We start from the raw sequence: 57,671 nt of genomic DNA on the forward strand, positions 1-57,671 counted from the left end.
GCCCCCAGAAGGATTCGAACCCTCGACCAATCGGGTAGAAGCCGACTGCTCTGTCCACTGAGCTATGGAGGCATCATCCCCAGTGTAGTGCCACTGTGGAAAAGTACCGAACTAGCCTGTTTCTCACGGTTTCCTCCGTTTGTTATGTGCCACTCTAGTGTCATTCATTCGGCGATTCGTTACAGAAGGATTGCTGTATACACAAGGAAAGGCACTAACAATGTCCAATTACATAACGTTGATGGGAAATCTGGCCAGTGATCCGCAGCTTCGGCATGCGGCAGAGCGTACTGTGGCGTCATTCCGTTTGGCGTCGAACCATCGCTATTTCGATTCTGCTAGCCAGAGTTGGAAGGGCAATGAGGCATTGTTTATAGAAACAGTGTGCTGGGGGAATTTGGGGGAGAATGTTGCGGCAACTCTTCATAAGGGTGATCCGGTTATTGTGACGGGGCGTCTGGTGTCTGATGAGTTTATTCCGCAGGGTGAAGAAAGAAGCGTCACCGTTATAAAACTGACTGCTACTACCGTTGGTAAGGATCTCCGCTATTGTGGTCGTTCAGCAGGCATGTCTGTTCCTGAGGGGGCGGGAGAGACGGTAGACTAGGCACGTCAGATACCCCAGTAGAAGAGGTTGAGTCGTGTCAGAGTTCGTCTACACCATGCGTAATGTGCGAAAGGCTTTTGGTGAGAAAGTCATTTTGGATGATGTCACCATGTCCTTCTATCACGGTGCGAAAATTGGTGTTGTCGGCCCGAACGGTGCCGGTAAATCTAGCATTTTGAAGATTATGGCCGGGATTGATCAACCCTCTAATGGTGAGGCATTTGCCGATCCGGAGGCCAGTGTGGGCATCCTCATGCAGGAGCCGCAGTTGGATGAGTCGAAGACCGTCCGTGAAAACGTTGAAGACGGTCTTGGCGACGTTATGCAAAACCTTAAGCGGTATAACGAAATTGCCGAGAAGATGGCCACTGATTACTCCGATGAGTTAATGGAGGAAATGGGCGTCCTGCAGGAGAAGCTTGATCATGCCGACGCGTGGGAGTTCGATTCCCGCATTGACCAGGCTATGGACGCTCTCCGCTGCCCCCCGGGAGATTCCCCCGTTACGAAGCTTTCCGGTGGTGAAAAACGCCGTGTAGCGTTGTGTCGTCTCCTTCTCCAGGCTCCGGATCTTCTATTGCTTGATGAGCCCACTAACCACCTTGATGCGGAATCAGTTGCCTGGCTGGAGAAATTCCTCCAGGACTATAAGGGCGCTGTGCTCTGCATTACCCACGACCGCTACTTCCTTGACCACATTGCTGAGTGGATCTGTGAAGTTGACCGCGGACACCTTTACCCCTACCAGGGCAATTACTCCACCTATCTGGAGAAGAAGGCCGAGCGTTTGGAAGTCGCCGGGCGTAAAGACGCGAAGTTGCAGAAGCGTTTGAAGGAAGAACTGGCGTGGGTTCGTTCCGGTGCGAAAGCTCGCCAGGCGAAGTCCAAGGCTCGTCTGCAGCGTTATGAGGAAATGGCGGCAGAGGCAGAGCAGTACAAGAAGCTCGATTTTGAAGAGATTCAAATTCCTACCCCGCCACGACTAGGCAATGTTGTGGTGGAGGTTGACCACCTGACAAAGGGATTCAACGGACGAACTCTTATTAAGGATCTGTCGTTTACCCTGCCGCGTAACGGAATTGTTGGTGTTATCGGCCCCAATGGTGTCGGTAAAACCACTCTCTTTAAAACTATTGTGGGACTAGAGAAACCAGATTCTGGAACAGTACGTGTGGGAGAGACAGTAAAACTTTCGTACGTTGACCAGAACCGCGAGAATATTGATCCGAACAAAACTGTGTGGGAAGTTGTCTCGGAAGGCCTCGACTACATTGTTGTAGGACAGAATGAGATGCCATCACGGGCATACATTTCCGCATTCGGATTCAAAGGCCCAGACCAGCAGAAGAAAGCGGGAGTCCTCTCCGGCGGTGAACGCAACCGCCTCAACCTTGCGCTCACCCTTAAAGTTGGCGGTAACCTCATCCTCCTGGACGAGCCCACTAACGACCTCGATGTAGAAACCCTCTCATCGCTCGAAAACGCTTTGACGAAATTCCCCGGCTGCGCCGTCGTCATTTCCCACGATCGCTGGTTCCTGGACCGCACCTGTACCCACATTCTCGCCTGGGAAGGCAATGTGGCAGAAGGGCAATGGTTCTGGTTCGAAGGAAACTTCGAGGGCTACGAAGCAAACAAGATTGAGCGTTTGGGGGAGGAAGCAGCCCGGCCGCATTCCGTCACCCACCGTAAACTCACCCGCGACTAAGACTGGCGTATCGAGAGATATCCACGGATCCTTCTCGGAAAGGAGTACATCATGTCGAATAGGGCAGGAAACTACTCGTGCGAGCTTGAACTTCGGTGGAGTGACTTCGACCAATCCGGTGAAGCCACGGATATCACCTACATTGAATTAGCCCGCGAGGCGCGTCTCCGATTCGTGAAGGATACGTGGATCCGGCGGGGCTTCACCGCCCCACCGATGGTGGTACGGCATCTTGAAGTGGACTATTTGAAGCCACTCCTTATTGGAATGGAAACAGTGACGGTAGATCTCACCGTGCAGGTCGTCACGTCGCATAGTTACACTTTGCGGCACGAGCTCAGGGACAATAGGGGGGATATTCTGGCGGTAGTCGATTGTGTCCTTGTCCCATTCGATTGTGAAGCGCGTCGACAGGTGGAATTAGAGCCGGCTATTCGGCTTATGCTCACTGAATACCAAGCAAGCGCTAAAGCAGACACTGCTGGTGATCAGTGACCTCCTCCACCGCCATAAATCCCATATTGACGTGGGATAATCGTACAGATCTTATTATCGCTGGGCATACTCATTACCACGCTGTCGCACCGGCAGAACTTATTAAAGGATGTCCCCTCACCCTAAGCGAGCTCCACGATGACTCCCATAGTGAGTCTCCTCGTGAGCATCGTGGTGAACAGAGGATAGTCTCTGAGCTTTTTAGTGAGAAGAATGCTGCACCAGATCTGGTGATCTGTGGTGATGCATACGACGCTATAGAACAGCTCGTTACGGTGGACGGACTACCTGCACCGCAACTGGTCTATATTGATCCGCCCTACAACACCGGCACCATTTTCACTGACTACAACGACGGCCTTGACCACCATCTGTGGTTGGGAATGATGCACACACGTCTCAATGCCTTGCATGAGATGCTTGCCCCCACGGGAAGTATATGGGTTCATCTAGATGATTCAGAGATGCCGTATGCGCGCGTACTTCTCGACGAGATTTTCGGGCGAGAGAATTTCGTGTCACAGATTGTTGTGGAAATTAACCCCAAAGGTCGCCAGCTAGACCGTTTTTTTGCAGCCTGCCACGACTATCTTCTGGTGTATGCCAAAGACATCACTAAGCTGACGCTAGAACCCGGGACTACTCATTCTGTCGATCCCACAGATTTCCCCCTTATGGACGATAAAGGAAGATACCGCCTACTGCCGCTGCGAAACACAAATAAAAAATTTAACCCAGCGACAGCACGAACGATGAGTTATCCACTCTATGCGAATCCGGATACGGGAACTGTTCGGGCAGAGCCCTTTATAGGATCTTGTCAAGTGATGCCCGTTTTTGGAGACTTACAGCCAGCAGTGTGGCGATGGTCGGCAGCTACTGTCGAAAGCCGGTCAGATGAGCTCTTCGCCCGCTATGTGCATGGTCGTAAAGGGACACGACTCGATATTTTCCAAATTGATCGTTTGCATCCGGGACGTCGGAAAAAACTAAAAACTATCTGGAACGCCACGGAAGTTGGCTCCTCAGATTCAGCAAAACTATCCTTGCGGAAGAAATTTGGGGAAGAAATTCAATTCGCCACCCCGAAGCCTGAACCACTCCTAGAACGCATCATTAACGCCGCTACCGAGCCCGGTGACTATGTGTGGGATATGTTTGCCGGCTCTGGAACAACGGGTGTTGTTGCGCACAGGTTAGGACGCAAATTCGTTCTAGCAGAACGAAACCCTAGTACTGTTGCGACGCATATTCGCATGCGACTAGATGATGCCGGGGCTTCGCCCTACTGGCTAGAAGTGCAACCCCGGTATTAGACGGTATTAGACGGTAGCAGGGGTACTCCCCGCTCCCCGCTACCCCTCATCGAGGGCAGTTGTCGTTTCCAGCGCACGTCCTTTTTGCGCACGAGCAAGATCGAACAGTCCTTCGCGAAGAAAGCGTTGTGCACCACTTGGAAGATCATTTTCAGCGGCAAGCATATCCGTAATGAGACGCTGCACTGTAGGCGCATCACCCCAGAGGGGAAAAGCCCGCTCCGTCACAGTGGACGCCACTTCACCTCCACGCTTCTGCCAGAGCCGAACAACATCTGTAGGATACTGATTCGCAAACGGTGCAACTAGCGCATCTTGCCCAGCCCAGGCAAAACCATCAAGTAGTGCTACTACGGACCAGTTACTAGCAACATCGCCATCTACTGCAAAAATTTTCTCCCACACAGCAGCCTTATTCTCCGGGGTGGGTAATGTGGCTCCGGCTGTTAATGCTCGTCGAACACCCATACTGGTGTTGTCGTTCGCTAGTGCGGTATCAATGTCATACTGTGTGACAAGCCCATGAGCCGCAAGCGCAGTAAGTACTGTCCATCGAAGATCAGTATCCAGTTGAAGATCGTTAATATTTGCCGGCTCAAGAGACTGAGCAGCCCATATATCCCACAGCAGTCGTGTTTGATCCTCATTAAGTTTGCACTGGCAGAACGTAGTGAAGGCAATAAGCTGTTGATCCACCCCAAAGCTGGGTTGTTGCGCAATAGTGAGCAGCGCATCGCTGAAAAGCCGCCACCCTTCCATCTCCGCCCACTTCGGGTCAGCGAAGAATCTCAACACCTGCAATGCACGGGACATAAGATGTTCCGCCACAGGAAGTTCTGATTCCGATCCTATAGCGCGAGCGATAACTTCAATAAGGGCAGAACCTGGCAGGGTGGCATGCATTGTCATCTCTTCCAACACACCCCAGCACAGAGCACGGGGAAGAGGATCCACAATATCTTCAATATGCTCAACGACAGTTTCTATACTCTGCGGATCGAGCTCTAGCTGGCAGTATGTGAGGTCTTCATCATTGGGGAGGAGTAATGCTCCCTGCAGAACATTGTGCAGTTCAGGAATATCAGTCCACTCATCAATAAGGTCAACTTCGGCATAATGCGTACGTACTAGAGTTCCAGCCGAATCTGTCCCAATAAGGTTCGCGGAAGTATCAGAATTATCAGTGCTGGAGCTATCGGTAGCCGTCATAGCGTACACGCCTACACCAACACGGTGCGGACGTAGCTCGCCAGCGCCGGGCTCCGCACCAGTTTGGTGGAGAGTGACGGAACTGTAGCGGGCAGAATTGTCACGGGGGTCGCTGGCAATGTCAAAGTCGAGGGATAGCGTATTACGGCCGGTTGTGGTGAGCCAGGCTTCTGCCCAGGTGCGGAAATCTTTATCGCAGTAGACGCTTACTGCGTCCAGAAGGTCTTGGAATGTGGCGTTGCCGTAGGAGTGTGCCAGTAGATAGTCGTGGAGGCCTTTGAGGAAGGGGTCTAGACCAGCGTAGGCGACGAATTGTTTCAGGACGGAGCAGCCTTTGGCGTAGGTAATGCCGTCGAAGTTGGCGTCTAGTTCTTCTAGGCTCTCCATGGTGGCGGCGATGGGGTGTGTGGAGGGGAGGTCGTCTTGCCGATAAGCCCAGTTTTTCTCGGTTGAAGTGAAGGTGGTCCAGGCTGTCTGGTAGGTGGTGGATCCGAGCTGTGCCATGACGCTTGCCCAGCTGGCAAAGGATTCATTGAGCCAGAGATCATTCCACCACTGCATGGTGACGAGGTTTCCGAACCACATGTGGGCCATTTCGTGGAGGACGGTGTCGGCGCGGCGTTCGTATTTCCAGGCGGTGGCGCGGGAGCGGAAAACATAGTCTTCGCGGTAGGTGACACATCCTACGTTTTCCATGGCGCCGGCGTTGAAGTCGGGGACGAATACTTGGTCGTAGGATCCGGTGAAGGGGTAGAGGATTCCGAAGGTGCGGTGGTAGTAGTCGAAGCCGCCCTTGGTTAGCGCAAAAATGTTGTCCGGGTCGAAGTAGGGGGCGAGGGTTTCGCGGCAGTACAGGTTGAGGGGGATGGTGATTTCACGTCCATCATCGCCGTGCCAGTGGTAGGTGTCGCTCCAACGGTGGTAGGGGCCGGCGCAGAGTGCAAAGACGTAGGGGCAGAGGGGATTAGTTACTTGGAAGTGGTGGGTGACGGCATCGACGTCTGCATAGATGGGGGATTCTGCGGGGGTGGAGGTGGCGATGCTGCTATTGCTGATAATTTCCCATCCTGCGGGGGCGGTGACGGTGAGGTCGATGGGGGCTTTGAGGTCAGGTTGGTCGAAGCAGGCGAAGACGCGTTTGGAGTCGGCGGGTTCGCATTGGCTGTAGAGGTAGACGGTTCCGTCGGCGGCGTCTACGGCGCGGTGTAGGCCTTCTCCAGTAGTGGAGTAGTGACACCATGCGTCAATGTCGATGGTGTTGTGTGCGGCAAGGGAGGGGAGGAGAAGTCCATTTTCGCCAGTTTCTCCGCTGGCAGAGAGGGTGGTGTTGTAGGCGTCAACGTCGAGAGATTCACCGTTGAGGGTGGCGCTGATGAGGTGAACATCACGCAGGTCGAGGAAGGTGGAGTAGCCGGGTGTGGTGCAGTCCACTTCTATGGTGGTGTGGGAGCGGAAATGTGTTGTGGGAGAAATATTATCAACGTCGTGCGCAGTACTGAAGTTAATAGCGGAGTTGTCTGCGGGATTGACGGTGGGTTGGGTGACGTCGAGGCGGATGCGGTAGGACGTGACAGTGAGGTGGCTGGCGCGTTCGGCAGCAGTATCGCGGGTGAGGTTAAAGGACGTCACAGTAAATCTCCTCTGTATAGGGTGGAGGGATGGGGTGGATGGAGCTTCAGTGTTACCTGGGGTGCTATCTGGAATAGTTGTGGAGTGGTTCTGGAATGGTTCTAGTGGACACTCTAGTGGCTTGTTTTTATAAATTCAGCAGTAAACGGATGTAAGCGGGTGTAAGTGAGGATAGCTGCGCTGTCATTGAGAAAGTCAGCACTGGTGAGGTTTTAACGCTTACTATAAATGTGAGAAACCTAATAATGTACGGAAGGAGCATTATGACTCACACTCACGCTCGCACTCGTGTAGATTTTTGGTTCGATCCGTCATGTCCATGGTGTTGGCTAACCTCCCGGTGGATTCTGGAAGCTCAAAAAGTGCGAGATTTTACGCTGACCTTCCACGTGATGAGCCTGGGTGTGCTCAATGAGGGACGAGCTCTGGACCCTGGCTATGCTGCCTACCTGGAGAGATCGTGGGGACCAGTTCGTGTTCTTACTGCGGCTGCGCAAGAACATGGGGAGGAAGCACTGGCGAATCTTTATACCGCTATGGGGACACGCTTCCACAATGATGGTCGTCTGCAAGATAAGGATGCGGTCAGGGAATCTCTTACTGAGGTCGGGTTACCCGTCACGCTTATGGAGCACTGGGATAAAACTCCGTACGAGAAAGAACTTCGCGACTCCCACCATGCCGGCATGGATGCACTGGGTGAGGATGTGGGCACTCCCTGCATACATGTTGATGATGTTGCCTTCTTCGGCCCTGTGATGAGTAGAGTTCCGTGTGGAGAGGAAGCCGGAAAACTTTTCGATGGTGCGGTGGCACTGGCGCAGTACCCCTACTTTTACGAGTTGAAGCGGTCTCGTACAGAGGGTCCAGTACTCGACTTCTAGTATGCGGTGCAGAGCAGATACGAAGTAGGCATAGAGTAAGTGCGGGGGTAGTCGGTGTATTGCGGGGAGTAAAGAATAGCGTGTACTGCCTTTACACCGTTAAGCTGTAACTATGCGAATTTATCTAGGCTCTGATCATGCCGGTTTCGATTTGAAGAATGCTATTGCAGCCCACCTCAAGAAAGCTGGGCATGAGGTCATAGATTGTGGCGCTCACGAGTACGACGCCCTTGACGACTACCCCGCGTTTTGTGTCTCATGCGCTGAACACGTGCGCGATGATGAAGGCTCCCTCGGTATCGTGCTCGGTGGCTCTGGAAATGGCGAGCAAATGGCCGCTAATAAGGTCAAAGGTATTCGCTGTGCCCTCGTCTGGAATGTAGAACTGGCGAAGCTGGCACGCGAGCACAACAACGCCCAGCTCATGAGTCTGGGTGGCCGTTTTACGAAAGAAGCAGACGCTCTAGAAATGGTGGACGCATTCATTGCGCAGCCGTGGTCAGCGGAAGAACGCCACCAGCGGCGTATCGATATCCTGGAAAAGTATGAGGAAACGGGCGTCAATGAGGGTGCGCCGGAACCTCGTGAGGTGTAAAAACTGTAGCTGCTCATAGCTAGTCATAGATATAAAAAGGGTGGGTCTCCGTAAATTCATGGAGACCCACCCTTTTAGGAAGAAGTGTCAGGACTGTAGTACACCGTCCTGTACTGCTCTGCGGGCATGGGTTAGGCGTTGCGTGACCATACTCGTTTCATCCAGGCTTCTACCTCGTCGGCAGTGCGGGGGATATCCGCGGAGAGGCGACGGACTGTGTGATCGTCGTTAACAACAATGTCGTCCTCGATGCGGATACCAATACCGCGCAATTCTTCCGGTATCAGCTCATCATCTGTACGGAAGTACAAACCAGGTTCGATGGTGAACACCATGCCTGGTTCCAGTGGTGCATCCATATAGAAGTCGCGGGGGGTGACGGAGCAATCATGGGTATCCAGGCCTAGATGGTGGCCTGTTCCGTGCGGCATCCAGCGGCGTACCTGCTGCCCGTTGGGGCTAATGGCTTCCTCAACGGAGCAGGGGAGAAGCCCCCATTCAGACAGTGTTTCGGCTAAGAAGCGAATAGCTGCATCGTGGATTTGGCGGTAGTGGCATCCGGGTTGCTGCGCTTGTTTAAAGGCTGCCTCGTTGGCTCCCAATACTGCCTCATACACTTTCCGCTGTGTGGGAGAGAAGGTTCCGGAGACGGGGAAGGTGCGTGTGATGTCGCCGGAGTAGAGGGAGTCAATTTCTGCGCCGGCGTCGATAAGAAGAAGGTCGTCGGGGGCGATGGGGCCGGCATTCTCCATGTAGTGCATGGTGGTGGCGTGTGAACCGGCGGCAGCGATGGTATCGAAACCGGTACCGTGGCCGCCAAGGCGTGCCGCTGCGGAAAAAGCTACTTCTGCAACGCGTTCTCCGCGCGGGTGGTGTACTGCTTCGGGAAGCGATGCAATAACTTTCTCAAAACAGGTGGCAGTAAGGTTTACTGCCTGCTGTATTTGGTCAATTTCCCAGGAGTCTTTCCACATCCGGACGGTTCCTAGGAGAACTTCAAATGTTTTGTCCTCTTCAGCCGTGTCATTCCAGGTTTTATCGCCGACAAGTTCCTGGACAAGAGCGTCAATAGTGGAATCTACATTGCGGAGAAGTCTTGTGGGAGTGTGTGCTACAGCTTTGCGGAGGTCACTTTCCAGTGAGGTGAGAGGACGTACTGTCAGCCCGGTGTAGGCCTCCATCTGGGTGATGGTGGGGCGGGCGCCTACCCAGAATTCGCCGTAGCGGGAATCGGCATAGAACTGGTCTGTGGAGCGGGATGCCGGCGGTTGGAAGTATAGGACGGCTTTATGACTGTTGCCGTCCGGGTAAAACACCACTGCGGAGTCGGGTTCGTATTCGAGTCCTAGCCCTGTTAGCCACACAAAGGCGGAATGTGGGCGGAAGAGGTAGTCTTCGTCGGCGGAGCGAGTTTTATACGATCCGGCTGGTACTAGGAGAACTGTTCCTGGATAGTGACGGGTGACGGCGGTGTGTCGAGCCGGAAGGAATTGTTTTACGGCAGAAACAGCAGTGTTGTCGGTAGCTTGTGATGTTTCTGCCCAGTTGCTTCCCATAAAGGTTGCGAATGTTGATGATTGGGGGGAGCGGGAGCGGTTAGCGGCGCGTTCGTCTAGGGGCTGCGGGGAGCGCAGTGTATCTAGTGTGAGATTCTGTTGGGTCATTGTTAAACCTCCTCAACAAGTCCCAAAGGGGGTGGAAAGTATGGGGGTAGTTACTTTCTTTCCATTCCGTTCTACCATGAGGGGTCGTATGCGGAACATTATATAGATTAGCGTAACCTAAGTTTTTGTACGCTATACTAAGACCACGAAAAACGCATAAGCAGGGCATATGTTATTCCTGCAGTACCCCACTAGGGAGGATATTTTATGCAGCGTCGCCGTACCACCACATCTATCCATACTGCCGCCGCCACCGTAGCTACTACCGTGGCAGCCGCAAGTACTCTTTTCGTGGGCGCTGGGCTAGCCAGTGCAGCACCCGCACCGGCACCTAACACGTCAGCTGTTGTTACATCTACAACTGTCTTTGTTGATGGTGAAGATAACGGTTGTGCTATTAAAAAAGCACTTCCAAAGGTAGGAGAACACACTCTTCTTGTTGTTGATTCAATGTGTGGTTCGCCAGTTCGCCCATTGATGGGTGGAATGAAATATGTCAAGAATAAGGGGAAGAGCTACGAACAGGTAACCGCAGAAAAGAATGGTCAACCAGTTCCGGAGTACACCAAAGAACAGACCCTTATCTCTTACGGCATTAAACAGCCGGTGTACCTCAAAGACAATCGTGATGCAGGCATCGTCGGCTACCTCGTTCTACAGATTCCTAAAGTGGGATCCATTCTTGAACTGCACGCACAGTACCAGAAATAGCGGTGGCAAAACTGTCGTTGAACTGTGGATAGTACGCGGCAGATAATGCCAAAACGTAATAAAAGCGCTGCTCCTGTGGAAAGACGCAGCGCTTTTTATATGCAGTAAACAAGGAGAGGGGATGACGGGAATCGAACCCGCGTCTCCAGCTTGGAAGGCTGGGGTAATAGCCACTATACGACATCCCCACGGATAACTTTCTGTGCCTGCTAAGACTACCCGAGAAAACCCTAGTTACAAAAATCGAGTGGTTACACGTAAGATAGTGCAAGAGCTCATGATGCTGAGATGTTGTTGAGATGTTCTCACCATGTATTGTTGAGTTGCTACGGGATGTAGCGCAGCTTGGTAGCGCGCTTGCTTTGGGAGCAAGATGTCGCAGGTTCAAATCCTGTCATCCCGACCAAAAACTTCAATCTATCAACGTGACCCCCAAACAAGGAGAACAATTCCGTGAAAAGCACTGTTGAGAAGCTCAGCCCCACTCGTGTGAAGCTGGTTATTGAGGTTCCTTTTGATGAACTCAAGGAAGAATTCGACAAGGCTTATAAGACTATCGCGGAGCAGGTAAACATTCCTGGTTTCCGTAAGGGTCACGCTCCGGCAAAGTTGATTGAGAATCATGTGGGTCGTGGCGCAGTCCTCGAACAGGTCATTAACGACATGATGCCGAGCCGCTACGAGAAGGCCTGCACTGAGAATGACGTGCAACCTCTTTCCACCCCCGACGTTGATGTGACGAAGATCGACGATCCGAATCTCATCGAGTTCACTGCCGAAATGGATTGCCGCCCAGAGATTAAGATCCCCGATTTCAAGGGTAAGGAAATCTCCGTTGAGCCACGTCGCGCAACAGACGAAATCGCGGAGCAGGGTCTGAAGGACCTGCAGGAGCGTTTCGCAACCCTCAAGGGTGTGGACCGTCCTGCTAAGGAAGGGGATTTCGTTTCTCTCGATCTCTCTGCAAAGGTTAACGGCGAAGAGCTCAAGGAAGCCGAGACCAAGGGCCTCTCCCACCGTATTGGCCAGGGCGATCTCATTGAAGGTCTGGAAGATGCCCTCGTCGGTATGAAAGCCGGAGAGAGCAAGACGTTCACCTCTAAGCTGGTTGCTGGCGACCATGCTAACGAGGAAGCAGACATTACTGTTGTTCTGCAGAAAGTACAGGAGCAGGAACTTCCTGAACTTGATGATGACTTCGCCCAGATGGCATCTGAGTTCGACACTCTCGATGAGCTCAAAGAAGATCTCGCCAAGCGTGCTAATGATGCCGCGAAATCTGAGCAGGCTGCCAATCTTCGTGACGCTGTTCTCTCCGCACTTATTGAAGAAGCCAACTTCGACATTCCAAAGGGCATTGTTGAAGAACAGGCACAGGGACAGATCCAGCAGGTTCTTTCCCAGTTCGGTGGCGACGAGAACATCCTCAAGTCCATTCTTGAGTCTCAGGGATCTGACCTTGATTCCTTCTACGATGAGGCTAAGAAGTCTGCGGAAGAAGCCACCCGTACTTGGCTACTCCTGGACGCACTAGCAGAAGAACTCAGTGTCGAGATCTCCCAGAATGATCTCACTGAGGCTGTTGTTGCACAGGCTCGCCAGAACAACATGGAGCCCGAGCAGTTTGTTCAGGCTGTACAGCAGCAAGGTCAGCTCGCTAGCCTCTTTAGCGATGTACGCCGTAATAAGGCTCTCTTCACAGTTGTTCGTGATGTTGTTGCGAAGGATACTGAGGGCAACTCTCTCGATGACCTCATGGTCTTCTTCCAGGAACTCCCGGATATGCCGGAGGAAGAATCTGCTGACGCAGAGTAAGTATTCACACTTTAAAGCGAACACGGGCGTAGCGCGCAAGCCGGCTGCGCCCGTTTTCGTTACTCTATAGACGGTAAATCCTTTTCACAGGAAACAGAGAAAGCAGGTACCCATGGCCGACACAGGATTGAATCTTCCCGACTCAGTCTTCGAAAAGCTCCTAAAAGAGCGCATTATCTTCCTCGGCTCGGAAGTTAATGATGACGTCGCCAATCGTCTGTGTGCACAGATGCTACTGTTAGCAGCCGAGGACCCCCACACTGATATCAGTATGTATATCAATAGCCCTGGTGGATCTGTTACTGCCGGTATGGCGATTTACGACACTATGCAATTCATCTCCTGTGATGTCGCCACATACGCCATGGGTATGGCGGCTTCGATGGGACAGTTCCTTCTCACTGCGGGAGCTGCCGGCAAGCGTTATGCTCTTCCCCATACTCGTGTTCTCATGCATCAGCCTTCTGCAGGCGTGGGTGGTACTGCCACCGATATCACTATCCAGGCAGAAAATTTTGCAAAAGTGAAAAAGGAGATGGCGGAGCTCATTGCACAGCATTCCGGCCAATCCGTTGAGCAAATTGAAAAAGATTCTGATCGCGATAAGTGGTTTACGGCTCAAGAAGCCTGTGATTATGGCCTTTTTGATCACGTTATTAAGCACGTCCCCGGTACCGAGAAATAGAGGAGCACATACTACACATGACCGGATTTCAATCCCTCGAAGCCCGTTACGTTGTTCCCTCTTTCATTGAGCACTCCAGTTACGGCACGAAAGAATCTAACCCGTACAACAAGCTTTTCGAGGAGCGCATCGTGTTCCTCGGCTCGCAGGTAGATGATACTGCTGCTAATGACATCATGGCGCAGCTCCTCGTTCTAGAGGGCCTCGATCCCGACCGCGACATCACTATGTATATCAATTCGCCAGGTGGGTCTTTTACTTCTTTGATGGCCATCTACGACACGATGCAGTACGTACGTCCAGACATTCAAACAGTGTGTCTGGGGCAGGCTGCCTCCGCCGCAGCAGTCCTTCTTGCCGCTGGTACACCGGGCAAGCGTGCGGCTCTGCCGAATGCTCGCGTGCTTATTCACCAGCCGGCGACAGAAGGTGTCCGTGGCCAGGTATCTGACTTGGAGATCCAGGCTCGCGAAATTGAGCGTGTGCGCCGTCAAATGGAAGAGACCCTAGCACGGCACTGCAACGTTACCCCTGAACAGGTTCGTGAAGATACTGAGCGCGATAAGATCCTCACTGCCGAGGAAGCTAAAGAATACGGCATTATCGATACTGTCTTTGACTACCGGAAAGCCTCCGCAAAAAAGTAAGTCGAAGCAGTTAGGGTAGAACGGGAAGAGTCCTCCCCAGAAGCGTTACCCGCTCGTAGTGTTCGCATGTTGACCGTACTTTACGTAAAAGGAGCAGCTGAGCCCGATGGCCTATGTTGGTGACTCAAGCGATGTCCTGAGATGTTCTTTCTGCGGAAAGAAACAGAGCCAGGTAAGGAAGCTCATTGCGGGCGGTGGTGTATACATCTGTGATGAGTGCATCGAGGTGTGTAACGAAATTCTGGAGGAGGAGCTCAACGACTCCACCCAAACCACTACTGGTAACGATTTGCCCACGCCCAAGGAAATATGTGAATTCCTCGATAAATACGTGGTTGGGCAAGATGATGCTAAGCGCGTGTTAGCTGTCGCAGTCTATAACCACTACAAGCGTATTAGAGCATTGGGTGGACGTCGTCCTCGTGAAGAGGATGTGGAGATTGCAAAATCCAATATTTTGCTCCTTGGCCCAACTGGGTGCGGTAAGACTTATCTAGCGCAAACGCTGGCGCGTATGCTCAATGTTCCTTTTGCCATCGCTGATGCCACCTCTTTAACGGAGGCTGGCTATGTTGGTGAGGACGTTGAGAATATCCTTCTAAAACTTCTCCATGCTGCCGATAATGATGTGAAGCGTGCTGAGAAGGGCATTATCTACATTGATGAGATTGACAAGATCTCCCGCAAAGCAGAATCTGCCTCCATTACCCGTGATGTGTCAGGGGAGGGCGTACAGCAAGCCTTACTGAAAATTTTGGAGGGGACTATTGCCTCCGTTCCACCGAATGGTGGGCGGAAACATCCCCACCAGGATTACATCAAGATTGATACCTCCAATATCCTTTTCATCGCGGCAGGTGCTTTCGCTGGTTTAGAGAAGGTTGTTGCTGATCGTGTGGGGAAGAAAGGCGTCGGATTTGGCGCGGATCTTGTCACGGAGCAAGAAATTAAAGCGACTGATTACTTCAAACTTGTGAAACCGGAAGATCTTTCTCAGTTTGGTTTGATTCCGGAATTTATTGGCCGCCTTCCCGTAGTTGGTTCTGTTGAACCGCTTGATAAAGAGGCCTTAAAGAATATTCTTACGACTCCACGTAATGCGCTGGTGAAGCAGTACCAAAAGCTTTTTGAGATGGATGGCGTGGAGCTTGAGTTTACTGATGATGCAATAGATGCATTGGCGGACCAGGCACTTGAGCGTTCTACCGGGGCTCGTGGTCTGCGAGCCATTATGGAGGAAGTCCTCATGCCGGTAATGTTCGACATTCCTTCCGATGATGACGTACAAAAAGTAACTATTACGGCAGAGACTGTGCGTGATAAGACTGCACCGCATATTGAGCGGCTTGATATTTCTGCGGTTGAGAAGAACGTCGGCTAACAGCCGTAGTGCGCTGATAGTGTGTCGGTAGTTTTTGTCGCCCCTCATGTACTGTGTTGTTCCTCACAAAAATTAGCCACTAGGCCGCACGTAATGTTCATGCCACTGTTATTAATTTCGCAAGTATTTCTGTGACCTGCACTATTACGAAAAATTATGAGGGTTAACGTGAGTTTTTCGATATTTTATTCAGTGTTGGCCTTCACAATGCTTAGCAAACTATCCACGATGGTGAGACACTAGAGACGCAAGACTTAACCTACCGGTTAAGCCTGTTAACTGACGATAAAACATAGTTCGGATCATGAAAGGACGTGTTTCCGAAGATGACTCAGCCCAAGAAGGTCACCGTCACCGGTGCTGCTGGCAATATCTCCTACTCACTACTGTTCCGTATCGCAGAAGGCGCTGTATTCGGACCTAACCAGCCCGTAGAACTTAATCTTTTGGAGATCACTCCGGCTCTTAAGGCTGCTGAAGGCGTTGCTATGGAGCTTGATGACTCCGCCTTCCCGCTGCTAACCGGCATCAACATCTATGACGATGCAAAACAGGCCTTCGAAGGTGCAAACACTGCTTTCCTCGTAGGTTCCCGTCCCCGCGGCAAGGGCATGGATCGTGCCGATCTGCTTGCTGCTAACGCTGAAATTTTCAAGGCACAGGGCGAAGCTATGAACGGGACCGTCGCTGACGATATCCGTGCCCTCGTTGTCGGCAACCCCGCCAACACCAACTGCCTCATCCTCAACCACTACGCCGCAGATATTCCGGATGACCGCTTCACCGCCATGATGCGTCTCGACCACAACCGCGCACTCTCCATGGCTTCCAAGAAGCTGGGCGTTGCAGTATCTGACCTCACCAACATGACTGTATGGGGCAACCACGCCAACACCCAGTTCCCGGACGTCACCTACCTCAAGGTGAAGGGCGAAGCTGCCGCCGATAAGTTCGATAAGTCCTGGCTCACCGACGAATTCATTCCGAAGGTAGCTATGCGCGGTGGCGAAATCATTAAGGTTCGCGGTGCTTCTTCCGCTGCTTCCGCAGCTACCGGCGCCATCACCCACATGCGCGATTGGTACCAGGGCACCCCCAAGGGTGACTGGGTAACTGTCGCACTGCCGTCCGATGGTTCCTACGGTATCCCCGAGGGTCTCGTCTACGGTGTTCCGTGCACCTCTGATGGCTCTGGCTGGCAGCGTGTTAAGGATCTCGAGATCTCCGCTGCTCAGGCTGAACGCATGAAGACCACTGCTGAGGATCTTGAATCTGAGCGCGACGCCGTCAAGAAGCTCGGTCTGCTTGGCTAGTTCATAGCAATCCTGTAGCACTTGCGCATCATCATGGGTACGAGCGCTATATATGAGCGCTGAATACATATACTGCACATGAGATACGCTGCATGCTGAGAAAAGAAACGCACCTGGAACGTAACCGGGTGCGTTTCTTTCGTATTTGGTGCCCCGGTTCGAAAGAGACTTCTCAAACCGTTAAACTTGCAAGCGTGACCAGTGCAAAAAACTCCGCTCAGAATGCCCCTACTGTTTCCGTTGATCGCTCCGGCGCACTCCCTAAGTCGTGGGATCCCAGCGCTGTTGAAGCAGACATGTATCAACGGTGGGTGGATGCTGGATACTTCCATGCTGACACCAACAGTTCCAAACCCGCCTACAGCATTGTGCTTCCACCCCCTAATGTCACTGGCAAACTTCACATGGGCCATGCACTCGACCACACTCTTATGGATGCACTGTGCCGGCGCAAGCGTATGCAGGGCTATGAAGTGCTGTGGCTTCCGGGTATGGACCATGCTGGTATCGCTACACAGTCCAAAGTTGAGCGGCAGCTCGCTGAGCAAGGCATTGATTACCATGCGTTGAGCCGTGATGAGTTCATTGAGAAGGTGTGGGAGTGGAAACGCGAATATGGTGGTTTCATTGGCACCCAAATGCGCGCTATCGGCGACGGCCTCGATTGGGAACGTGAGCGTTTCACCCTTGATGAGGGACTGTCCTACGCCGTCCAAACCATTTTTAAGCGTCTGTATGACGCTGGCTATATTTACCGGGCGGAGCGTCTTGTTAACTGGTCGCCAGTGTTGCAGACTGCCGTCTCCGACATCGAGGTTAAATACTCCGATGATGAAGGCGAACTTATCTACTTCGCCTACGGTGAGATCGGTGCTGACGGTAAACCTGTCGAGGGGAATAGCCTGGTTGTTGCCACTACTCGTATAGAGACGATGCTGGGTGACGTAGCCATCGCGGTACATCCCGAGGATGAGCGGTACCAGCATCTTGTAGGAAAAGTCTTCCCCCATCCGCTGCGTGATGACCTCACCATCACCGTTATTGCCGACGATTATGTTGACATGGAATTCGGTACCGGCGCCGTCAAGATTACCCCCGCGCATGACCCCAATGACTTTGCTATGGGTCAGCGGCATGACCTCCCCATGATCGACATCATGGACGCTACTGCCCATATCGCCAATACTGGTACTCGTTTTGATGGGCTCAGCCGTGAAGATGCCCGCACTGCCCTCACCGAAGCACTGCGTGAACAGGGGCGCATCGTCAAAGAAGTTCGCCCCTACGTCCACTCCGTGGGACATTCTGAACGCTCTGGTGAACCTATTGAACCGCGTCTTTCCCTACAGTGGTTCGTCAAAGTTGAGGATCTTGCCCGTATGGCTGGTGACGCGGTCCGCAATGGTCTCACCACCATTCACCCCGCCTCGCAGGAGCCACGCTGGTTTGAGTGGGTAGACAATATGCACGATTGGTGCATCTCCCGCCAGCTTAAGTGGGGGCACCGAATCCCCATCTGGTACGGCCCCAATGGTGAAATAGTGTGCTGCGGCCCTGATGATGAACCCCCCGCCGGGTGGGAGCAGGATCCGGATGTTCTCGATACGTGGTTCTCCTCCGGGCTGTGGCCTTTCTCCACCCTGGGATGGCCCAAGCGCACAGCTGACCTGGAACGCTTCTACCCAACGAATGTTCTTGTCACCGGCTATGACATTCTCTTCTTCTGGGTTGCCCGCATGATGATGTTTGCATCATTTGCCGGCAAGGAAGGTGCTAGCGGCAAGGACGCTGGCGATATCGGCCCCATTCCTTTCACCGATGTTTTCCTGCATGGTCTAGTGCGTGACGAGCACGGCCGGAAGATGTCGAAGTCACTCGGTAACGGTATTGACCCGCTAGATTGGGTGGAACGTTTTGGTGCTGACGCCTTGCGTTTCACACTGGCGCGTGGTGCTAACCCCGGTGCAGATATTCCCGTGGGTGACGATAACTGCCAGGCAAGCCGTAACTTTGCCACCAAACTTTTCAACGCCACACGGTTCGCATTGATGAACGGTGCATACGTCGGGGAGTTACCCGACCGCGCGCAGCTTACGGATGCGGATCGCTGGATTCTCGATAGGCTCGAGCAGATTCGTGCTGATGTGGATTCGGGTCTGGACGCATACGAATTCTCTAAGGCCTGCGAAGCTCTCTACCACTTCACCTGGGATGAGTTCTGCGATTGGTATCTTGAGCTGGCAAAAGCACAGTTGGGCTTTGCCGAGGATAATCTTCCTACGGCGCCGGCTACTCGCCTAGTACTCGGCTACGTGCTGGATACGCTACTCCGTCTACTGCACCCCGTTATGCCGTTCGTGACAGAAACGCTGTGGACGGCACTAACAGGGGAGGAGTCCCTCGTTGTCGCAGACTGGCCTACCCCGTATGAAGCTGAGCGGGACGAGACTGCTTTCCAACGCATAGATGATCTGCAGAAACTTGTTACTGAGGTGCGTCGTTTCCGCTCTGACCAGGGAGTAAAGCCGTCGCAGCGGGTTCCTGCTCGGCTGATTGGTGTTGCCGATAAGGCCGATTTGGCTAATCAGATTGCCGCTATTCGTTCCCTGGCGCGTTTGGAAGAACCGGCTGCGGACTTTAATGCCACGGCCTCCCTGGAGGTGCGTCTCTCCCGGGCCACTGTGGTGGTTGAACTTGACACTTCCGATACCGTCGATGTTGAAGCCGAACGTAAACGCGTGGAGAAGGATCTGGCGGTCGCGCAGAAGGAACTGGAGACCACCGGCAAGAAGCTGAGTAACCAGAATTTTGTGGAGAAAGCACCAGCCGCCGTTGTCGAGAAGATGAAGACGCGGCGAGAGGTCGCTGAAGCGGAGGTAGCTCGTCTAACGGAGCGTTTAGCGGCACTTCCTGCGCAAAAGTAATGTGCTCACACCGTGTAGCACTATTACGGACGATGTACTACGCGCAGTAGTACACATAGTAGAGGAGTTGAGATGAGCGATCTGCCCAAAAACCTCACGTACAGTGATGCCTATAATGCGGACGATCCGTATGCTTCATTGCGAGATGGAAATCCCGCAGCTCTGTCGGAGGATCAGGCAGATCGTAATCTTATGGGTGGGCATGCCCATAAGAAGAGCGGCGACAAGCAATGCTCCTGTAAAAAAGGCGGACAGTGTAAAAATGGGCAATGCAGCTGTCAGAAGAAGGACAAGTATGCTGACGCCGATGACGTGGCAATAGCTGCTGCCACGGAAGAAGCCGATTCCGCAGATGCGTTATCCGATTATGTCTTTCACGAGTCTGGCCTCAATCTGGATGCGTTAGCGTCTGTCGCAGAACGTATTATTGAGCAGACTGTGGGGGACGAGGATGGCGATGATGATGGTGAGCTTTCGCCAGAATCTCCACTAGGTATGCGCCGTCTTAACCCTCTGTTAGATGATGAGGATGTTCTTACCCCTGAGGTGCAGCAGAATCTACGTGATCTGCTAGCCCAGTTCGATGATGAACAAATGGATGCACTTGCGCGTGCTCTTGATAACTATAACGTTGCACATGCTAGCAATAACGATGAGGGTAGTGACGGTAGCGATGGGGAGGATATCTCGGGGGAAGACCTTTACCGTGACTATACGGGGCGCATTGACATCGATACAGGGAGCACTATCCCGGATCTTTCTGTCTATGACGAAGATGTGGACCGCAATAGCTACCAGGTAGAAAAGCCGACTGCGGAAGACTATGCCGCACTGGCAGCAGTAGAAGCCGAACTCGATACACGCTGGGGTGAGCGGAAGATCGCACCGGATCTTGCGCGTATGGAAAAGCTTATGGATATCCTTGGGCATCCAGAACAGTCTGCACCTGTTATTCAGGTGGCGGGCACTAACGGTAAAACGTCTACTTCCCGCATGATTGATGCTCTTCTCCGCGCTATGGGTCAACGTGTGGGGCGTATGACGAGCCCACACCTGCAGCTCGCAACGGAACGTATCAGTGTGGATGGTGCCCCCATTAGCCCACGTCGTTACGTGGAAGTGTGGGAGGACATTAAACCCTTCGTAGAGATGGTAGACGAGTGGTCCATCTCGCAGGGCGGCCCACGAATGACGAAGTTCGAAGTCCTTACCGCAATGGCGTACAGCTGTTTTGCGGATACGCCAGTAGATGTTGTGGTGGCCGAAGTGGGGATGGGTGGTCGCTGGGATGCGACCTCCGTAGCGCATGCTGAAGTGGCTGTTGTATGCCCTATCGGTATGGATCACATGGACTACTTGGGTGACACTATTGAAAAGATCGCCTCTGAAAAAGCCGGCATCATTAAGCCCACGGTAGGGGAGAACACTCCGCATAATCCGCATGGCACAGTAGCGGTTATCTCCCACCAAGATCCGGCAGCATTGCATGTCTTGTTGGAGCAAGCAGTAGATGCGCAAGCTGTTGTGGCTCGGCAGGGAATCGAGTTTGAGGTATCGTCGTGCGCTCCTGCGGTAGGTGGACAAGTTATCTCTATACAGGGGCTATCCGGTACGTATGAGGATATTTTCCTGCCGCTGTACGGGGAACATCAAGCAGAAAATGCGGCAGTGGCACTAGCCGCAGTGGAAGCATTCTATGGAGCAGGTACGGAAAAGCCTCTCTATGACCAGGCTGTCCACAATGGTTTCCAGGCGGTGCAGTCGCCAGGGCGGCTAGAGCGTGTTCGTAATACGCCAACGATTCTTCTGGATGCGTGTCATAACCCGCATGGTGCGAAAGCACTGGCAGCAGCGTTAGAAAATTACTTTGCTTTTAACCGACTGGTTGGCGTTGTTGCCATTCTGGGTGATAAAGATGCGCGCGGTATCCTAGAGACCCTCGAACCCGTGCTGGATAAAGTCATCGTCACTACCAATAACAGCCCGCGAGCTCTCTCCGTGGAAGAACTGGAAGAGATTGCGCGACAAGTATTTGATGCGGAGAAAGTAGATTCTGCACCCACCTTGGCGGATGCGATCGCGTTAGCCACAGTGGAAGCTGAAAACATTGATGAAAACGGTGTTATGAGTGGAGCTGGTGTCATCGTGACGGGAAGTGTTGTCACGGCTGGTGAAGCACGTTCGCTATTCCGTAAGGATCCTGCCTAAATTCCACTTTGACAGAGTATGTCATATAGGTAGCGTCACAATGTCTTACTAGTGAATAGTGTGGTGGGTGCTCGAAAGAATGCGACCGACGGCACCTGTTCTACTGCGAATTATTCGGGAATAACAGTATTTTCGCTAATATGTTCATATGACAGAACAGACTTTCTTTATGATCAAGCCGGACGGTGTGGAGCGCGGCTTGGTAGGCGAGATTATTCGCCGCATTGAGAACAAGGGCCTTACCATTGCGGCCCTTGAGCTCCGCCATGTTTCGGTGGAGCTAGCCGAACAGCATTACGCTGAGCACAAAGGTAAAGATTTCTACCAACCGCTGCTAGATTTCATTACTTCTGGGCCTGTTATTGCTGGTGTTCTAGAAGGGCCATCTGCCATTTCCGCGTGGCGTCAGCTGTGCGGCGGTACCGATCCTGTTGGAAAAGCCACTGCTGGTTCAATTCGTGGGGATTACTGCCTTATCACCCGCGAGAATTTGGTACATGGTTCGGACTCTCCCGAATCCGCCAGGAAAGAAATTTCCACCTGGTTCCCGGATTTCCCACTCGCCTAAAATAAACTCGTTACCTGTCGATCTCAATACTTCATAGTGAAGCCGGCGTTGGAAGCGTTTTAACGTTTCTGCGCCGGCTTCGACGTATTTGCCAATTGTATGAGAGAATAGGGGAGTCGCCGATCACATGCGTAAAGGGTCAGCGCCATTCTTTGAGTGAGCCGCGTTCCTTTCTGTGTCTGGCGTCGTCTAGATATGGCACAGCGTCTGTATATGACACATCACTGCTCTGCGCAGCTGAACCGCAGCCGACTAGACCAACAGACCATCCGACATTTCAATACATCCCTCTGTGTGGCCGCTCGGCATCGATGCGCCCGGAGGCAAAGGAGATAGCGTGCTGCCAGAAAGCATCACGGTAGAAGCTGTACTTACGGACTTGCCGCAGAAGATCCGTATACATGCCCTCGCAAAGCGTTTAGGCATGGCATCTAAAGAGCTTATAGCCGTCTTAGCTGAACGAGACATAACTGTTAAGTCTGCTCAATCTAGCCTTACTGCTGAGGAAGCAACAAATTTTGTTACCTCTTTCCTGGCCAATACAGGCAAGACAGAGGAAGCAGAAAAAGCGGAAACGGTTGCCGACGATGCGTCCGAGACTACGGTGCCATCTACTACACCAGCTGCTGACGATACTCACAGTGCTAGCAGCCCCTTCATTAATCCTTTTGCGGTCGTGCACCAAGCAGAACCAATGACGGCGACACTACCGCAGAATCCCTTCGCCACTGACGTTGTTGTAGATCCTTTCGCAGTTAATGCCCGCCTGCAAGAAACCGCACCCATTGTGGTAACTGCCCAGGATATGGGGCACGCCGCCACAGAAAACGATGCGGAAACGGACGTGGAGGCCGCTGCCGATACTGACGCTGATAGTGCTGACGCACGCGATCACAATGGGAATTCCCAGAATGGTGACAGTGACGGACAATCATCCCGGCGTCGTCGTCGCAGGGGCCGTCGTGGGCGTGGTCGTGGTCGTGGTGATGATACTGACACCACCGAAGACACCACTGGCAGTACCGACAACACTGCCAACGACGATGATGACAACGCTCATGGCTCCCAGAAGACGTCCGATAAGTCCGCTAAGAACGGGCGCTCGGGAAGTAAGAAGAATGATGTCTCTGCGGTAGACGAGAATGACGATGATGAGGAAGCTCTCTCCACTCATCGTCGCCGTCGCCGCCGTCGCCGCAACGATGTTACCAGCGATGATACTCAGAATGATCCGCCGAATACCGTTGTTCACGAGCGTGGCACTACCCGTCGTCGCCGCAATAGTTCAGCGAATGGTTCATCAGATGAAGTACAGGGCATTTCCGGCTCCACTCGGCTAGAGGCAAAACGTCAGCGTCGTCGCGAGGGACGGGACAACGCCCGCCACCACATTCCGGTTCTCAGTGAAGCAGAGTTCCTAGCACGCCGGGAATCTGTAGAGCGCACCATGGTCGTGCGTGAAAAAGAGCGCAGTGACCATCCTGGCATCACCACACAGGTGGGAGTCCTCGAGGACAATATCCTGGTGGAGCACTTTGTCACCTCAGATTCACAAGCATCCATGGTGGGCAATATCTATCTGGGCCGCGTGCAGAATGTTCTCCCCAGCATGGAAGCCGCCTTCATTGATATTGGACGTGGCCGTAACGCTGTCCTTTATGCCGGTGAGGTGAACTGGGCTGCGGCTGGGTTGGGTGGAAAATCCCGCAAGATTGAACTGGCACTGTCCCCCGGAGATATGGTGCTGGTGCAAGTCTCCAAAGACCCTATTGCCCACAAAGGCGCTCGCTTAACCACTCAGATTTCCATGGCGGGACGTTATCTGGTGTATGTGCCGGATGGTGGCAGTACCGGTATCTCCCGAAAATTGCCTGATACGGAACGCAAACGCCTGAAAGGTATCCTCAGGAACATTGTTCCCGGGGACGCCGGCGTCATTATCCGCACTGCCGCAGAAGGAGCCTCCGAGGAGGATCTCAAGCGGGATATCGATATGCTGCACAACCAGTGGCTGGAAGTACAGCAGGCAGCTGAAGAAGCACAACAGAAAGCAGACGGTAAAGCACGCACTCTGCACGAGGAACCGACTCTGCTAGTGAAGGTTGTGCGAGACCTCTTTAATGATGATTTCACAAAACTTGTTGTGGAAGGCGAACGCGCCTGGAGCACCATCACTGAATATGTTCAGAAAGTGGCGCCGCAGCTGCAGGATAGGCTGGAGCAGTGGGAGAATACGGGAGTAGACGTATTCCAGGCATACCGTATTGACGAACAACTCGCGAAGGCACTGGATCGTAAAGTATGGCTGCCATCTGGCGGCACTCTCGTTATTGACCGCACTGAAGCTATGACGGTTATCGACGTCAACACCGGTAAGTTCACTGGCTCTGGTGGAGACCTAGAAGAAACCGTCACCCGAAACAATCTAGAGGCAGCAGAGGAAATTGTCCGCCAGCTGCGACTCCGTGATATCGGCGGCATTATTATTGTTGACTTTATTGACATGGTGTTGGAATCCAACCGGGATCTTGTCCTGCGTCGTCTCCGCGAAGCGTTGGGACGCGACCGGACACGCCACCAGGTGTCTGAAGTTACCAGCTTGGGGCTTATTCAACTGACCCGAAAACGCTTAGGAACGGGCCTTCTTGAGGCATTCTCCAAGCCCTGTCCGCACTGCTCCGGTACTGGCTATATTCTGCAGGAAGATCCCGTAGAGGCTATTACCAATGGTGCTAATGCCGAAGACTTGCGCGCTGGGCGACGTCGCCGCGGTCGTAATTCTGACAAGCAGGAGAAGAACGACCACAGTAAGAACGGTAAGTCGAAGGATAAGCCGTCCACGTCTTCCGCTGATACTGATGGCAAGAATGCGCATGGTGGAAAAGACCGTCAAGGCCCAGATCCCAGTGAACATCCCATGATGAAAGCCATGGGACGGAAGAAGGCTGCCGCTACTGCTGCGGACCAGGTCGCGTCTCACACAGATTCTGAGGAAAAAACCGCAGAAATTATTGTCGATACCAGCGCTACCGTTAAAGAAACGTCTGTAGAAGACTCTCCTCGTTCGGAAGAATCAGGAAAGAAAGACACGGACAAGAAAGATACAGCGGAGCAGCATACGAAACCGCGTCGTCGCCGCCGTGGACGTCGGCATGGTAGCCGAAACGACCAGAACAGTAAGCAGAATAGCGCTAAGAGTGAGGGTAAGAACACTACTAAGGATGTTTCTGCCAATACTCAGAACGCAGGTGCACAGAGTACAGCTCAGGGCACTGCACCGGCGAGTACTGCACCGTCTTCTGCTCCCCGGAAGCGGCGTGGGGCGCGTCGTGCCACACAGGCTGCTGGTACGGTAACGCCACGCAAAAACTCGGTTCCAGCAGAGCGTAAAGAGGTAGTGTCTGGTGTCTTGGCAGCGGCTCCGGTAGCGGTAAATACGTCTACCACAGAGAAAAAGCCGCGACGTGCCCGCCGCCGTGCTACTCGCTCCTCTGCATCAGTTTGATTTCAGCCTGTCAAAACGAGTAATCTTGACAGGTCGCCAGTCAACGGGTGATTTCCGCGTACTGTGTTAATGAGATAGTTCATGAGACACGATGTAGAACGGTAAAACTCACTGCTGGCATGCATTAGTCCAGTCGAATGACCATTCGGTTGTTCGAGAAGAAACAACACTTTTAAGGGGACGCCCTCCGATGTACGCGATCGTCAAGACCGGCGGAAAGCAGTACAAGGTTGCCGAAGGTGACCTCGTCAAGGTCGAGAAGATCGAGGGAGAGCCGGGCACTGCGGTCTCGCTTTCCCCGGTCCTCGTCGTTGATGGCTCTACCGTAACTTCGGATGTTGATAACATCACCGTGGCTGCTGAAATTGTTGAGCAGACCAAGGGTCCGAAGATTCGCATTCGCAAATTCAAGAACAAGACCGGTTACCAGAAGCGCCAGGGTCATCGTCAGCCGCTTACCGTGCTGAAGATCACCGGCATCAAGTAACACCGAACTTCCTGCAAGGAGAAACAAATGGCACACAAGAAAGGTGCATCTAGCTCGCGCAACGGTCGCGACTCTAATGCCCAGCGCCTCGGTGTGAAGCGCTTCGGTGGTCAGCTCGTCAACGCAGGCGAGATCCTGGTCCGCCAGCGCGGCACTCACTTCCACCCCGGCGTTAACGTTGGCCGTGGCAAGGATGACACTCTCTTCGCTCTCGCTAGTGGTGCTGTCGAATTCGGCACTAAGCGCGGACGTCAGACAGTAAGTGTCGTTCCTGAAGAGGCATAGATCTCAAGACGCTTTCCAACAGGGGCGGGCTGGGCAATATTCCCAGACCCGCCCCTGCTGCATACTTAAGGCAGACACAATCACCCACACTTACGGAGAGTATGATGGCACGCTTCATTGACCGAGTGACGCTACATGTTACTGCCGGTAACGGTGGACACGGTTGCGCCTCTGTACACCGGGAAAAATTTAAGCCTCTCGGCGGACCCGATGGTGGCAACGGAGGACGCGGCGGCAACGTTGTTCTTGTTGTCGATCCGCAAGTTCATACTCTGCTCGACTTCCACTTCAGCCCCCATGCAAAAGCTGAAAAAGGTCAACCTGGTATGGGGTCTAACCGCAATGGGGCGCAGGGGGAGGATCTCATTCTTAAAGTGCCCGATGGTACTGTCGTGACGACGCCCGACGGGGAGTTGCTGGCTGACCTTACTGGTGCGGGAACTGAATTCATTGTTGCTAAAGGTGGCAATGGGGGGTTGGGGAACGCTGCACTTATTTCCAAAACTCGAAAAGCTCCCGGTTTCGCACTTCTCGGTGAAGAGGGGGAGAGCTGTGATGTTGTTCTTGAGTTGAAGTCGGTTGCTGATGTAGGACTTGTTGGATTCCCCTCAGCAGGAAAGTCCTCCCTTATTAGTGTGTTGTCTGCTGCTAAACCCAAAATTGCTGACTACCCCTTCACCACTCTGCAACCCAATCTAGGGGTTGTGACAGCAGGAAATACCACCTACACCATTGCCGATGTTCCTGGGCTTATTCCTGGTGCTGCGGAGGGTCGTGGTTTAGGACTAGATTTCTTGCGGCATATTGAGCGCACTGCGGTATTGGCCCATATTGTTGACTGCGCCACGCTTGAACCAGGACGGGATCCCATCAGTGATGTTGACGCACTCGAGGCAGAACTCTCTGCCTATGAGCCGGCGTTAGCGGGAGATACCGGGTTGGGTGATCTTGCTGACCGTCCACGTATTGTGGTTCTTAATAAAATTGATATTCCCGAGGCTAGAGAACTGGCAGATTTTGTGAAAGATGACTTCACGGCACGGGGCTGGCCAGTTTTTGAAATCTCTACAATTACCCACGAGGGTCTTAAAGAGCTTTCCTACGCACTGGCCACAATGGTGGAGGACTATCGTCGTGACCACCCGGTGGAGAGGGAAAAACGGGTGTATGTTCGGCCGCAGATGCAGGAAGACGATACCTTCCAGGTTCGTCGCGATCCAGAAATCTCCGGTGGTTTCATTGTGGAGGGTGCTAAGCCGTCGCGCTGGGTTGCCCAAACTGCTTTCGATAATGATGAGGCTGTTGGTTTCTTGGCGGATCGTCTTGCCAAACTTGGTGTAGAGGATGCTTTGGCGGAAGCGGGCGCTGTTCCCGGCTGTTGCGTCACCATCGGTGATGTGTGCTTCGATTGGGAGCCCAGCACGGTGGCAGGTGTTGATATGACACCTACTGGGCGCGGCACAGATGTACGCCTGGACCAGAATAATCGAGTCAGTGCGAAGGAGCGTCGTCACGCTAAGCGTATTCGCCATGGTTTGGCGGATGAAGACTCCGATATGAATGACGAAAGTACCTGGTAGCAAATGTCTGGCTCATATTCAGAAGAACACTCTGCCAAGCGATTGTCGGAGCAGTCGGCGGCGCGGAAGGCTGTGCGGACAGCGCGTCGTCTTGTTGTGAAGATTGGCTCATCGTCAATTTCACATGCAGGCGGGGGACTTGATCGGGAAAAACTCGACACGTTAACGACTGCGTTAGAACAGCGCATGGCTGCCGGATCAGATGTTTTTGTGGTGTCCTCTGGAGCTATTTCCGCCGGCATAACGCCACTCGAATTGCACAAGCGACCCCGCGATATTGCCACTAAGCAGGCTGCTGCCGCAGTTGGGCAGATTGAATTGGCGAAGGCGTGGGGGGAGTCTTTTAGTAGGTATGAAAGAACTGCGGCACAGGTATTACTCACTGCGAGTGATTTAGGGAAGCGAGATCGGGCGCGGAATGCACAGAATACGCTAGATCGTCTGCGTCTCTTGCATGCTGTTCCCATCATTAATGAGAACGATACGGTTGCCACGGATGAAATTCGTTTTGGTGACAATGACCGACTAGCGGCTCTTGTGGCACATTTAGTGTCTGCCGATGCGCTTGTACTGTTGTCGGATGTGGATGGTCTCTACGATTCTGATCCCCGCCAGGGAAATGCTGTTTTTATTCCTGAAGTAGCCCATCCAGCAGCTATTGAGGGAGTGGAAGCAGGCGATGGGGGAGCATTAGGTACTGGGGGGATGGCGTCTAAACTGTCGTCTGCACTTCTTGCCGCCGACGCTGGTGTACCGGTTCTGCTGGCGTCGTCCGATGCTGCAGAGGAAGCACTGTGTGATGCTTCCGTGGGGACTGTTTTTGCAGCCCGTCCGAAGCGGATGACTGCTAAAAAGTTTTGGGTACGCTACTCTGCGGATAATGCGGGTGTGTTGACCATTGATGAGGGGGCGGCAGATGCCGTGCGCCATCGTCGTAGCTTATTGGCGGCTGGTGTCGTGACGGGGGAGGGGGATTTTCACGGCGGAGACGTTGTGGAGGTGCGTACTCGCGCAGGTGAGCTTGTTGGGCGTGGGATTGTTGCTTATGCTGCTGCTGAAATGGAGTTTCTCTATCGAATGAGTACAGCAGAGCTGCCGCGGGAATTGCATGCTCCTGTGATCCATGCGGATGATTTTGTTGTGATGTAGGCCTACATAAGTCATAAGTGAATTTTTAACGACGTACTGGTTACTGAAATTATTTAAACGCGTGAAAAGTATGTGACTTGCTTACTATCACTTATACACACTGTAGACAGATACGATAATTTCATGGGTATGAGCGAAACTATCAATTCCCCGATTACCCGCCGATCATTCTTGACCGGTTCAGCTGCCCTCGGTATCGGGGTAGCCTCTGCCCTCGCACTGTCCGGCCCGCAGGCTTCTGCAGCAACAGTCAACGACGCTGTCTTGCCCAATGCTCCCAAAGCAAAGTCTGGAGATAAAGTAGTTGTCTCCGACCTGGAAGTTATGACAGCAACTCCCACCAGCATCACGTTCTCCTGGTCCACTTTCAAAGAACCTCACACGGATCACGTTATTGCCGAGCGTGTAGCCTCCGATTGTGAGGTATGGCTAGGGCGCAACAATACCAAGGAACCTCTCCGTTGCGTCCATAAGGGTTACTCCACAACAGGTTTCCACTATGTCACTGTTTGTGGCTTAAAGCCCAACACTGAGTACCGTTTTGAATGCCGCTCCTTCGGCAAAAAGGCTGATCCTGGCTTCTGGTTCACCCAGGTTTTCGATGAACCAGAAGTAACTGGTGTCGTCTCAACAATCGAACGACCAACCGGCAAATACATTCAGACCGTAGCCGTCGCCAATGACATCCACATTGGCATGTCCGGCAAGTCCATCAACTCCACACCATGGCCCGAAATCATGGTGTCCAGCATGCTCGCAGAAATAAAACGCCGCGGAATTCCACACGTCTTCATCAACGGAGACCTGTGTGACCACGGCAAGCTGGAAGAAGCACAGACACTTAAGCGTCTGCTGTCTGCATTCGGTGAATACCAAAAAGACTACTACATGGTTCGTGGTAACCACGATGGCTTTGGTATGCCCGCTGGACCACACTCCTTTGATCCCATCCAGAAGGTATTCCCACAGCATAAGCTCCAGACCTGCTGGACAATGAACTACGGTAAACTCCGTGTTCTCGGTATCGACTCCTCCCGCACCATGAACAATGCCGGCGTTATTACGGACAAGCAGTTCCAGGAGATCGAACGCATCCTTATGCAAGATCCCAACCGCCCCACGTTCGTCATGGCGCACCACCCCGTCACCGAAGAAGCCGCCCTCACTAACGCTGGTCAACGCCCCTTCATTCTCGATAAGAAGGACTCTATGCGGTTGCAGCGTATCTTCCAGAAGGCGCCGGGCGTGTTCTTTATGGCGGCTGGCCACACACACCGTGCCCACCGTGACGCTGCCGATCTACCGGGCGGTCCGCAGTTCGCCCAGTTCTGTGCTAGCACCCCCTACCCAGGTGGCTTTACCCTCATGGATATTTATGAAGGCGGCTACACAGTAACTTTCCACCGTGCAGCTACCGGGCAGGCACTTCAGCAGATTGCCTACAACCGCCACAAGGAATCTGCAGGCTTCTACGGTGAGTACACCATCTCGCGTATGAAAGATCGTTGCTTCACCGTAAAGCGCGATATGTCCGCACTGCGTTAATTAGTACTGTTAGTTAATACTGGCTAGTACTAGATCGTTTGATAAGTCCGTCATCTTCCCCTCTGCTTGCTATGTGCATGTCATGAGAAGGTGACGGACTTTGTATCTATCAGTTTGTCTATTAATTAGTTATGTAAAGTTTACTTGGCATAAATATCGTGCTTACTATGCGGTTTCATGAACGTTAAAGCAAGTGGATACCCTGCCTGGTATGAGAGAAAATACTCCGGCTGACCATACTCTTTCTCACCAGATGTTTACACGGCGCTCTTTTCTTGCGGGAAGCGCGGCGTTAGGTCTCGGTGCAGCTACCGTTCTTACTGGACCGCGTGCCTCCGCAGCTAGCCCAGTAATAACCCCGTTACCTGCGGCACCGACTGCCACCCCAGATGTCACCACTGTTGTTAGCGATCTTGAAGTTCTCACTGCGACAACAACTAGTCTGGTATTCGCCTGGAGTACTTTTAAAACTCCCCATACTCATCATCTCTATCCCAATGATCGTGTCGCCTCCGATGGGGAAGTCTGGCTAGCTCCCGCCGATAGTAAAGAACCATTGCGATGCGTGCACCGCTCCTACTCGAAAACCGGATTCCACTACGTCACCATCCAAGGCTTGAAACCCAATACTCGCTACCGCTATGAATGCCGTTCTTTGGGGAAGAAAGCAACACCGGGTTTCTGGTTTACACAAGTTTTCCTAGAACCAGAAGTAACCGGTGTTGTGTCAACAATTCCGCAACCCACAGGTCGTTATATTCAAACTGTGGCCGTTGCCAACGATATTCACCTGGGTATGGAAGGCGCAGGTATCACGGAGGCTCCTTGGTCCGAAGTGATGATTATGTCTATGCTGCAGGAGATTAAACGCCGCAATCTCTCCCGTATCTATATCAATGGTGATCTATGTGACCACGGCACTCTAGAAGAAGCGAAGAAACTACGGGGAATGCTCAATACATTCGGCAAATACCACAAAGACTACTTCCTTGTGCGGGGTAACCATGAAGGATATGACATGAAAACCATGTCAGACTTTGACCCCATTCACGCTGTCTTCCCCAAACATAAGATGCAGACTAGCTGGTCCGTTCATGACGGGAAACTTCGCGTAGTAGGAATTGACGGCTCCACGCCAAGCTGCCACTCTGGATCACTCACAGATGAGAACTTCCGCAGTGTCGAAAAGATTCTGTTGTCCGATCCGCATCGTCCTACTTTGGTGTTGTCGCACTTCCCGGTGACGGAAGAAGCCGCCCTTACCAATGTGGGGCAGCGGCGCTTCATCTATAACAAGAAGGATTCTATGCGGTTGCAGCGTCTTTTCCAGAAGGCGCCGGGCGTGTTCTTTATGGCGGCTGGCCATACGCACCGCGCTCACCGCGATGCTCCTGACCTACCGGGCGGTCCGCAGTTTGCCCAGTTCTGTGCTACGACACCGTTCCCGGGAGGCTTCACCCTTATGGATATTTATGAGGGTGGTTATACGGTGACGTTCCACCGCACTCCAGCTGCGCAGGCGCTGGCACAGACGGCTTTCAATCGTTACGACAAGGCGTATGGCTGCTATGGGGAGTACACGATCTCGCGTATGTGTGATCGTTGCTATACCGTGAAGCGGGATATGTCAGCATTGCGTTAGCAGTATCGGCTTACTTCTTGTTTTTCTTGCCAAAAAACTAAATTTTCTATATATAAGTGAATAGTTATGAAAAGTTCACTTACCTTCAATGCCAATGCCACCAAACAGTTAAAGCAATGTTAAAGCCATCGTTTACCGTATCCAGGTATGAACGAGAACTCACTGAATAATCGTGATATCACCCGTCGCTCCTTCCTCGCCGGAACCGCTGCAATGGGTGTTGGGGCTGCTGCCGTCCTCACTGGACCGCGCGCCTCTGCTGCTAGTCCGGTAGCAACCCCGCTACCCGCTGCCCCCGCTGCTAACACCAGTAGGGACGTTGTCGTTACCGATCTTGAAGTCATCACCGCCACTCCCACCAGTCTGGTGTTCAGCTGGACTACGTTCAAAAATCCTCACTCTACACATCTCCACCCCAATGATCGCGTCGCCTCCGATGGGGAAGTCTGGCTAGCACCAGCCGATACCCGGGAACCATTGCGATGCGTGCACCGCTCCTACTCGAAAACTGGCTTCCACTACGTCACCATCCAGGGACTAAAACCAGACACCCGCTACCATTTCGAGTGCCGCTCTCTGGGAAAGAAAGCAGAAGCCGGCCTGTGGTTCACCAATATCTTCAATGAACCAGAAGTAACCGGCATCGTGTCAACTATTCCGCAACCCACTGGCCGCTACATTCAAACTGTGGCCGTTGCCAACGATATTCACCTGGGTATGGAAGGTAAGGGCGTCACCGATTGTTCTTGGTCTGAAGCAATGATCTCTTCACTTCTTCACGAAGTGAAGCACCGCAACCTTTCTCGCATCTACGTCAATGGTGACCTCTGTGACCACGGTAAACATGATGAAGCTAAACGCCTGCGCGCACTCATGGATACGTTCGGTGGCTACCAGAAGGATTACTTCCTGGTTCGCGGTAATCACGATGGCTACGGAATGAAAGGTTACGACCTGAACCATTCCGTTTTTGACCCCTTCCAAGCTGTCTTTCCGAAGCACAAGCTACAAACCACCTGGTCCGTTCTGGATAAGAAACTGCGCATTGTTGGAGTTGACGGTTCACACCCCGGTAAAGACTCCGGCGAACTAACCGAAGCCAACTACCGCAGCATCGAAAAGATTCTGCTGTCCGATCCGCATCGTCCTACTTTGGTGTTGTCGCACTTCCCGGTGACGGAAGAAGCCGCCCTCACCAACGCAGGGCAACGCCCCTTCATCTACAACAAGAAGGACTCTATGCGGTTGCAGCGTCTTTTCCAGAAGGCGCCGGGCGTGTTCTTTATGGCGGCTGGCCATACACACCGTGCTCACCGCGATGCCCCTGATCTGCCGGGTGGTCCGCAGTTCGCCCAGTTCTGCGCCACGACACCCTTCCCCGGCGGCTTCACCCTCATGGATTTCTACGAGGATGGCTACACGGTAACCTTCCACCGGACCCCCACCGCGCAAGCCTTGGCGCAGACTGCTTTCAATCGCTACGACAAGTCCTTCGGGTTCTATGGTGAATACACTGTAAGCCGCATGCAGGATCGCTGCTTCACGGTAAAGAAGGATATGTCTGCTCTCGCTTAGTAGATAGAATGATGGGTACCCTAATCTCTTCACTTGATGGGCAGGTACCTTTACCATGGGAAAACTACGCCTAAAGACCGCTGCTGAAAAAACTGTCGCTAGTATTCTAGTGCTCTTCGGCATCGCTACTCTGATAGGCGTAGTTCTCCTGTGGCCTTCGGGCACATCCATGGCTGTTGACAGCACCCTCAAACAGTCCATGGGTATGAACGATAATTTGGTCTACGGAAAAGTCCTTGAAGAAGGGTACATGGACTGCAACAGTACCCTCTTTGGGCATCCCATGGATGCCCAACTACACTTTCCGGAAGGGTCATTATCCACCGCTGCACGCGGTAACGTAAAAGGCCAATGTCCAGCCGTGGTCGTCGATATTCGCAGTGGCAAGAACGCCTCCCAATTCGTCGTCCTCAACAATCGGGTAGTGGGCAATTCCATCATGGTGAAAAAGGGCGATGCTATCCGCATGGCCCAAGAAGATACTGACGGTAAAACACGCTATGTTTTTGAAGATATGGACAGGCGTGTCCCACTTGCTCTCTGGCTGGGTGTAACAGTGCTCTGCGTCGTACTCGCAGGCGCGTGGAAGGGCCTCCGCGCAGTTATTGGCGTAGTTGTGACATTATCTGTCGTCGTGCTGTGGATACTCCCCGCTATCCTATCGGGGCGACCCGTCATCATTACCGCAGTAGTGGGGTCGGCTTTAGCGCTTTTCCTTGTCATGTTCTTCGTTCACGGGTTCAGCTGGAAAACTGCGTCAGCGCTCCTTGGAACGCTTATATCCCTCCTTATTGCGGTCGCCATGAGCCAATTAGCGGTGCAGACGACACATATTACGGGTATGTCCGAAGAACAAAATGTCACTATGCAGATGTACATGGGGCAGCTTCCCGTTGTGGGACTGGTCATCGCTGGTTTTATTATTGGCACTATTGGTGTCCTGAACGATGTCACAATTAGCCAAGCAGCTACTGTGTATGAACTCGCTGAAATAGATCCCCGTGCTTCTGCACGTCGTATTTTTAGCGGCGCAATGCGGGTAGGACGAGACCACATATCCTCTATGCTGTATACCCTGGTACTGGCCTATACCGGCTCCGTACTTCCCCTCCTTCTCCTCATACAGCAATCATCACGAGGTATGTGGGAAGTATTAAACGGGGAGGTTATCGCTGTGGAAATGCTGCGATCAATGGTGGGCGCAATTACTTTAGCGCTGTCATTCCCCCTCACGAACGCAATCGCAACATGGTTAGCAGTTCCGCATCAGCCCCGTGAAAGTAACGTTGTAGAGCAGAGTGCTCCTGTCAATAATCCTGGCCGGCATCGGAGATAAGTTAGACAGTATCGGCCATAAGCCAGTATTCTGCACCAGTTCTGCACCAGTTCTGTATGAGGTAACGGTAGGCTAGACACATGACCTCAACTGATGCCCTGCGTGAGAACATTCTTGCCGCAGCACGCCGCTCTAAAGACGCTTCCCGCACAATCGGTCTTCTGACAACCAGCCAGAAAAACACCATTCTGCGTACTGCTGCCGCTGCCCTGCACGAACGCGCGGATGAGATTCTTGCAGCGAATCAGAAGGACATCGACGACGCACGCAGCCGGGGAACATCGGACGCGATGATCGATCGACTTGCCCTCGACTCCGCCCGCATCGACGGCATCGCCGGGGGATTAACACAAGTAGCAGACCTACCCGACCCTATCGGTGAGGTTATCCGTGGCCGCACTCTAGAAAATGGCCTCAAACTGCGGCAAGTACGTGTCCCTCTGGGCGTCATCGGCATTGTCTACGAAGCACGACCCAACGTCACCGTGGACGCCTTCGGCCTAGCACTGAAATCCGGTAACGCAGTCATTCTGCGTGGATCCAAGTCCGCCAGGCACTCCAATACTGCACTGGTGAGTATTCTCCGCGACGTGCTCGCTTCCTGCGGTGCCCCCGCTGACGGTGTGCAACTCATCAGCTCAGAATCACACGATACTGTCACACACCTTATTCAAGCACGCGGATTAGTGGACGTTGTTATTCCACGCGGCGGGGCGAACCTCATCAATGCTGTTATTCGTAACGCCACCGTGCCCACCATCGAAACTGGCACGGGTAACTGCCACATCTACCTGCATGCCGATGCGGATCTGAATATGGGCATTGCCTGCATGCTCAATGGGAAAACCCGCCGCTGCTCCGTCTGTAACGCCACAGAAACTGTGCTTGTTGATAAAAGACTAGGGGACCAGGCACTCCACACTATTCTGGAGGCCTTAGGCACTGCCGGAGTGACCGTCCACGGCGATCTACCCGGACTTGTGCCCGCCACAGATAAAGACTGGGGAACGGAATACCTCAGCATGGATATTGCCCTCAAAGTAGTTGATGGCTTAGACGAGGCCATTAACCACATCAACACATGGGGATCAGGCCACTCCGAAGCCATCATCACCACTAATGTTGCTGCCGCGCAAGAGTTTACGGACAGAGTGAACGCTGCCGCAGTATACGTCAATACCTCCACAGCTTTTACCGATGGCGAACAATTCGGTATGGGGGCAGAGATGGGTATCTCCACCCAAAAACTGCATGCTCGTGGCCCCATGGCGCTCCCCGAACTCACCAGCGCCAAATGGGTTATTTGGGGCACCGGGCAAACTCGACCCTAGGGACAACGGACACCATGATAGATAACACACCGCACCAAAAAACTAACCGTTTGGGCATTATGGGCGGCACCTTCGACCCCATTCACCATGGCCACCTGGTAGCAGCCAGCGAAGTAGCGGCCCGGTTCGAACTCGATGACGTCGTTTTCGTCCCCACCGGCGAACCCTGGCAAAAACACGGCCGCAGAGTGAGCTCCGGCGAAGACCGCTACCTGATGACCGTCATCGCTACCGCCTCTAACCCACGCTTCTCCGTCAGCAGATGCGACCTAGACAGGCAGGGACCAACCTACACCATTGACACCCTGCGCGATATACAATCGCAGCACCCCAACAGTGAGCTTTATTTCATCACCGGGGCAGACGCACTCTCCAAGATTGTGACATGGCAGAACTGGAAACAGCTTTTCAGCATGGCGCACTTCGTTGGGGTTACACGCCCCGGCTACACTATTAGTGAGGAGCTGCAGCAACGCCTTCCCGAAGGCCGCGTTACCCTCCTCGAAATTCCCGCTTTGGCCATCTCGTCGACAGAATGTCGGCGTCGTACTGAAGAAGGAATGCCCGTGTGGTATCTCGTACCCGATGGTGTCGTCCAGTACATTGCAAAACGCAACCTCTACCGGCCGCATGAGTCTTATCGCGTCGATGGTACTGCCGTCGCTACAGCCCCCGTCCCTATGCCCCCCGATGCTTATAACTGATCGTTCGAAGGAGAATGTGTGACAGCCTCTGCTAGCGCAATCGAAATTGCTACGTGGGCGGCACAAGCCGCAGACAGTAAAAAAGCCGATAATATCCGCATTGTGGACGTTTCCGAACGTCTTGCCATTACTGACTGTTTCGTTATCGCATCTGCCGACAATGAGCGGCAAGTAAACGCCATTGTTGACGGAGTTGAAGAGGCACTTCTCACAAAAAAGATAAAACCAGTACGCCGGGAAGGCGGAAAAGAAGGCCGCTGGGTTCTCCTCGACTACGTTGACGTTATCGTGCATGTACAACATGCCGATGAGCGCGAATTCTACGGCCTCGATTCCCTCTGGAAAGACTGCCCCGAAATCTCCTGGACATCCGTTAACGAAGACAATACGGAGTCCCAACCGGTCGAAGGATAACTGCGGGATAATGCCCCTTCGTCACCTTATTCTGCTGCGGCACGGAGAAACAGAATTCAACCGGGCTCGCCGCATGCAAGGCCATCTTGATGTGGCTCTCTCTGAGCGCGGGCGTGCGCAAGCTGATCGTGTTGCCCCCGTCTTGGCCCGTAAAAATCCTCTTGCCATTATCAGTTCGGACGCGCAACGAGCAGTACACACCGCACAAGCTGTCAGCGACCTGTGCGATGTTCCCGTCCATCTTGATACGCGCCTGCGAGAAACCGACATGGGGGAGTGGACGGGACTCGATCAGCAAGAAGTGGAAGATCACTGGCCTGGTGATCGTCCTAAATGGCGTTCTGACCCCACATACGCCCCGCCGGGTGGAGAGAATCGTCTTGAGGTTGCCCGGCGCGCCATGGATGTGGTGAGAGATCTCCACCGCGATCTCACTTCCTGGGGAGAAGACGAACGTCCGGTACTTCTCGTCGCCCATGGTGGAACATTCCTGGCCTTAGCTGCCGCCCTTATAGACTCACCCCTGCAAAACTATGCAGCTTTTTCCGCATTGGGGAATACTTCCTGGTCGCAATTCACGGAATGGCCACAGTATTTTGTAGAGGCTGATCTTGATGCACACCCAGCTGCTGCGGGTCCGCGGATTCCCGCCATACCACCCATCCAACCCGGCTACCAGTGGCGGGTGGATGTCTGGAACTCTACAACCCATTTAGGAAGCGACGCTTTCTAGGTTTTTCGGTTTTTCCTATGGCGTAGTGTCTCCGCGGTGTATTTGTCCACATCTTCCCGAAGATGGGGATAACGCAAGTAGATAGCAGAAATTATCGCTGATGCACGTCATGCTTTTTCTACGCTGGGAGTTATGCAGCAGCGTTCTCCCATCAGTATCTATCCACCCAATGCTGACTCATGGGCACACAGTGGATGGGACGAAGACTACCCGCAGCTAGACCAGGAAACGCCCCCACCTCCTACCACTGCCAATACAGGGGCGAATACCGTGGCCGGTACAGTGGCCAGCACAGTGGCTGGTACTGTGGCCAGCACAGTGGCGGACGAGCATCGTCGTAAACCATCTATTGTGCAGCGGGCTAGTCGCTGGTGGACCACTATGACATCGCTACAACTGCGCGGTTTTATCGTCGCCATGACTATCCTTGTCGGAATTTCCACCGTGAGCGTCATCGCCAACTACTGGATACTGCACGCTAACGGACAATCCCCCATAGAACAACGTGCTCTCACCTCCGACGATACTAATGGGGATACGCATTTTGACGGAATGTCCTCATTCACACCCAGCACCATCACACTCACAACGACAGTCAATGCGGGTACGGATACAGGTACGGACACGGGTTTATCTTCTGGGGGTAAGAAAGTTACCGGAGGCGCGCCGGGCGTATCGTCGGGTGGGCTCGTTAACATCAACACGGCGTCCCTCACACAGTTAGAGGAATTGCCGGGGGTGGGGCCTGCAACCGCCCAGTCCATTGTTGAGTACCGCACTGCTAATGGCGCATTTTCCAGTGTGGAGGAATTAACTGCTGTCGATGGTATAGGGCAGGGTAAACTCGCAAAAATTCGTGGACATGCCACCGTTTAGCCAAGCGTTGTCATCTTCACCATCGTCATATTCACCACAGTTAGACCCAGTGCAATTAGACCCAGTGGGGCTTACGGAGGGTACCGAAGCGTTAGCGGTGTTCTTATTGGTGCCCTCATTTGTGTGGTCATTTTTATTCGTAGAGAGCATCGAAATCGTCTTCTTCTGGCCTGTGTAGTAGCAGTTCTCTGCAGTGGTATTTCGCTACTGCCGCGGCTCATCATGAGCGATCAGAGTACTTTGACGTCCTTAACATCTGGAAAATCTGCAGCTACCGCCCATACGGTAACAGGACGCATTGCTAGTAAACCCCAGCATGGTCTTACCGGTACCTACCTAACTGTACGCACAGCTTATGGGGACATGACAGTGTACGCGAAGGGGCAGCAATGGGATAATCTTGTTTTGGGACAGCGCATAACAGCAGTTATGAAGCTTGATCAACGGCCAGAAAATCATTTCACGCAAGGGGAGTGGCGGGCTATTTACCTTCGGGAATCCCAACCACCCCACGGAATATGGGCTTTTTCTGCATACGAGTCCCGAAAGTGGGAAGAAGCCCTGACACACGCTGACGCTACCGGTCTTACCCCCAGTCTGCATGCGCTTGCGCGAGGCATGAGTATTGGTGACACATCCGGGCTTAGCCCCGAGTATAAAGACAATTATCGAGCTAGCGGCCTCACCCATCTCACCGCCGTGAGCGGCGCCAACGTTAGCTATGTACTGCTATTAGCAGGCATATTTCTGCGACATTCCTCCCCGCGCCGAAAAAGTATAGTGAGTGCACTGCTTCTCATACTTTTTGCGGCACTCGTCGGCCCGGAACCAGCAGTCCTACGGGCCACAATCAGTGGGGCAGTGGGTGTGCTGGCGCTCTGGAAAGGTGGGCGCAGTTCCGCCTTCCCCGCCCTCGGCGCCGGGATTATGACGCTTCTTATACTCTCTCCCAGTTTTGCGGTAAGTCCCGGTTTCGCCTTGTCCGTAGTGGCAACTGCGGCACTTATCTGGGGAGCACCACAACTTTCTCACTGTTTACATGCGCTAAAAGTACCCGCTGTTATATCCGATACACTGGCGGTAACAGTAGTGGCATCAGTGTCCACCATGCCGGTAAGCCTCTACTTTTTTGGTACTGCCAGCACTTTCGGCATTCTCGCCAACATTCTTGTGGCCCCCGTCGTCCCTTTTATTACCGCAATGGGGCTAGTGGGAGTAGTTGTGTGCGTGGTCTGTCCACTACTAGGCGGATTAGTGGTAATACCGTCTATTCCTCTTCTCTGGTGGGTAGAAAAAATTGGGGTCTTGCTGGGGAGTTCCCCATGGGCGCAGATTGATCTTGCGTCACACGATATTTTTCAGATTTCTCCGGCGGTACCCGCATTCGTAGCGGTGGCTCTTATCGCCACAATAGTGCTCTCCTTCTCCTCACGAAGGGGAAGAATTTTCATAGCAGGTATGGTTACTCTCGCACTTATTGCTACAGGAATTCATGCTGGCTGTACCTATCACCGTCTTACCCAGTGCAGAGTACAAGACGGTGCTGTCACACTTAACGTGGAAAAGAATGGTGTACTGCATGCAGCTCTAGCGACGCCGCATACTTCTGCACACTCACAACAAAGCCCTCACAGTGCACGAACTGTCATAGTAGTGAAGGAGAAACTAACAGCCGCCAGTCTTCCTCATCTTGAGAACATTGCGCACGCCCCAGGAACCCCCCTGTTTGTTCATGTAGCTAGTACGCAAGAACATCCTTTTGCGCCACGATCCCATGCGCGCTCAGCAGGTAAATACAATAGGCAGGAGGGGATGTCTCCAACTATCTCCTTTACCCCGCAAGGGACTCCCATTGTGGAGATACCCCTAGGAACCGTTGCGACAGTAACACCCACCAATAAAATTTGTCAGACCAACATGGCAAGATAGAAGAGTGAATCCTCTGCAGCTTATCCTCGGTGACGAAGAATTCCTGATCGACCGAGCAACCTCCAGCATTATCCGTGCCGTTCGGTCTACTATGCAGAGCAATCCGGAGGAACTCCCCATCACAAAACTCCGCGCGGGGGACGTAACACCCTCAGAAATTAGTGAACTGCTCAGCCCCTCACTGTTTGCCGAGGATCGTGTCGTTATTCTGGCAGCCGCCGGGGAAGCTGGTAAAGAAGCCGTCAGCACTATTGAACAGGCAGTGAAGGAACCTGCGCCGGGTGTTGTACTGATTGTTATACACAGTGGGGGAGGGCGTGCGAAGAACCTCGTCAAGATTCTCAAGAATGCGGGAGCAGATGTTACCGAATGCCCCAAACTAACAAAATTTAGCGAACGCGAAGACTTCGTCGTCAACGAATTCCGCAACCTGGGAGTGCGACCAAGTAGGGACACCGTACATGCGTTACTTGATGCTATCGGTGGGGATCTGCGGGAGCTTGCCTCCGCGGTGAGCCAGCTTGTTGCAGATACCGGTGGTCGAGTTGATCCCGCCGCGGTACGACGCTACTACGCCGGTATCGCCGGAGTAACAGGTTTCCAGGTTGCTGACGAGACTATCGCCGGTAACACCGCCGCTGCTTTGGCATCGCTGCGCTGGGCACTAGTAGGCGGCCTTCACCCAGTGCCTATTGCGGATGCACTGGGTGATTCACTTCTTGGCATGGCCCGGATTTCTGATATGGGAAGAGTCGACCCATTTTCTTCCGCCAAAACTTTAGGAATGCCCCCCTGGAAGATTAAGAAAATTCAGAAGCAACTACGAAAGTGGGATCCGGCACGGTTAGCCCGCGCAATGCACATTGCGACAGAGCTTAATGGGGCTGTGAAAGGCCAATCGGCCGATGCTGAGTATGCCTTAGAGAAAGCCGTCCGGGAAATATCCCAGCTTGTACGTTAATATCTCGGCAAGGCTAGTAGCCAGTCAAAAACTAGTAGTTATGCAGACTACTAGTTATGCACACGAGTGGTCGTCACGTACGCCAGTGCAGTATAGATATACAGAAAAGCGCCAGCTGGATAAACCAAACTGGCGCTTTTACTGCAGTGTTACTTTCACTACAGCGCTAACTTCCGGCTAACTCTTAACTAGCCCATAGCTAGTTTTTATTAGGCCGCGTTAGTACTTGTTAAGTCTTTAAAAGCCTTAGAGACTGTTAGCTTTATGAGCCATGGCAGACTTCTTGTTAGCTGCCTGGTTCTTGTGAATAACGCCCTTGCTTACTGCCTTATCGAGAGAGCGGCTGGCGGCGCGCAGAGCCTCAGTGGCCTTGTCCTTGTCGCCAGCTTCAGCTGCCTCACGGAAGGAGCGGATATCAGTACGCAGAGCAGACTTGATGGCCTGATTACGAAGACGGGCGCGCTCGTTAGTGCGGATCCTCTTCTTCTGGGACTTGATGTTTGCCACGTGGAAACCTCTGTAAGTTGTTATGTTCTGGATTCAATGCTTATTTGACTGCGGCGCGTTGCCCCGGGGCATCTCACTCGGCAGTATTCGTACAGAAAAGTACAGGACGCTCACCGGGTGCGCTAAACGCAATCACCGAATGTTCAGCATAGCAAAGATACTGATACCACTCAAAACGTTTTAGTTATGCGCAGTTACTTATATACAGTGCACAGATACTTTACGTCCAGCCGTATTCAGTGCGGAGTCGTTGCGCCACTTTCTCAAAACGATCTCTGTCAAGAATTGCCCCTTCACGGCGAATACCCTTCTCGGGAACTTCAAGAACGCGATCAAGACGCACGTAACTATCTCGGTGATGGCTATCCCACGACCCTGTCCCAAGATACTGCCAATTATTGTCGTCATGATGGTAGCTCTTGGATGAGAGCATGAGTCCCAAAAGAACGGTATTGTCGCGTCCTACCACTAATACGGGGCGGTCTTTGCCTTCTTGGGCGTTGTCTTCGAACTCCACCCACGTCCACACAATTTCACCAGGATCAGCTTTGCCGTCAAGATCTGGACTATAGACAATTTTTCGGGAGACAGTGGAGGTACTTTTCGCGTGACGGGTGGTGGGGCGTCCCCCACTACGGCTAATCTGCCGGTTGTGATAGTCGTTGCTAAAACTATAAAAGGCTTTCTGGGCGGCTTGCGCAGCTTGCGCGGCTTGTCCCACAAACTGCCGTGTGGTGGGATCAGTAACCACTTTTTTAGCAGTGTGGATTAGCTTTTTTACCAGGCGACGACCGCCTTTTCCAGCTGTGCTCATAACCTCCAGCGTACCGCGCCACTATTTTCTCCTGCTAGAGCACATAAAATTCCAGAAAGTCCGCCTTCGTGAGAGACTAGAAGGGATCCTGTTTATCAACGAGGTCGATGACCTCTATTGTCCGATATTGTCCGAAAGGTTTGAAAGCCTCTATGGAGCACTTCGCGGAGACGACATTCACCGATCCCTCCCGGATTCGTAACTTCTGCATCATTGCGCATATTGACCACGGCAAGTCCACTCTGGCCGACCGCATGCTGCAGATTACTGACGTCGTCAACCAGCGAGAAATGCGTGATCAATACCTGGATCGTATGGACATTGAACGCGAACGCGGCATCACTATTAAAGCGCAAAACGTGCGCATTCCCTGGGTGCCAAAAACTGGTGCATGTGCGGGTCAAGAAATTGTTATGCACCTCATCGACACCCCCGGCCACGTCGACTTTACCTATGAAGTCTCCCGCGCTCTGGAAGCCTGTGAAGGTGCCGTACTGCTAGTAGATGCGGCGCAAGGCATTGAGGCACAAACCCTCGCCAACCTCTACATGGCAATCGATAAGGACCTGGAGATCATTCCCGTCCTCAACAAAATTGACCTCCCCGCCGCCGATCCAGAACGCTACGCACGCGAGATCGCCCAAATTATCGGCTGTGATCCCTCCGACGTCATTCAGGTATCCGCCAAATCTGGCGTGGGTGTGGAAAAACTTATGGACGTTATTGCGGAAAAAGTCCCCGCACCCACCGGAAGTTCCAGTAACCCCACTCGGGCACTCATCTTCGACTCTGTCTATGACATTTACCGCGGTGTCGTCACCTATATTCGCGTCATGGATGGAGAAATCCGTCCCCGCACAAAAATTCGGATGATGTCCACCGGCGCCGTCCACGAACTACTAGAAGTTGGCATCATCTCCCCAGAACCCAAACCTACGGAGGGGTTAGGCGCTGGCGAAGTCGGCTACCTTATCACGGGTGTAAAAGACGTACGTCAATCAAAAGTGGGTGATACCGTCACCACCTTTAAAGATGGTGCGGAGGAACCACTAGCCGGCTATGAGGAGCCGAGGCCAATGGTGTACTCGGGTCTCTATCCCATTGATGCCTCTGACTATCCCGATCTGCGCGACGCCCTCGACAAACTACAGCTCAACGATGCGGCCCTCACCTACGAGCCGGAAACATCTGTGGCATTGGGCTTCGGCTTCCGCTGTGGATTCCTGGGGCTTCTCCACATGGAGATCACACGCGATCGACTGCAACGCGAATTTGGCCTGGATCTTATCTCCACCACACCCAACGTGCACTACCGGGTCATTATGGAAGATGGTACTGAACACCAGGTCACTAACCCCTCCAGCTGGCCGGAGGGGAAACTACGCGAAGTTTACGAACCTGTTGTCGCATCCTCAATTATTGTGCCCAGTGAGTTTGTTGGCACCACTATGGAACTCTGCCAATCTCACCGCGGCGAGTTGAAAGGAATGGACTACCTTTCGGAAACCCGCGTGGAACTGCGCTACCGCCTACCGCTGGCAGAGATCATTTTCGACTTCTTCGATTCTCTCAAGTCCCGCACACGCGGCTACGCCTCCCTGGACTACCACGAGGACGGGGAACAATTAGCCGACCTGGTGAAGGTAGATATTCTGCTGCAGGGTGAGGCAGTAGATGCATTCTCCGCCATCGTCCATAAGGACTACGCCTCTACCTACGGCAATATGATGACGAAGAAATTGTGTAACCTCATTCCCCGCCAGCAGTTTGAAGTGCCTATCCAGGCGGCTGTTGGATCACACATCATTGCCCGTGAAAACATTCGTGCCGTCCGTAAGGACGTTTTGGCGAAATGCTATGGCGGCGACATTTCTCGTAAGCGTAAGCTGCTCGAAAAGCAGAAGGAAGGCAAAAAGCGCATGAAGACCATCGGGCGGGTAGATGTCCCGCAGGAGGCCTTCATTGCCGCGCTTTCTGCCGACTCCGACAGCGACAAGAAAAAGAAATAAACTAACTTAAACCCCAGGTTGTCCGAGCGTCCTTGTAACAGTCCATTTCAGCGTGGGGTTTTTCATCCCACACCATGCAAATGCGGGTGAGGTCGTTATAGCTGGGCCACCCGGGGTTACCTTCCTTAATGAAGTGTGTTAACGCACTTTGCATAAGGTCTGCAGTCGTTTGCCCGGCAGCATCCTCCAGTACTGCCGCCGTTGGATCAGCAGGGTTCGTGGTGGTGACGGGTCCTACCTGACGATCTGCAGTGTCGGCCCCTAACGTGCCAAACCACATGGGAATATCTGCGCAGTGGGCGGCGCCCCTACGGCCCGGCCAGCGATAGTCATACACCCAGGTGTGGGACTCTTCCGCAGGCTGGTCAAGAACACGGTTCTCGGCGGCGGTGGCAATAGTGGCGCGGATCATTGTATCCGTCATCACTGCGCCTATTCGTCCCTCCGTGATGTCATCATGGTGAGCAGCAATAACATCATTCTTCTGGTGTGGGGTCACTGCACTAATAGAGAGAGTAATCTCTACGGCTAGGCGGGTAAGTAATTTCTTTAGACCATCAAAAGTAACAGAGTTAAATTCCTCAGACGTGGCACCCATCAGCATGGGATACTTTTGGAATGGTTGTTCACCAGCAGAAATTGTTAATGGTTTAGGCTGTGTGAGCTTATCCTGAACGGGGTAGAAGGGGAGACCCAATGGGTTAGTGCGGCGCATACGGCGAGAGAGCTTCTCCATTTTTTCCATCGGCCACTGGGACAATGCTTCCGCAGTGAACTTGGCAAAGGGGAAAGCGCGCCGGGCAGCTCGCGAAATACGGTGGGCAGCTTTTGCCATATTATTTTCAGGAATACGGATAAAAGCTGGTGAGCATGCAAATACTTGCTGGAAAAGTCCCTCTGCAGCAGGATTAGAGGCAAGACAGAACACGCTGGTTCCACCAGCTGATTGGCCGCCAATAGTAACTCGCTGCGGATCCCCGCCGAAAGCGGCAATATTGCGCTGAATCCAGGTAAGGGCAGCGATTTGGTCAAGCATGCCGCGGTTAGGGGGAACGTCTGGAAGAGGTAGCCACCCTTCCGCGTCAAGACGATAGTTAATGGTGACGACGATGACGCCAGCAGCAGTGAATTTTCCACCATCCCACCAATTGCAGGCATTTTCGCCCTTAATGAAACTTCCTCCGTGTATCCACACGAAAACAGGAAGCGGATGTTTCAGCGTAAGGCGATCAGGCTGGGGAAGAGTGTCTTTGGGCGCATAGATAGTGAGGTTAAGTTTTTCTGCGCCGCGACGTACTGGTTCCGGAATAGTGGGAGTGTGCTTACTGAGGAAATCTTGTGCAGTAGGGCCAGGTTTTGTACAGTCCCGGACCCCTTCCCACGTGTGGGGAGGTTGTGGTGCTTCAAAACGAGCAATTCCAGAAACTGGGGCGGCGTAGGGAATTCCATAAAAGACCGCATCATGGTCGCGGTTAAGGCCTTGTACCAGTCCTGATTGGGTAGAGATAAGGAGTGGAGATGCTTCACTGGGTGCGGAAGCATCGGTAGTGGTGTCGTTTTCAGCCATAAACCGAGGTTACTCTGTAATCGCTAAGATAGAATCCACCATCCAATAACTTGTGGATAGACGTGCCAGTCTATCCGTATGGCGTGCACTCTATGGTGTGCACAGTAGAAAGGTGTGCTGTGGCTACTGTTAATCCTCTCCTCGTTCCCTCAACATTGCCTTACGGATTGCCTGATTTCTCTGCAATACGAGATGAGCATGTTATGCCAGCATTGCAGGAAGCATTACGTCGCCATAAAGCCGAAATTGACACTATCGCGCATGATCCCACCACCCCCACCGCAATGAACACTGTGGTTGCGTTAGAACAAAGCGGGCAGGATCTCTCCCGCGTTGTGGGCTACTTCTATACGGTGGCAGGCGCAGACGCTACCGATGAGAGACTACGGATAGAAGGAGAGATATCCCCTCTACTGGCGCAGCATACAGACGACATGTACATGAATGCGGACCTTTTCTCCCGCATTGATACAGTCTTTCACTCCCTCTCGGAAAGTCTCGGAGACCTCGCTCCACTAGCGGAGAAAACACAGATACCTTTAGCGGATGTAGAAGCAGAAACAAGCGCTCTCGTACGTCGCTACCATGAACTATTCCTCCGCCATGGAGCAGGCTTAGACGCCGCCGCACAGGCACGTGTGAGAGAAATCAACGCAGAACTCTCCCGCCTATCCTCCGACTTCGGGGACACTCTCCTTAAAGACACGCAGGCACGCGCCGTCCATATCACCGATGAGGCAGAACTGGAAGGGGTAGAAGAGTCCCAAAAAGCATTCTTCGCAGATACTGCCCGGGCAGCAGGGAAGGACGGCTGGCTCATCCCGCTAGGGCTGCCCACTGTACAGCCAATCCTTGAACAGCTAGCGCGCCCAGATGTACGAGCCCGCATCTACGATGCATCACTGCAGCGGGGTGGTCAGAAGAATGAAACAATCGCGCAGCGTATGGCGTTACTACGGGCTGAAAAAGCGGAACTTTTCGGCTACCGCACCCACGCAGAGCTTGTTATCTCGGATGAAACAGCACGCACCCCAGAGGCGGCTTTGCAACTTCTCACCGACCTCGCTCCCGCAGCTGTGCGTAATGCGGAACGGGAACGTGCTGAGCTCCTCCCCGTTGCGCAGGCAGACGGCTGTACGACGCTCAGCGCCGCCGATTGGCCCTACTATGCCGAAAAAGTTCGCGCCGCCCACTACTCTCTTGACAGTGCTGAACTGAAACCCTACTTCCGCCTCCGCAATGTGGTTGAGCAGGGCGTATTCCGAACTGCCGAAATACTCTACGGACTGCGTATTACGAAACGCGATGATCTACACGGCTATACCCCCGACACAGACGTGTGGGAAGTAACGGACGCCACCACCGGCGAAGGACTGGCGCTGCTCCTTACCGACTACTTCACCCGCCCCACCAAACGCGGCGGCGCCTGGATGAATAGCATCATTGACCAGAATGCTCTCCTCGGCCAAAAACCCATCGTCATTAACGTCCTTAACCTCACACCAGCACCCGCAGGCGAAGACACCCTCCTCACCCTCGACGAAGTAGAAACCCTCTTCCACGAATTCGGCCACGCCCTCCACGGCATGCTGAGCAAAGTCATCTACCCACTCTTCTCCGGCACCAATGTGCCACGAGATTTCGTAGAATTCCCCTCCCAATTCAACGAAATGTGGGCCCTCCACAACGACACTCTTCCCGTCTACGCCACTAACGCAGCGGGGGACACAATTCCCCCAGAATTAGTGGAGAAAGTACGTGCGGCACAAAAGTTTGGGCAAGGCTTCGCCACCGTAGAATATCTGGCTGCCTGCATTATCGACATGGCATGGCACACCCTCACCCGTGATGGAATACGTGCCCTCGGGGAGGATATAGACGTTGCCGCGTTTGAAACTGCAGCACTACAGCGCGCCGGGCTGCATGTGGAAGGCATTGCCCCCCGTTACCGCACGCGCTACTACCAGCATATTTTCAGCAATGGGTATTCAGCGGGATACTACAGCTATCTGTGGTCAGAGGTGCTGGATGCGGATACGGTGGACTGGTTCAATGAACAGGGCGGTCTTGTTCCGGAGGCTGGTCAGCGTTTCCGCAAAATGATTTTGTCGCGAGGCGGATCCATCGATTACATGACTGCCTACCGGGATTTCCGGAGCCGCGATAAGGACGTCACCCCATTATTGCGCCGGCGTGGACTGGTCTAAACACAATAGAAAAGCAATGGGCACATACTAGGAACGCAGCACACACGATTGGTAGAGAAAGACAAGGAGGCCAAGGAGTGAGCAGTTTCTCCAATGGGATGAACAATGCAGCATCATGGTTTGTTAATCTCCCTGTGGGATGGCAGATGCTCCTTGCTCTTCTTGTCCTTGTTCCCATTTGCTTTGTTATTGCCCGTTTCCTCCTACTACCGCTTATTGATGCAGTGTATAAGCTGTATAAACGGCATGCGCACACATCGCATCCTGCGGAGAATGCGGGGAATAAGGATGTTGCCTCTACTACGTCGCTGCCCGATAACAGCAAATACAAAAGCAATGCGGGAAGAAAGACAGAGACATCATGAATGCCCCGTCATCTTCCACACCTGTACCGCCGTCCTCCGCACATACGACACGACCATTTAAGACAGAGCCGTTTGTAGCAGTGCCGTGGGAGCGGGCCGATCTCGATAGTATTGTTAGCCGACCATTCGGCATCTATCTGCATGTTCCTTTTTGCACATCACGCTGTGGATACTGTGATTTCAACACCTATGCGTTGCGTACTTTTCCGCCTGGACCAGCTGGTGACCCCATTGCTCATTGGGCGGAACAGTTAACGAAAGAACTGCGTCTTGGTGCGCAGATTCTTACTGACCACAACATCACGCCACCAGCTGCAAACACCGTATTCTTCGGTGGTGGAACTCCGAGTCTACTGGGGCGGCAGTTACCTAAAATTCTGGATGTTGTCCGAGAGTGCTTCGGTATAGCACCCGGGGCAGAAATTACTAGTGAAGCTAACCCGGAGAGTACATCCCCTGAGCTTTTCGACTGCTGGCGAGCGGGGGGTGTTAATCGGCTTTCCCTTGGCATGCAATCTAGTGAACCGCGAGTGCTGGCGCTCCTTGACCGTCAGCATGATCCCGCCCGGGCAGTTGCAGCTATTGAGGAAGCGCAAGCTGCTGGTTTTGAGCATCTTAACCTAGATCTTATTTATGGCACCCCTGGTGAAACTACGGACGATGTTGCTCGTAGCGTAGATACCGTGCTGGCGACGGGAGTTGACCACGTGTCCGCGTATGCTCTCACTATAGAGCCTGGTACTGCGCTTTTTCGAAAAGTAGCGCATGGGGAAATTGACCCCATTGATGACGATATGCAGGCAGATCGGTACTACCAGATTGATGCGGCGTTACAGGAGGCGGGTTTTCACTGGTATGAAGTATCCAATTGGGCCCGTCAGCGTGATGCGAGATGTCGCCACAATCTGGGGTATTGGGAGGGTGGAAATTGGTGGGCTGCCGGCCCGGGAGCGCATGGCTACATGGGGGGAGTGCGGTGGAGTATCCGTAAGAATCCGCGTAGTTATGGAGAGCTTCTCGCACAGGGAATTTACCCGGCAGACTGGTGTGAGAAATTGACGCCTGCAGAGATTCGTGAAGAAACTATTATGCTGCGGCTGCGAGTGAGGGATGGTCTGGGGCGAGAGTATCTGAATCCGGCACAGATACGGGTGGCGGATACTGCAGTAATGGACGGTTTGGCAGTGTGGATAGGGGATAGGTTGGTGCTGACGACGCGGGGGAGGCTTTTAGCGGATGGGCTTATTGGGGATCTTCTTTTAGCAGAAGAGTGAGGGGTAGGGATCTCCTCCGCCCTCTAAAACTGGCACTTAGCGGTTGAGAGTGCCAGAATTGGCATAGACGGTATTATCTATCCGCAGCCATACAGCACTGTAGCAATGACTACAGCAATGACTGTAGCAATGTAGGAATGCAGTAATGATAGTGTTCCCAACATTCCGATAATCCTAATAAGTCTGACAATAAGAAGATGAGGAGGTCCTATGGCACGCGCAGATGAACGCCGCCTTAAAGTCCTCCGGGCTATTGTCACTGACTTTGTGGCCTCTCATGAGCCCGTAGGGTCAAAAGCTATTGTCGAAAAATATCAGCTAGGAGTATCAAGCGCCACTATCCGCAACGATATGGCTGTTCTTGAGGCGGAAGGATATATCACCCAGCCGCATACGTCCTCGGGTCGTGTCCCCACCGAGAAGGGCTACCGTGAATTCGTTGACAATATAGAACACATTAAGCCTCTTTCCCGTGCTGAACGTACTGCTATTCGCCGTTTCCTTGATGAGTCCATCAGTGTTGACGATGTTCTCAACCGCGGTATTCGGCTCCTCAGCCAATTGACTCAGCAGGTTGCGGTTATCCAATATCCCACCTTGCACCGTTCGAGCGTGTATCACGTGGAAATTATGCAGATGGCCAGTAGGCGTGTTCTTGTCGTCATCATTACGGACCGTGGCCGTGTCGATCAGAGAATTGTTGAATTTGACCGAGATCTTACTGAAGAAGCTGTTGAAACATTACAGCAGGAGTTCACTGCTTTGAAGGGGCGTACGTTAAGCCAGGCGTCTTCCGCGGTAGAAACACTTCTTGACGATCCACGCCACCCCTATGCGGAAGAGCTAGAACGTGCTGGACACATTATCCTTGATACGCTTATTGAGCATCCGGAAGAGCGTCTCCTCCTTGGAGGGACGTCTCACCTCACCCGTCATGCTGCAAGTTTTCATGGATCATTGCAAGAACTTCTCGATGCGTTGGAAGAACAAGTTATCATTCTTAAACTTCTCAATAGTGCTGCTAAGGATCCACTGTCTGATCCGCGCGCAGTTACTGTTCGCATTGGGGAGGAAACGCACCTTGAACATATTCATGGCACCTCTGTTGTCTCGACGACCTATGGTGCGGATGATTCCATCTACGGTGGTCTTGGCGTGATTGGACCTACCCGAATGGATTACCTTAACAACATTGCGGCGGTTTCGGCTGTCGCCCGCTATATCGGTGAGATTCTCGCCGGACACTAAAAACCTTATCTGCCCTTGTCCCACTACTCACACTAAGGATCGTTTCCCTTGGCTTTGGATTACTATGGCGTCCTCGGCGTTAATCAGGATGCCACTAACCGCGAAATCAAGAGTGCTTACCGCAAGCTTGCTCGTGAACTACACCCAGATGTTAACCCGTCAGAGGAAGCTGCCGAGAAGTTCAAAGACGTTACCACCGCTTACGAGGTTCTTTCCGACCCCGAAAAACGCCGCATTGTTGACATGGGTGGAGATCCGCTCGGCCAACCCGGCGGAGGTGACGCAGGCTTCGGAGGCTTCGGCGGTGTAGGTGACATTTTTGATGCTGTCTTCAACATGGCCGGTATGGGGGGCATGGGAGGAGGAATGCGTGGCGGCAGTGCCGAACCACGCTCCCGCGTACAACCAGGTGGCGACTCCCTTACCCACCTAGAACTCACCCTTGAGGAATGCTTCCGAGGTGGTCTGCAGGATCTAGAAGTAACAACCTATGTGCTATGCCCGGATTGTCAAGGTTCCGGGTCTGCCTCTGGAGCAAAGCCAACCACCTGCCCATATTGTGGCGGTACAGGGCAGATTCAGGAAGTACAGCAGTCCTTCCTCGGCCAGGTTGTCACAACCCATACGTGCCCACACTGCGGTGGTACCGGACAGATTATTACCGACCCGTGCCATACGTGCGGAGGTGAAGGACGTGTACGGCGTAACCGCAAGGTAACGGTTAAAGTTCCTGCCGGAGTGGGTAGCGGTATGCGTATTCGTCTTGTCTCCCAGGGCGATGTTGGCCCAGGTGGTGGCCCCGCTGGCGATCTTTACGTGGAAATTAGGCAAAAACCAGACCCCGTCTTCACCCGTGATGGGGATGCCCTCCACTGCAATATTTCTGTTTCGATGGTGGATGCCGCACTGGGATGCGAAGTAGACCTTAATATGCCAGATGGGGAAATCTATACTGTGCGTGTTCCTGCTGGTACACAGCCAGGCGATATTCTTCGTGAACGCGGTAAAGGAATGCCACATGTGCGGACGGGCCGGCGTGGCGAACTCGTGGTACTTGTTAATGTCACGGTTCCGAAAGAGCTCAATGAGGAAGAACATGCCGCATTGGAGACGTTGCGTAGTCTGCAAAAAGATGGGGCACGGGTTCTTTCCGAAAAAGATGATGACAACCTGTTTACTCGTCTAAAGCAGGCTTTTTAGCACTAGCTGAGGGCAGGTTAGGATATTTTCTATGACTCTTCCCGTATTTCGGATTGCCCCAGACGATATGAAAGTGGACCCCGGAGCTGTTATTACAGTGAATGGTTCCGAGGGACGCCATGCGGTGACGGTGAAACGTTTACGGGTAGGGGAAAAGCTCATGCTCGGTGATGGGCAGGGGACTCTCGCTATTTGCCGGGTGACGGATATTGACGGGAAGAATACGTTGCGCGCCACAGTTGATGGCGTGAAAACTGTGCCCCGCCAGAAACCTCCTGTGACGATTGTGCAAGGTATCCCCAAAGGGGATGCAGCGGATTTGGCCGTTGATCTCTGCACAGAAGCAGGGGCAGATTGCATTATTCCGTGGCAGGCATCGCGTTGTGTTGCGCAATGGAGTGGTGCAAAGAAAGAAAAAGGCCGCAATAAGTGGCGGAAAACTGCTATTGAGGCAGCTAAACAGTCTCGTCGTGCGTGGGATCCGGAGATCAAGCCGGTTGCGACACTTGATGACATTGTGGCGTTAGTGTCGGAGACACAACGTGCTAGTGGTGTGGTCGCTATTTTGCATGAGTCGGCACGCATGACGTTGGAGACTCTGCCATTTAATCGTGCAAAAAGTATTGTGCTTATTGTCGGCCCAGAGGGCGGCATTACTAAAGATGAATTAACTGCCCTGGAAACAGCGGGCGGGCAGGCCGTCATTATGGGGCCAACTGTTTTACGGAGTGCCGCAGCCGGGGCAGTTGCGTTAGGAGCGATGGGGGTCCTCACAGAGCGGTGGTAGCAAGGTAAGCTAAAGACATGCCCATCATCACTCGCACCTTCACTCTTGAAGGTGACACTATGCCGCTTCTGCTCGGTGCCCATGATGCCAACCTCCGTGAACTCGAAAAACTGTTAACATCTGATATTCACGTTCGTGGCACAGAACTTACTCTCGCTGGTGATCCTGATGATCCGGGCGATCTTCCCCTTTCACAGGCAGTGATAACGTCTCTTCTCGATACTGTGAATCAGGGAGTTAATGTAGATGTTCCAATGGTGCAGCGAACAGTAAGTATGCTGTCGGGGCCCAGCGAGGAAGAACCCTCTGAAGTGTTCTCCACCCGTGTCGTGAATGTGCGAGGCCGTACTATTCGCGCTCAAACTGCCGGCCAGAAGCATTATGTGGAGTCTATTGCGAAGCACACAATTGTCTTCGGTATTGGACCCGCTGGTACTGGTAAGACGTACCTAGCGATGGCGATGGCAGTTAATGCGCTGCGTTCTAAAGACGTTAATCGAATTATTCTGACACGCCCGGCGGTAGAAGCCGGTGAAAATCTTGGTTTCTTACCGGGAACGTTAAATGACAAGATCGATCCTTACCTACGTCCCCTCTATGACGCCTTGCGTGACATGATGGAGCCCGAACAGGCTCGCAAGATGATGGATACGGGGGTTATTGAGGTTGCTCCGCTGGCCTATATGCGTGGCCGTACTCTCAATAATGCTTTCGTCATTTTGGATGAGGCACAAAACACTACTGCTGAGCAGATGAAAATGTTCCTTACTCGGTTGGGTGCGGGATCGACCATGGTTATTACTGGTGATTCGACACAGGTGGATTTACCGGGTGGTAAAACATCTGGTCTGCGAATAGCGCGCCGAGTGTTGGAGGGGGCCAACCCCGATATTGCGTTTATTGATCTCACAAGTGAGGATGTTGTTCGCCATAGTCTTGTGACCGCTATTGTTGAGGCTTACGGGCGCTACGACGAGGAGCAGGCGAAGCGTAAAGAGCAACAGTATGCTGACCATAAGAATGGCGGTTCGCGTGAGAGGAATACGCGGGAGAGAAGTAAGGATCACAAGGATAAAGCATGAGCATTGAAGTAGCTAATGAATCCGGTATGGACGTCGATGAGACCATTCTTATCGACGTCGCTGCATACGTCATGCAGCGCATGGATGTTCACCCAGCTGCTGAATTAGCCATTACCCTTGTCGATCTTGCCACCATTGAGCAGCTTCATGTGCAGTGGCTTGATCTTCCCGGCCCCACAGATGTCATGAGTTTCCCCATGGATGAGCTCACCCCGGGTGGACGTCCCGACAGTATCCAACCTGGTCCAGCCATGCTGGGTGATATTGTTATCTGCCCGCAGTTCGCGGCAGATCAGGCGAAGCGGGCAGGGCATGGGTCCGGCCACGAGATGGCACTGTTGACGGTGCACGGTGTTCTGCACCTTTTGGGATACGATCACGCTACCGCTGCAGAAGAACAGGAAATGTTCTCTCTTCAAAATGCTCTCTTAGCGGAGTGGTACGACCAACGCGATATGGGCGTTCGAAAGGTATAGACCGACAACATTATGAGCTTGCTCGCTATTTTGAGTCTGGTCTTTGGACTTCTCCTGATGGTCTGTGCGGCACTATGCGCAGCCCAAGATACGGCCCTCAATACAGTATCCCATGCTCGTGCAGTTGAAATTGCGCACGAGAACGAACTGGGGTCACACAAAATGTTGCATGTGGTGGAGCGCCGGGAAGCCTACACCGCTGTTGTTGTTTTTCTCCGTACAACGTTTGAGCTTGTTGCCACTATCCTCTTTGCCACGTTATTCCTGGACACTGTAGGAAAAGCTCATGGTGGTGGTACGGGACCTGCGTGGGCATTAGTGTATGCCGGCATTGTGAGCGTGGTCTGTAGCTACGTTGTGGCGGGTGTATCGGCACGTACGCTCGGTCTTCAAAAACCTTATGATGTTCTGCGCTACACGGCAGTGCTGCTTATCTCCATAGCATGGCTTTTCCGGCCAGTGAGCCGCGCATTAGTATGGCTCGGCAATGCTATTACGCCCGGTAAAGGGTTCAAAGAGGGGCCTTTCTCCACAGATATTGAGTTGAAAGAATTCGTCACCCTCGCCCAGCAGCGTGGTGTGGTAGAAGATGACGAAAGAGAAATGATCGAATCTGTCGTTGAGCTTGGCGACAGTAATGCACGGTCCGCCATGGTTCCACGTACAGACATGGTGTGGATCGAATCTACAAAAACTGCTAAACAGGCCATTAAACTCGCTGTGAAATCAGGGTTTTCCCGTATCCCAGTTATTGCCGACACCGTTGATGATGTAGTGGGTGTCGTCTACCTTAAAGACCTTGTTGCCCATACCTACTCGGCAACAGATGGGGCAGAGTCCGTGCAGGTTGCGGAACTTATGCGTCCCGCCTGGTTCATTCCAGACTCTAAGAGCCTGGATGATGTTCTTGATGAGATGCGGGCAAAACGGAACCATATTGCCATCCTCATTGACGAATACGGTGGTGTGGCAGGACTCATCACCATCGAAGATATTTTGGAAGAGATTGTCGGTGAAATCTCTGACGAATATGATGCGTCAGAAGTAGCACCCATAGAAGAACTCGGTGAGAATCAGTGGCGCGTCTCTGCTCGTCTATCCATTGACGATTTAGCGGAGGCTGTGGGAGTTGAATTTGATGAAGAGCTTCTTGATGAAGTTGATACAGTTGGCGGTTTGCTTGCCTACGAATTGGGACGCGTTCCCCTCCCCGGCGCCCATATTCATACCGATGCTCTAGATTTAATAGCGGAAGCTGGGCATGATCACCGCGGCCGTCGCCGCGTCACTACCGTGCTCGTGGAAAAGATACATTCCGACGATGCGGATAATAGCGAGGAAGAGGAGTCGAATAAAGATGAGTGAGCTGCACAATGAGCACAATCGTCAACATGAGTACGATCCTCAGCACCGGTCTGGTTTTGTCTGCTTCGTTGGGCGACCCAATACGGGCAAATCAACTCTTATGAATGCCATGGTGGGGCAGAAGATTGCCATCACCTCCAACCGGCCACAAACTACTCGCCACACTATCCGCGGCATTATCACCACCGATAACGCCCAGTTAATTATTGTCGATACTCCAGGCCTGCATCGTCCCCGCACACTCTTGGGGGAACGGTTGAATGAATTGGTGAAGGATACGTTTGCCGACGTGGACATTATCGGCTTGTGTATTCCCGCAGATGAACCAATTGGCCCTGGTGATCGTTGGATTTTGAACC

At 52.9% G+C, this 57,671-nt stretch carries 47 protein-coding genes and 3 tRNA genes (1 of these 50 running past the window's edge); 43 read left to right on the forward strand and 7 right to left on the reverse strand.

The annotated features are described in order from the left end of the window. Window positions 1-72 (reverse strand) — tRNA-Arg (locus tag DI579_RS02360). 148 nt (window positions 73-220) lie between these two features. Here DI579_RS02360 and DI579_RS02365 point away from each other — a divergent pair. Genes DI579_RS02365 through DI579_RS02380 form a run of 4 tightly spaced genes read left to right on the forward strand, consistent with a single transcriptional unit; the run spans window position 221 to window position 4,126 of the window. Continuing rightward, the gene (locus DI579_RS02365) at window positions 221-607 is read left to right on the forward strand and encodes a single-stranded DNA-binding protein (RefSeq protein WP_290599370.1); all 387 of its coding nucleotides are present in this window, start codon (window positions 221-223) and stop codon (window positions 605-607) included. A 34-nt stretch (window positions 608-641) separates the two neighbouring features. After that, window positions 642-2,315, forward strand: coding sequence for an energy-dependent translational throttle protein EttA (gene ettA / locus DI579_RS02370; protein WP_290599369.1), 1,674 nt, complete (start codon window positions 642-644; stop codon window positions 2,313-2,315). A 51-nt stretch (window positions 2,316-2,366) separates the two neighbouring features. Further along, window positions 2,367-2,810: a thioesterase family protein gene (locus DI579_RS02375; RefSeq protein ID WP_290599367.1), complete on the forward strand. Its 444-nt coding sequence runs from the start codon at window positions 2,367-2,369 to the stop codon at window positions 2,808-2,810. Next, window positions 2,807-4,126, forward strand: a complete 1,320-nt coding sequence (locus DI579_RS02380) for a site-specific DNA-methyltransferase (RefSeq protein WP_303678629.1) — start codon at window positions 2,807-2,809, stop codon at window positions 4,124-4,126. Before DI579_RS02375 ends, DI579_RS02380 begins: the two co-directional genes overlap by 4 nt. A gap of 39 nt (window positions 4,127-4,165) precedes the next feature. On the opposite strand, the gene pepN is transcribed toward DI579_RS02380, so the two are convergent. Next, complete coding sequence (gene pepN / locus DI579_RS02385) at window positions 4,166-6,964, reverse strand: aminopeptidase N (protein WP_303678630.1); 2,799 nt, start codon at window positions 6,962-6,964, stop codon at window positions 4,166-4,168. Window positions 6,965-7,227: 263 nt separating this feature from the next. Here pepN and DI579_RS02390 point away from each other — a divergent pair, with 263 nt between their 5' ends. Beyond that, on the forward strand, window positions 7,228-7,848 hold the full coding sequence (locus DI579_RS02390; RefSeq protein WP_290598293.1) for a DsbA family protein: 621 nt from the start codon (window positions 7,228-7,230) through the stop codon (window positions 7,846-7,848). 112 nt (window positions 7,849-7,960) lie between these two features. Then, the gene (locus tag DI579_RS02395) at window positions 7,961-8,443 is read left to right on the forward strand and encodes a ribose-5-phosphate isomerase (protein ID WP_290598294.1); all 483 of its coding nucleotides are present in this window, start codon (window positions 7,961-7,963) and stop codon (window positions 8,441-8,443) included. Window positions 8,444-8,574: 131 nt separating this feature from the next. Here the strand turns inward: DI579_RS02395 and DI579_RS02400 are convergent, their stop codons facing one another. Continuing rightward, window positions 8,575-10,107, reverse strand: a complete 1,533-nt coding sequence (locus tag DI579_RS02400; protein WP_303678631.1) for an aminopeptidase P family protein — start codon at window positions 10,105-10,107, stop codon at window positions 8,575-8,577. A gap of 207 nt (window positions 10,108-10,314) precedes the next feature. Between DI579_RS02400 and DI579_RS02405 the strand changes: the two genes are divergently transcribed. Continuing rightward, entirely contained in the window at window positions 10,315-10,818 is a 504-nt protein-coding gene (locus DI579_RS02405; RefSeq protein WP_303678632.1) for a hypothetical protein, read from the forward strand. A gap of 116 nt (window positions 10,819-10,934) precedes the next feature. Here DI579_RS02405 and DI579_RS02410 read toward each other — a convergent pair. After that, a tRNA-Gly gene (locus DI579_RS02410) sits at window positions 10,935-11,006 on the reverse strand. A gap of 141 nt (window positions 11,007-11,147) precedes the next feature. Here DI579_RS02410 and DI579_RS02415 point away from each other — a divergent pair. The 25 genes from DI579_RS02415 (at window position 11,148) to holA (ending at window position 42,411) form a co-directional block, all read left to right on the forward strand. After that, window positions 11,148-11,224, forward strand: a tRNA-Pro gene (locus DI579_RS02415). Between the two features lie 47 nt (window positions 11,225-11,271). Continuing rightward, window positions 11,272-12,633: a trigger factor gene (gene tig, locus DI579_RS02420; protein ID WP_303678633.1), complete on the forward strand. Its 1,362-nt coding sequence runs from the start codon at window positions 11,272-11,274 to the stop codon at window positions 12,631-12,633. 112 nt (window positions 12,634-12,745) lie between these two features. Further along, window positions 12,746-13,318, forward strand: a complete 573-nt coding sequence (locus tag DI579_RS02425) for an ATP-dependent Clp protease proteolytic subunit (RefSeq protein WP_290598298.1) — start codon at window positions 12,746-12,748, stop codon at window positions 13,316-13,318. A gap of 17 nt (window positions 13,319-13,335) precedes the next feature. After that, a complete protein-coding gene (locus DI579_RS02430; protein WP_290598299.1) occupies window positions 13,336-13,965 on the forward strand; it encodes an ATP-dependent Clp protease proteolytic subunit in 630 nt (209 codons plus the stop codon). Between the two features lie 106 nt (window positions 13,966-14,071). After that, entirely contained in the window at window positions 14,072-15,346 is a 1,275-nt protein-coding gene (gene clpX / locus DI579_RS02435; protein ID WP_290598300.1) for an ATP-dependent Clp protease ATP-binding subunit ClpX, read from the forward strand. A gap of 326 nt (window positions 15,347-15,672) precedes the next feature. Further along, the gene (locus tag DI579_RS02440) at window positions 15,673-16,659 is read left to right on the forward strand and encodes a malate dehydrogenase (RefSeq protein WP_290598301.1); all 987 of its coding nucleotides are present in this window, start codon (window positions 15,673-15,675) and stop codon (window positions 16,657-16,659) included. A gap of 194 nt (window positions 16,660-16,853) precedes the next feature. Beyond that, on the forward strand, window positions 16,854-19,583 hold the full coding sequence (locus DI579_RS02445; RefSeq protein ID WP_290598302.1) for a valine--tRNA ligase: 2,730 nt from the start codon (window positions 16,854-16,856) through the stop codon (window positions 19,581-19,583). 684 nt (window positions 19,584-20,267) lie between these two features. Further along, on the forward strand, window positions 20,268-21,791 hold the full coding sequence (locus DI579_RS02450; protein ID WP_290598449.1) for a folylpolyglutamate synthase/dihydrofolate synthase family protein: 1,524 nt from the start codon (window positions 20,268-20,270) through the stop codon (window positions 21,789-21,791). A 148-nt stretch (window positions 21,792-21,939) separates the two neighbouring features. Next, window positions 21,940-22,359, forward strand: coding sequence for a nucleoside-diphosphate kinase (gene ndk, locus DI579_RS02455; protein WP_290598303.1), 420 nt, complete (start codon window positions 21,940-21,942; stop codon window positions 22,357-22,359). Between the two features lie 337 nt (window positions 22,360-22,696). Further along, a complete protein-coding gene (locus DI579_RS02460) occupies window positions 22,697-25,864 on the forward strand; it encodes a translation initiation factor IF-2 N-terminal domain-containing protein (RefSeq protein WP_290598304.1) in 3,168 nt (1,055 codons plus the stop codon). 190 nt (window positions 25,865-26,054) lie between these two features. Beyond that, complete coding sequence (gene rplU / locus DI579_RS02465; protein WP_290598305.1) at window positions 26,055-26,351, forward strand: 50S ribosomal protein L21; 297 nt, start codon at window positions 26,055-26,057, stop codon at window positions 26,349-26,351. 27 nt (window positions 26,352-26,378) lie between these two features. Beyond that, window positions 26,379-26,636 (forward strand): 50S ribosomal protein L27, encoded by a 258-nt coding sequence (rpmA, locus tag DI579_RS02470; protein WP_290598306.1) that lies wholly within the window; start codon window positions 26,379-26,381, stop codon window positions 26,634-26,636. 104 nt (window positions 26,637-26,740) lie between these two features. Beyond that, window positions 26,741-28,216: a GTPase ObgE gene (gene obgE / locus DI579_RS02475; protein ID WP_290598307.1), complete on the forward strand. Its 1,476-nt coding sequence runs from the start codon at window positions 26,741-26,743 to the stop codon at window positions 28,214-28,216. A 3-nt stretch (window positions 28,217-28,219) separates the two neighbouring features. Beyond that, window positions 28,220-29,365 (forward strand): glutamate 5-kinase, encoded by a 1,146-nt coding sequence (gene proB / locus DI579_RS02480; RefSeq protein ID WP_303678634.1) that lies wholly within the window; start codon window positions 28,220-28,222, stop codon window positions 29,363-29,365. Between the two features lie 129 nt (window positions 29,366-29,494). Continuing rightward, window positions 29,495-30,910 carry a metallophosphoesterase gene (locus tag DI579_RS02485; RefSeq protein ID WP_290598308.1) on the forward strand — a complete coding sequence of 472 codons (1,416 nt, stop codon included), beginning with the start codon at window positions 29,495-29,497 and terminating at the stop codon, window positions 30,908-30,910. Between the two features lie 211 nt (window positions 30,911-31,121). Beyond that, window positions 31,122-32,552: a metallophosphoesterase gene (locus DI579_RS02490; RefSeq protein WP_290598309.1), complete on the forward strand. Its 1,431-nt coding sequence runs from the start codon at window positions 31,122-31,124 to the stop codon at window positions 32,550-32,552. Window positions 32,553-32,699: 147 nt separating this feature from the next. Then, window positions 32,700-34,127: a metallophosphoesterase family protein gene (locus tag DI579_RS02495; RefSeq protein ID WP_290598310.1), complete on the forward strand. Its 1,428-nt coding sequence runs from the start codon at window positions 32,700-32,702 to the stop codon at window positions 34,125-34,127. Between the two features lie 55 nt (window positions 34,128-34,182). Beyond that, entirely contained in the window at window positions 34,183-35,463 is a 1,281-nt protein-coding gene (locus tag DI579_RS02500) for a YibE/F family protein (protein WP_303678635.1), read from the forward strand. A gap of 80 nt (window positions 35,464-35,543) precedes the next feature. After that, window positions 35,544-36,794, forward strand: coding sequence for a glutamate-5-semialdehyde dehydrogenase (locus DI579_RS02505; protein WP_290598312.1), 1,251 nt, complete (start codon window positions 35,544-35,546; stop codon window positions 36,792-36,794). A gap of 14 nt (window positions 36,795-36,808) precedes the next feature. Continuing rightward, complete coding sequence (nadD, locus tag DI579_RS02510; protein ID WP_290598313.1) at window positions 36,809-37,498, forward strand: nicotinate-nucleotide adenylyltransferase; 690 nt, start codon at window positions 36,809-36,811, stop codon at window positions 37,496-37,498. 18 nt (window positions 37,499-37,516) lie between these two features. Continuing rightward, window positions 37,517-37,912 (forward strand): ribosome silencing factor, encoded by a 396-nt coding sequence (gene rsfS / locus DI579_RS02515; protein WP_290598314.1) that lies wholly within the window; start codon window positions 37,517-37,519, stop codon window positions 37,910-37,912. Between the two features lie 10 nt (window positions 37,913-37,922). Then, on the forward strand, window positions 37,923-38,645 hold the full coding sequence (locus DI579_RS02520; protein WP_290598315.1) for a histidine phosphatase family protein: 723 nt from the start codon (window positions 37,923-37,925) through the stop codon (window positions 38,643-38,645). Window positions 38,646-38,777: 132 nt separating this feature from the next. Continuing rightward, window positions 38,778-39,521, forward strand: a complete 744-nt coding sequence (locus DI579_RS02525) for a ComEA family DNA-binding protein (RefSeq protein ID WP_290598316.1) — start codon at window positions 38,778-38,780, stop codon at window positions 39,519-39,521. 222 nt (window positions 39,522-39,743) lie between these two features. Next, complete coding sequence (locus tag DI579_RS02530; protein WP_303678636.1) at window positions 39,744-41,450, forward strand: ComEC/Rec2 family competence protein; 1,707 nt, start codon at window positions 39,744-39,746, stop codon at window positions 41,448-41,450. 4 nt (window positions 41,451-41,454) lie between these two features. Further along, window positions 41,455-42,411: a DNA polymerase III subunit delta gene (gene holA, locus DI579_RS02535; protein WP_290598318.1), complete on the forward strand. Its 957-nt coding sequence runs from the start codon at window positions 41,455-41,457 to the stop codon at window positions 42,409-42,411. A gap of 246 nt (window positions 42,412-42,657) precedes the next feature. On the opposite strand, the gene rpsT is transcribed toward holA, so the two are convergent. Both rpsT and DI579_RS02545 read right to left on the reverse strand, forming a co-directional pair. Further along, window positions 42,658-42,918 carry a 30S ribosomal protein S20 gene (rpsT, locus tag DI579_RS02540; protein WP_303678637.1) on the reverse strand — a complete coding sequence of 87 codons (261 nt, stop codon included), beginning with the start codon at window positions 42,916-42,918 and terminating at the stop codon, window positions 42,658-42,660. A 220-nt stretch (window positions 42,919-43,138) separates the two neighbouring features. After that, the gene (locus DI579_RS02545; RefSeq protein WP_290598320.1) at window positions 43,139-43,732 is read right to left on the reverse strand and encodes a type II toxin-antitoxin system PemK/MazF family toxin; all 594 of its coding nucleotides are present in this window, start codon (window positions 43,730-43,732) and stop codon (window positions 43,139-43,141) included. A gap of 107 nt (window positions 43,733-43,839) precedes the next feature. Here DI579_RS02545 and lepA point away from each other — a divergent pair, with 107 nt between their 5' ends. After that, on the forward strand, window positions 43,840-45,741 hold the full coding sequence (gene lepA, locus DI579_RS02550; protein WP_303678638.1) for a translation elongation factor 4: 1,902 nt from the start codon (window positions 43,840-43,842) through the stop codon (window positions 45,739-45,741). A gap of 1 nt (window position 45,742) precedes the next feature. On the opposite strand, the gene DI579_RS02555 is transcribed toward lepA, so the two are convergent. After that, the gene (locus DI579_RS02555) at window positions 45,743-47,308 is read right to left on the reverse strand and encodes a carboxylesterase/lipase family protein (protein WP_290598322.1); all 1,566 of its coding nucleotides are present in this window, start codon (window positions 47,306-47,308) and stop codon (window positions 45,743-45,745) included. Between the two features lie 119 nt (window positions 47,309-47,427). Between DI579_RS02555 and DI579_RS02560 the strand changes: the two genes are divergently transcribed. The 10 genes from DI579_RS02560 to era form a co-directional block, all read left to right on the forward strand. Then, window positions 47,428-49,515, forward strand: coding sequence for a M3 family metallopeptidase (locus DI579_RS02560; protein WP_303678639.1), 2,088 nt, complete (start codon window positions 47,428-47,430; stop codon window positions 49,513-49,515). A 77-nt stretch (window positions 49,516-49,592) separates the two neighbouring features. Then, a complete protein-coding gene (locus DI579_RS02565; RefSeq protein WP_290598324.1) occupies window positions 49,593-49,880 on the forward strand; it encodes a hypothetical protein in 288 nt (95 codons plus the stop codon). Next, entirely contained in the window at window positions 49,877-51,154 is a 1,278-nt protein-coding gene (gene hemW / locus DI579_RS02570) for a radical SAM family heme chaperone HemW (protein ID WP_303678640.1), read from the forward strand. Before DI579_RS02565 ends, hemW begins: the two co-directional genes overlap by 4 nt. Window positions 51,155-51,364: 210 nt before the next feature. Then, entirely contained in the window at window positions 51,365-52,402 is a 1,038-nt protein-coding gene (gene hrcA / locus DI579_RS02575; RefSeq protein ID WP_290598326.1) for a heat-inducible transcriptional repressor HrcA, read from the forward strand. A gap of 48 nt (window positions 52,403-52,450) precedes the next feature. Further along, window positions 52,451-53,602, forward strand: coding sequence for a molecular chaperone DnaJ (gene dnaJ / locus DI579_RS02580; protein ID WP_290598327.1), 1,152 nt, complete (start codon window positions 52,451-52,453; stop codon window positions 53,600-53,602). Between the two features lie 31 nt (window positions 53,603-53,633). Further along, complete coding sequence (locus DI579_RS02585; RefSeq protein WP_290598328.1) at window positions 53,634-54,389, forward strand: 16S rRNA (uracil(1498)-N(3))-methyltransferase; 756 nt, start codon at window positions 53,634-53,636, stop codon at window positions 54,387-54,389. A 17-nt stretch (window positions 54,390-54,406) separates the two neighbouring features. Next, window positions 54,407-55,471, forward strand: a complete 1,065-nt coding sequence (locus DI579_RS02590) for a PhoH family protein (RefSeq protein WP_290598329.1) — start codon at window positions 54,407-54,409, stop codon at window positions 55,469-55,471. After that, entirely contained in the window at window positions 55,468-55,947 is a 480-nt protein-coding gene (gene ybeY / locus DI579_RS02595) for an rRNA maturation RNase YbeY (protein ID WP_290598330.1), read from the forward strand. Before DI579_RS02590 ends, ybeY begins: the two co-directional genes overlap by 4 nt. Window positions 55,948-55,959: 12 nt before the next feature. Next, window positions 55,960-57,312, forward strand: a complete 1,353-nt coding sequence (locus DI579_RS02600; protein ID WP_290598331.1) for a hemolysin family protein — start codon at window positions 55,960-55,962, stop codon at window positions 57,310-57,312. After that, on the forward strand, window positions 57,305-57,671 hold the start of the coding sequence (gene era, locus DI579_RS02605; protein WP_290598332.1) for a GTPase Era. It continues 575 nt past the right edge of the window; only the first 367 of its 942 coding nucleotides appear in the window; its start codon is at window positions 57,305-57,307; the stop codon falls past the right edge of the window. Before DI579_RS02600 ends, era begins: the two co-directional genes overlap by 8 nt.

Origin of the sequence: Lawsonella clevelandensis (genome assembly GCF_003241315.1) — a bacterium.
GTDB lineage: Bacteria > Actinomycetota > Actinomycetes > Mycobacteriales > Mycobacteriaceae > Lawsonella > Lawsonella clevelandensis_A.

Bases quoted from the DNA above. Each gene is read 5' to 3' on its own strand.
- DI579_RS02365 (WP_290599370.1), top strand. From the start codon at position 221: ATGTCCAATTACATAACGTTGATGGGAAATCTGGCCAGTGATCCGCAG.
- DI579_RS02375 (WP_290599367.1), top strand. From the start codon at position 2,367: ATGTCGAATAGGGCAGGAAACTACTCGTGCGAGCTTGAACTTCGGTGG.
- DI579_RS02390 (WP_290598293.1), top strand. From the start codon at position 7,228: ATGACTCACACTCACGCTCGCACTCGTGTAGATTTTTGGTTCGATCCG.
- DI579_RS02395 (WP_290598294.1), top strand. From the start codon at position 7,961: ATGCGAATTTATCTAGGCTCTGATCATGCCGGTTTCGATTTGAAGAAT.
- DI579_RS02400 (WP_303678631.1), bottom strand. From the start codon at position 10,107: ATGACCCAACAGAATCTCACACTAGATACACTGCGCTCCCCGCAGCCC.
- DI579_RS02405 (WP_303678632.1), top strand. From the start codon at position 10,315: ATGCAGCGTCGCCGTACCACCACATCTATCCATACTGCCGCCGCCACC.
- DI579_RS02425 (WP_290598298.1), top strand. From the start codon at position 12,746: ATGGCCGACACAGGATTGAATCTTCCCGACTCAGTCTTCGAAAAGCTC.
- DI579_RS02430 (WP_290598299.1), top strand. From the start codon at position 13,336: ATGACCGGATTTCAATCCCTCGAAGCCCGTTACGTTGTTCCCTCTTTC.
- clpX (WP_290598300.1), top strand. From the start codon at position 14,072: ATGGCCTATGTTGGTGACTCAAGCGATGTCCTGAGATGTTCTTTCTGC.
- DI579_RS02440 (WP_290598301.1), top strand. From the start codon at position 15,673: ATGACTCAGCCCAAGAAGGTCACCGTCACCGGTGCTGCTGGCAATATC.
- ndk (WP_290598303.1), top strand. From the start codon at position 21,940: ATGACAGAACAGACTTTCTTTATGATCAAGCCGGACGGTGTGGAGCGC.
- rplU (WP_290598305.1), top strand. From the start codon at position 26,055: ATGTACGCGATCGTCAAGACCGGCGGAAAGCAGTACAAGGTTGCCGAA.
- rpmA (WP_290598306.1), top strand. From the start codon at position 26,379: ATGGCACACAAGAAAGGTGCATCTAGCTCGCGCAACGGTCGCGACTCT.
- obgE (WP_290598307.1), top strand. From the start codon at position 26,741: ATGGCACGCTTCATTGACCGAGTGACGCTACATGTTACTGCCGGTAAC.
- proB (WP_303678634.1), top strand. From the start codon at position 28,220: ATGTCTGGCTCATATTCAGAAGAACACTCTGCCAAGCGATTGTCGGAG.
- DI579_RS02485 (WP_290598308.1), top strand. From the start codon at position 29,495: ATGAGCGAAACTATCAATTCCCCGATTACCCGCCGATCATTCTTGACC.
- DI579_RS02490 (WP_290598309.1), top strand. From the start codon at position 31,122: ATGAGAGAAAATACTCCGGCTGACCATACTCTTTCTCACCAGATGTTT.
- DI579_RS02495 (WP_290598310.1), top strand. From the start codon at position 32,700: ATGAACGAGAACTCACTGAATAATCGTGATATCACCCGTCGCTCCTTC.
- DI579_RS02500 (WP_303678635.1), top strand. From the start codon at position 34,183: ATGGGAAAACTACGCCTAAAGACCGCTGCTGAAAAAACTGTCGCTAGT.
- DI579_RS02505 (WP_290598312.1), top strand. From the start codon at position 35,544: ATGACCTCAACTGATGCCCTGCGTGAGAACATTCTTGCCGCAGCACGC.
- nadD (WP_290598313.1), top strand. From the start codon at position 36,809: ATGATAGATAACACACCGCACCAAAAAACTAACCGTTTGGGCATTATG.
- DI579_RS02520 (WP_290598315.1), top strand. From the start codon at position 37,923: ATGCCCCTTCGTCACCTTATTCTGCTGCGGCACGGAGAAACAGAATTC.
- DI579_RS02525 (WP_290598316.1), top strand. From the start codon at position 38,778: ATGCAGCAGCGTTCTCCCATCAGTATCTATCCACCCAATGCTGACTCA.
- DI579_RS02530 (WP_303678636.1), top strand. From the start codon at position 39,744: ATGAGCGATCAGAGTACTTTGACGTCCTTAACATCTGGAAAATCTGCA.
- DI579_RS02545 (WP_290598320.1), bottom strand. From the start codon at position 43,732: ATGAGCACAGCTGGAAAAGGCGGTCGTCGCCTGGTAAAAAAGCTAATC.
- lepA (WP_303678638.1), top strand. From the start codon at position 43,840: ATGACCTCTATTGTCCGATATTGTCCGAAAGGTTTGAAAGCCTCTATG.
- DI579_RS02555 (WP_290598322.1), bottom strand. From the start codon at position 47,308: ATGGCTGAAAACGACACCACTACCGATGCTTCCGCACCCAGTGAAGCA.
- hemW (WP_303678640.1), top strand. From the start codon at position 49,877: ATGAATGCCCCGTCATCTTCCACACCTGTACCGCCGTCCTCCGCACAT.
- hrcA (WP_290598326.1), top strand. From the start codon at position 51,365: ATGGCACGCGCAGATGAACGCCGCCTTAAAGTCCTCCGGGCTATTGTC.
- DI579_RS02585 (WP_290598328.1), top strand. From the start codon at position 53,634: ATGACTCTTCCCGTATTTCGGATTGCCCCAGACGATATGAAAGTGGAC.
- DI579_RS02590 (WP_290598329.1), top strand. From the start codon at position 54,407: ATGCCCATCATCACTCGCACCTTCACTCTTGAAGGTGACACTATGCCG.
- ybeY (WP_290598330.1), top strand. From the start codon at position 55,468: ATGAGCATTGAAGTAGCTAATGAATCCGGTATGGACGTCGATGAGACC.
- DI579_RS02600 (WP_290598331.1), top strand. From the start codon at position 55,960: ATGAGCTTGCTCGCTATTTTGAGTCTGGTCTTTGGACTTCTCCTGATG.